This window comes from Microcoleus sp. Pol17C6 (genome assembly GCF_036701145.1).
Lineage (GTDB): Bacteria > Cyanobacteriota > Cyanobacteriia > Cyanobacteriales > Microcoleaceae > Microcoleus.
On sequence record NZ_JAUBQH010000054.1, the window covers coordinates 1 to 46,748 of the forward strand.

The 46,748-nt window shown below is 44.4% G+C and carries 58 protein-coding genes, 1 tRNA gene and 1 pseudogene; 13 read left to right on the forward strand and 47 right to left on the reverse strand.

The annotated features are described in order from the left end of the window. Positions 1-46 precede the first annotated feature (46 nt). The 3 genes from QUA25_RS22170 (at position 47) to QUA25_RS22180 (ending at position 1,674) form a co-directional block, all read left to right on the forward strand. Positions 47-454, forward strand: coding sequence for a tyrosine-type recombinase/integrase (locus tag QUA25_RS22170; protein ID WP_333041294.1), 408 nt, complete (start codon positions 47-49; stop codon positions 452-454). Between the two features lie 124 nt (positions 455-578). Then, entirely contained in the window at positions 579-740 is a 162-nt protein-coding gene (locus tag QUA25_RS22175; RefSeq protein ID WP_333041295.1) for a hypothetical protein, read from the forward strand. After that, the gene (locus QUA25_RS22180) at positions 730-1,674 is read left to right on the forward strand and encodes a GIY-YIG nuclease family protein (RefSeq protein ID WP_333041296.1); all 945 of its coding nucleotides are present in this window, start codon (positions 730-732) and stop codon (positions 1,672-1,674) included. The genes QUA25_RS22175 and QUA25_RS22180 overlap by 11 nt, the downstream gene beginning before the upstream one ends. Positions 1,675-1,855: 181 nt before the next feature. Here QUA25_RS22180 and QUA25_RS29560 read toward each other — a convergent pair whose 3' ends face one another. Both QUA25_RS29560 and QUA25_RS22190 read right to left on the reverse strand, forming a co-directional pair. Continuing rightward, on the reverse strand, positions 1,856-5,890 hold the full coding sequence (locus tag QUA25_RS29560) for an NACHT domain-containing protein (RefSeq protein WP_445242247.1): 4,035 nt from the start codon (positions 5,888-5,890) through the stop codon (positions 1,856-1,858). 729 nt (positions 5,891-6,619) lie between these two features. Beyond that, positions 6,620-6,829 carry a hypothetical protein gene (locus tag QUA25_RS22190; RefSeq protein WP_333041298.1) on the reverse strand — a complete coding sequence of 70 codons (210 nt, stop codon included), beginning with the start codon at positions 6,827-6,829 and terminating at the stop codon, positions 6,620-6,622. A 596-nt stretch (positions 6,830-7,425) separates the two neighbouring features. Here QUA25_RS22190 and QUA25_RS22195 point away from each other — a divergent pair. Continuing rightward, a complete protein-coding gene (locus tag QUA25_RS22195; protein ID WP_333041299.1) occupies positions 7,426-9,384 on the forward strand; it encodes an AAA family ATPase in 1,959 nt (652 codons plus the stop codon). A gap of 103 nt (positions 9,385-9,487) precedes the next feature. Here the strand turns inward: QUA25_RS22195 and QUA25_RS22200 are convergent, their stop codons facing one another. Both QUA25_RS22200 and QUA25_RS22205 read right to left on the reverse strand, forming a co-directional pair. Continuing rightward, the gene (locus tag QUA25_RS22200) at positions 9,488-10,030 is read right to left on the reverse strand and encodes a heavy metal-responsive transcriptional regulator (RefSeq protein WP_333041300.1); all 543 of its coding nucleotides are present in this window, start codon (positions 10,028-10,030) and stop codon (positions 9,488-9,490) included. A 10-nt stretch (positions 10,031-10,040) separates the two neighbouring features. After that, on the reverse strand, positions 10,041-10,313 hold the full coding sequence (locus QUA25_RS22205) for a thioredoxin family protein (RefSeq protein WP_333041301.1): 273 nt from the start codon (positions 10,311-10,313) through the stop codon (positions 10,041-10,043). A gap of 243 nt (positions 10,314-10,556) precedes the next feature. Between QUA25_RS22205 and QUA25_RS22210 the strand changes: the two genes are divergently transcribed. After that, positions 10,557-10,679: a hypothetical protein gene (locus tag QUA25_RS22210; RefSeq protein WP_333041302.1), complete on the forward strand. Its 123-nt coding sequence runs from the start codon at positions 10,557-10,559 to the stop codon at positions 10,677-10,679. A 116-nt stretch (positions 10,680-10,795) separates the two neighbouring features. On the opposite strand, the gene QUA25_RS22215 is transcribed toward QUA25_RS22210, so the two are convergent. From QUA25_RS22215 to QUA25_RS22265, 11 genes are all read right to left on the reverse strand, one after another. Continuing rightward, entirely contained in the window at positions 10,796-11,911 is a 1,116-nt protein-coding gene (locus QUA25_RS22215) for an RNA-guided endonuclease TnpB family protein (RefSeq protein WP_333041303.1), read from the reverse strand. A gap of 554 nt (positions 11,912-12,465) precedes the next feature. Further along, positions 12,466-12,783 (reverse strand): hypothetical protein, encoded by a 318-nt coding sequence (locus tag QUA25_RS22220; protein ID WP_333041304.1) that lies wholly within the window; start codon positions 12,781-12,783, stop codon positions 12,466-12,468. Further along, the gene (locus QUA25_RS22225; protein WP_333041305.1) at positions 12,783-13,151 is read right to left on the reverse strand and encodes a DUF7694 domain-containing protein; all 369 of its coding nucleotides are present in this window, start codon (positions 13,149-13,151) and stop codon (positions 12,783-12,785) included. The genes QUA25_RS22220 and QUA25_RS22225 overlap by 1 nt, the downstream gene beginning before the upstream one ends. A 37-nt stretch (positions 13,152-13,188) precedes the next feature. Beyond that, positions 13,189-13,437, reverse strand: a complete 249-nt coding sequence (locus tag QUA25_RS22230) for a hypothetical protein (RefSeq protein ID WP_333041306.1) — start codon at positions 13,435-13,437, stop codon at positions 13,189-13,191. A gap of 54 nt (positions 13,438-13,491) precedes the next feature. After that, complete coding sequence (locus tag QUA25_RS22235) at positions 13,492-13,746, reverse strand: hypothetical protein (protein WP_333041307.1); 255 nt, start codon at positions 13,744-13,746, stop codon at positions 13,492-13,494. Positions 13,747-13,778: 32 nt separating this feature from the next. Then, on the reverse strand, positions 13,779-14,168 hold the full coding sequence (locus QUA25_RS22240) for a hypothetical protein (RefSeq protein WP_333041308.1): 390 nt from the start codon (positions 14,166-14,168) through the stop codon (positions 13,779-13,781). A gap of 17 nt (positions 14,169-14,185) precedes the next feature. After that, positions 14,186-14,410: a hypothetical protein gene (locus QUA25_RS22245; protein ID WP_333041309.1), complete on the reverse strand. Its 225-nt coding sequence runs from the start codon at positions 14,408-14,410 to the stop codon at positions 14,186-14,188. 311 nt (positions 14,411-14,721) lie between these two features. Then, complete coding sequence (locus tag QUA25_RS22250) at positions 14,722-14,955, reverse strand: HNH endonuclease (protein ID WP_333041310.1); 234 nt, start codon at positions 14,953-14,955, stop codon at positions 14,722-14,724. Then, positions 14,945-15,280, reverse strand: a complete 336-nt coding sequence (locus QUA25_RS22255; protein WP_333041311.1) for a hypothetical protein — start codon at positions 15,278-15,280, stop codon at positions 14,945-14,947. Before QUA25_RS22255 ends, QUA25_RS22250 begins: the two co-directional genes overlap by 11 nt. Before the next feature lie 35 nt (positions 15,281-15,315). Further along, a complete protein-coding gene (locus QUA25_RS22260; RefSeq protein WP_333041312.1) occupies positions 15,316-15,639 on the reverse strand; it encodes a hypothetical protein in 324 nt (107 codons plus the stop codon). Between the two features lie 114 nt (positions 15,640-15,753). Continuing rightward, positions 15,754-16,131 carry a hypothetical protein gene (locus QUA25_RS22265; protein WP_333041313.1) on the reverse strand — a complete coding sequence of 126 codons (378 nt, stop codon included), beginning with the start codon at positions 16,129-16,131 and terminating at the stop codon, positions 15,754-15,756. Between the two features lie 103 nt (positions 16,132-16,234). Between QUA25_RS22265 and QUA25_RS22270 the strand changes: the two genes are divergently transcribed. After that, complete coding sequence (locus QUA25_RS22270; RefSeq protein WP_333041314.1) at positions 16,235-17,002, forward strand: hypothetical protein; 768 nt, start codon at positions 16,235-16,237, stop codon at positions 17,000-17,002. A gap of 79 nt (positions 17,003-17,081) precedes the next feature. On the opposite strand, the gene QUA25_RS22275 is transcribed toward QUA25_RS22270, so the two are convergent. From QUA25_RS22275 to QUA25_RS22380, 22 genes are all read right to left on the reverse strand, one after another. Next, positions 17,082-17,357: a hypothetical protein gene (locus QUA25_RS22275; protein ID WP_333041315.1), complete on the reverse strand. Its 276-nt coding sequence runs from the start codon at positions 17,355-17,357 to the stop codon at positions 17,082-17,084. Between the two features lie 8 nt (positions 17,358-17,365). Next, positions 17,366-17,848 carry a DUF1822 family protein gene (locus QUA25_RS22280; RefSeq protein WP_333041316.1) on the reverse strand — a complete coding sequence of 161 codons (483 nt, stop codon included), beginning with the start codon at positions 17,846-17,848 and terminating at the stop codon, positions 17,366-17,368. A 38-nt stretch (positions 17,849-17,886) separates the two neighbouring features. Further along, the gene (locus QUA25_RS22285; protein ID WP_333041317.1) at positions 17,887-18,624 is read right to left on the reverse strand and encodes a hypothetical protein; all 738 of its coding nucleotides are present in this window, start codon (positions 18,622-18,624) and stop codon (positions 17,887-17,889) included. Between the two features lie 106 nt (positions 18,625-18,730). Further along, complete coding sequence (locus QUA25_RS22290; RefSeq protein ID WP_333041318.1) at positions 18,731-19,081, reverse strand: DUF3846 domain-containing protein; 351 nt, start codon at positions 19,079-19,081, stop codon at positions 18,731-18,733. Positions 19,082-19,108: 27 nt separating this feature from the next. Further along, on the reverse strand, positions 19,109-19,501 hold the full coding sequence (locus QUA25_RS22295; RefSeq protein WP_333041319.1) for a hypothetical protein: 393 nt from the start codon (positions 19,499-19,501) through the stop codon (positions 19,109-19,111). Between the two features lie 35 nt (positions 19,502-19,536). Beyond that, a complete protein-coding gene (locus tag QUA25_RS22300) occupies positions 19,537-19,758 on the reverse strand; it encodes a hypothetical protein (RefSeq protein ID WP_333041320.1) in 222 nt (73 codons plus the stop codon). 46 nt (positions 19,759-19,804) lie between these two features. Continuing rightward, positions 19,805-20,368 carry a hypothetical protein gene (locus QUA25_RS22305; RefSeq protein WP_333041321.1) on the reverse strand — a complete coding sequence of 188 codons (564 nt, stop codon included), beginning with the start codon at positions 20,366-20,368 and terminating at the stop codon, positions 19,805-19,807. Positions 20,369-20,414: 46 nt separating this feature from the next. After that, on the reverse strand, positions 20,415-20,693 hold the full coding sequence (locus QUA25_RS22310) for a hypothetical protein (RefSeq protein ID WP_333041322.1): 279 nt from the start codon (positions 20,691-20,693) through the stop codon (positions 20,415-20,417). An 81-nt stretch (positions 20,694-20,774) separates the two neighbouring features. After that, positions 20,775-21,350 (reverse strand): hypothetical protein, encoded by a 576-nt coding sequence (locus tag QUA25_RS22315; RefSeq protein WP_333041323.1) that lies wholly within the window; start codon positions 21,348-21,350, stop codon positions 20,775-20,777. A 111-nt stretch (positions 21,351-21,461) separates the two neighbouring features. Further along, a complete protein-coding gene (locus QUA25_RS22320) occupies positions 21,462-22,133 on the reverse strand; it encodes an MT-A70 family methyltransferase (protein ID WP_333041324.1) in 672 nt (223 codons plus the stop codon). A gap of 1 nt (position 22,134) precedes the next feature. Further along, a complete protein-coding gene (locus QUA25_RS22325) occupies positions 22,135-22,518 on the reverse strand; it encodes a hypothetical protein (protein ID WP_333041325.1) in 384 nt (127 codons plus the stop codon). A 5-nt stretch (positions 22,519-22,523) separates the two neighbouring features. Then, positions 22,524-22,748 carry a hypothetical protein gene (locus QUA25_RS22330; RefSeq protein WP_333041326.1) on the reverse strand — a complete coding sequence of 75 codons (225 nt, stop codon included), beginning with the start codon at positions 22,746-22,748 and terminating at the stop codon, positions 22,524-22,526. A 33-nt stretch (positions 22,749-22,781) separates the two neighbouring features. Next, positions 22,782-23,144, reverse strand: a complete 363-nt coding sequence (locus QUA25_RS22335; protein WP_333041327.1) for a hypothetical protein — start codon at positions 23,142-23,144, stop codon at positions 22,782-22,784. 57 nt (positions 23,145-23,201) lie between these two features. After that, positions 23,202-23,543 (reverse strand): hypothetical protein, encoded by a 342-nt coding sequence (locus QUA25_RS22340; RefSeq protein ID WP_333041328.1) that lies wholly within the window; start codon positions 23,541-23,543, stop codon positions 23,202-23,204. 132 nt (positions 23,544-23,675) lie between these two features. Then, positions 23,676-24,059: a hypothetical protein gene (locus QUA25_RS22345; protein ID WP_333041329.1), complete on the reverse strand. Its 384-nt coding sequence runs from the start codon at positions 24,057-24,059 to the stop codon at positions 23,676-23,678. 87 nt (positions 24,060-24,146) lie between these two features. Continuing rightward, complete coding sequence (locus QUA25_RS22350) at positions 24,147-24,560, reverse strand: DUF6876 family protein (protein WP_333041330.1); 414 nt, start codon at positions 24,558-24,560, stop codon at positions 24,147-24,149. Positions 24,561-24,618: 58 nt separating this feature from the next. After that, on the reverse strand, positions 24,619-24,924 hold the full coding sequence (locus QUA25_RS22355; protein WP_333041331.1) for a hypothetical protein: 306 nt from the start codon (positions 24,922-24,924) through the stop codon (positions 24,619-24,621). Positions 24,925-24,993: 69 nt separating this feature from the next. Continuing rightward, positions 24,994-25,359: a hypothetical protein gene (locus QUA25_RS22360; protein WP_333041332.1), complete on the reverse strand. Its 366-nt coding sequence runs from the start codon at positions 25,357-25,359 to the stop codon at positions 24,994-24,996. Between the two features lie 96 nt (positions 25,360-25,455). Further along, positions 25,456-26,031: an HNH endonuclease gene (locus QUA25_RS22365; protein ID WP_333041333.1), complete on the reverse strand. Its 576-nt coding sequence runs from the start codon at positions 26,029-26,031 to the stop codon at positions 25,456-25,458. A gap of 205 nt (positions 26,032-26,236) precedes the next feature. Beyond that, positions 26,237-27,442, reverse strand: a complete 1,206-nt coding sequence (locus tag QUA25_RS22370; RefSeq protein WP_333041334.1) for an AAA family ATPase — start codon at positions 27,440-27,442, stop codon at positions 26,237-26,239. A 343-nt stretch (positions 27,443-27,785) separates the two neighbouring features. Then, the gene (locus tag QUA25_RS22375) at positions 27,786-28,994 is read right to left on the reverse strand and encodes a hypothetical protein (protein WP_333041335.1); all 1,209 of its coding nucleotides are present in this window, start codon (positions 28,992-28,994) and stop codon (positions 27,786-27,788) included. Positions 28,995-29,161: 167 nt separating this feature from the next. Next, positions 29,162-29,452, reverse strand: a complete 291-nt coding sequence (locus tag QUA25_RS22380; protein ID WP_333041336.1) for a hypothetical protein — start codon at positions 29,450-29,452, stop codon at positions 29,162-29,164. Between the two features lie 293 nt (positions 29,453-29,745). On the opposite strand from QUA25_RS22380, the gene QUA25_RS22385 reads away from it, so the two are divergent. Genes QUA25_RS22385 through QUA25_RS22395 form a run of 3 tightly spaced genes read left to right on the forward strand, consistent with a single transcriptional unit; the run spans position 29,746 to position 33,672 of the window. Continuing rightward, on the forward strand, positions 29,746-30,075 hold the full coding sequence (locus QUA25_RS22385; RefSeq protein WP_333041337.1) for a hypothetical protein: 330 nt from the start codon (positions 29,746-29,748) through the stop codon (positions 30,073-30,075). Continuing rightward, entirely contained in the window at positions 30,065-33,496 is a 3,432-nt protein-coding gene (locus QUA25_RS22390) for a VapE domain-containing protein (RefSeq protein WP_333041338.1), read from the forward strand. The genes QUA25_RS22385 and QUA25_RS22390 overlap by 11 nt, the downstream gene beginning before the upstream one ends. Further along, positions 33,493-33,672: an NblA/ycf18 family protein gene (locus QUA25_RS22395; protein WP_333041339.1), complete on the forward strand. Its 180-nt coding sequence runs from the start codon at positions 33,493-33,495 to the stop codon at positions 33,670-33,672. The genes QUA25_RS22390 and QUA25_RS22395 overlap by 4 nt, the downstream gene beginning before the upstream one ends. Positions 33,673-33,869: 197 nt before the next feature. Here the strand turns inward: QUA25_RS22395 and QUA25_RS22400 are convergent, their stop codons facing one another. The 8 genes from QUA25_RS22400 to QUA25_RS22435 form a co-directional block, all read right to left on the reverse strand. Beyond that, positions 33,870-35,021, reverse strand: coding sequence for a tyrosine-type recombinase/integrase (locus QUA25_RS22400; protein WP_333041340.1), 1,152 nt, complete (start codon positions 35,019-35,021; stop codon positions 33,870-33,872). 123 nt (positions 35,022-35,144) lie between these two features. Beyond that, positions 35,145-35,218, reverse strand: a tRNA-Val gene (locus QUA25_RS22405). 86 nt (positions 35,219-35,304) lie between these two features. Next, the gene (locus tag QUA25_RS22410; RefSeq protein ID WP_333041341.1) at positions 35,305-37,332 is read right to left on the reverse strand and encodes a serine/threonine-protein kinase; all 2,028 of its coding nucleotides are present in this window, start codon (positions 37,330-37,332) and stop codon (positions 35,305-35,307) included. Positions 37,333-37,438: 106 nt separating this feature from the next. Next, on the reverse strand, positions 37,439-37,885 hold the full coding sequence (locus QUA25_RS22415; RefSeq protein ID WP_333041342.1) for an SRPBCC family protein: 447 nt from the start codon (positions 37,883-37,885) through the stop codon (positions 37,439-37,441). A gap of 102 nt (positions 37,886-37,987) precedes the next feature. Next, positions 37,988-39,424, reverse strand: a complete 1,437-nt coding sequence (gene zds, locus QUA25_RS22420; RefSeq protein ID WP_333041343.1) for a 9,9'-di-cis-zeta-carotene desaturase — start codon at positions 39,422-39,424, stop codon at positions 37,988-37,990. Positions 39,425-39,484: 60 nt separating this feature from the next. Beyond that, the gene (locus tag QUA25_RS22425; protein WP_333041344.1) at positions 39,485-39,856 is read right to left on the reverse strand and encodes a type II toxin-antitoxin system PemK/MazF family toxin; all 372 of its coding nucleotides are present in this window, start codon (positions 39,854-39,856) and stop codon (positions 39,485-39,487) included. Next, positions 39,846-40,100 (reverse strand): hypothetical protein, encoded by a 255-nt coding sequence (locus QUA25_RS22430; RefSeq protein ID WP_333041345.1) that lies wholly within the window; start codon positions 40,098-40,100, stop codon positions 39,846-39,848. The genes QUA25_RS22425 and QUA25_RS22430 overlap by 11 nt, the downstream gene beginning before the upstream one ends. 101 nt (positions 40,101-40,201) lie before the next feature. Further along, positions 40,202-41,854 (reverse strand): DUF6930 domain-containing protein, encoded by a 1,653-nt coding sequence (locus tag QUA25_RS22435; protein WP_333041346.1) that lies wholly within the window; start codon positions 41,852-41,854, stop codon positions 40,202-40,204. 245 nt (positions 41,855-42,099) lie between these two features. On the opposite strand from QUA25_RS22435, the gene QUA25_RS22440 reads away from it, so the two are divergent. The 3 genes from QUA25_RS22440 (at position 42,100) to QUA25_RS22450 (ending at position 43,351) form a co-directional block, all read left to right on the forward strand. Next, the gene (locus QUA25_RS22440; RefSeq protein WP_006632680.1) at positions 42,100-42,453 is read left to right on the forward strand and encodes a HesB/IscA family protein; all 354 of its coding nucleotides are present in this window, start codon (positions 42,100-42,102) and stop codon (positions 42,451-42,453) included. A gap of 87 nt (positions 42,454-42,540) precedes the next feature. Continuing rightward, positions 42,541-42,957: a tetratricopeptide repeat protein gene (locus QUA25_RS22445; protein ID WP_333041347.1), complete on the forward strand. Its 417-nt coding sequence runs from the start codon at positions 42,541-42,543 to the stop codon at positions 42,955-42,957. 196 nt (positions 42,958-43,153) lie between these two features. Beyond that, positions 43,154-43,351 carry a hypothetical protein gene (locus tag QUA25_RS22450; RefSeq protein WP_172187588.1) on the forward strand — a complete coding sequence of 66 codons (198 nt, stop codon included), beginning with the start codon at positions 43,154-43,156 and terminating at the stop codon, positions 43,349-43,351. A 172-nt stretch (positions 43,352-43,523) separates the two neighbouring features. Here the strand turns inward: QUA25_RS22450 and QUA25_RS22455 are convergent, their stop codons facing one another. Next, a complete protein-coding gene (locus QUA25_RS22455) occupies positions 43,524-45,155 on the reverse strand; it encodes a DUF3352 domain-containing protein (RefSeq protein ID WP_333041348.1) in 1,632 nt (543 codons plus the stop codon). Positions 45,156-45,303: 148 nt separating this feature from the next. Here QUA25_RS22455 and thyD point away from each other — a divergent pair, with 148 nt between their 5' ends. Next, positions 45,304-46,230 (forward strand): thylakoid membrane protein ThyD, encoded by a 927-nt coding sequence (gene thyD / locus QUA25_RS22460; protein ID WP_333041349.1) that lies wholly within the window; start codon positions 45,304-45,306, stop codon positions 46,228-46,230. 223 nt (positions 46,231-46,453) lie between these two features. Here the strand turns inward: thyD and QUA25_RS22465 are convergent. Then, positions 46,454-46,748, reverse strand: a pseudogene (locus QUA25_RS22465) (hypothetical protein); the annotation flags it as partial.

Below are 46,748 nucleotides of genomic sequence, written 5' to 3' on the forward strand. Positions count from 1 at the left end.
TTACCCTATATTTTTCTAGGCGATTTGTCTAGGATTGCCGGACTGTATGATTTTCAGGCAACCTGTCACCCCGTCAGGAACGATTCCGGTCATTGAAGATTTGCGATCGCTTTTGACATCTTGGAAACCCAACGCGGGTCAGATTTATTTATTCCCCGGCCGGCATTCTTCCCACCATTGGAAGCATCTGCACACCAACTCAGCGGATCAGATTTTGAGAGAAGCGTTCGAGCAAACCGGCATCGAGGGAGCATCCACCCACAGTTTTAGGAGAACGGCTCTCACCCAGATGAGCAATATCGGCATCCCGCTGCGGATTATTCAAGAAATCAGCGGTCACAACAACCTCGAACAATTGCAGCACTACGAAAGAGGTGAAGCCGGATCAAGTCAGGGGAGCGATCGCCTCTCTTTCCCTGCTTTCCTACACCGGAAAAGACACATCCCGGTGTAGAGCATGAATTGCCCGCTGTGCCGTTAGCGAGAGAGCAACTGTCACAATACCTATCAGACTCGGACTGAAGAAATTCCCGATTGGTGACGAGCAATTTTAGATTTTAGATTTTAGATTTTGGTGAATGCAAGGATTAAAGTCACGCATCAACAGCATCGAGTGCCGATCGCTTTACTCACGCCCGCCAGAAGTTCTCACTCCTGGATTTGTTACAATTCTCGATCGTGTGGAGCAGGTGCATCTACGAAAACCTGCTTTTAGGAGAACTTTTGACTATGTGGCTTAAATTTGGTGTTGCTCCCAGTGGCGAACTGGCGAGCATTGATGAGGTTGTGCGCGGAAAAACTAACCTCGCTTGCCTCTACTGCGGAGGCTCCCTCACAGCGAAAAAGGGTTCCGTGAAAGAACATCACTTCGCGCACACCGGGGAAACTTGCAAGCCCGTTTCGCAGCGGATTAAAACCAAAGCGTTTCCATCGCTTCCCCTCTACGATAACTTCAACGTGCGACTTAAAGGTGAGGAATTAGAGCAATTGAAAGTGCTGTGGAAAGAGTACGGGGCCCAAAAGCGATCGATTCCCAAAGACTTGGTAAACTTTCGATGGCAGTTGAAAGGATTGCTGGAGTCGGAAGGCGATCGCACTTATCACTTTACCGACTTGGGTAAAATCCCGGTGGGTGCTCTTTCCCTGGCGCTGTTCAACAAAGTCCAAGAACCTTTGCTGCTGTCGGAACTGGCTTCATTGGAAGGCTCTGTAGAGATTGCTGAAGCTGCGGGTTTATCCTGCTTGGATGAACGGCGGGCTGATTTGCTGATTTATCGAGCGCAGCTTCGTCGGATTTTGGTGAATTCGCTCTATTTCCTTGAAGTAAAAGCGGACGGGAATACGTTCTACAAAATTGGAATTACTACTCGATCGATCGAGGAACGCATCGCGGAAGTGCAGCGGGATGTGAAAGCGCATTACTCGGATGTGGTTGTTAATTTGCTGGGACTTTGGGAACATCGGGGGAATGTGGAGCTGTACTTCCAACACCGGTACAAAGCTTTTAATTATCGCATTGGCAAGCTGACAGAGTATTTTGTGTTTCCTGATGTCAAGGCTGTGCTGAATGATTTGTATGGGATGAAACCCAAAGTGCTGAGTAAGGTTGAGTTAGATGCGATCGGTGGGGGGAGGAATTGTGATCATCATAGCCCAACAAACATGAAAGGATGATTGCGAACTTCTAACTCTTGCCACCGAACAATGGTTGAGTTGATCGGCCACGGAGTTGTGGATTCTGTAAAGCAAGCTGCCTTCGATGAAGCTGTGCGAGAGTATGCCAAAACAAGCCTGTTGCCAAGCTTTTTAAGTTTGAGTGCGAACCTCCTCTACCCAAGAACTACTATAATCGCTTTCATCTATCATAATCATATTGCATTAGCGCCTCAGCTAATCCGTAAACTTCCATCTGAGTCATAAAATCAATCAGGTCAAGACAGTGCAACTGTAACTCTTGGTCTTTACTTTGACTATATAATTGCAGGAGTAATTTACTAACTTTGTCTGCTTCAAGCCTTCCACGCTGACTGACATCAGCATCATCCGATTTCAAGCCTTCTATAAAGCGATTGCACACTCGATAAGTAACAGCCTCGGGAAGTTTAGCTGTTGTCTCTTCCAAGGCATGGATTAAGTTGTAGTCATCACTAAAAAATGCGGGACTATCAACAAATGCCTCCACTAAACTGATGTAATCACCCAGTTCATCTCCCTCAAAATGTAAGAAACACCTAGCTGCTTGAGAACGCACTGGTTCAACCGAATCTTGGAAAAGTTTAATTAAAACATCTTCACAAAATTCACGAAAGTGTGCTTGACGAAAGTTGGCAACGAATATCTCAGTCGCAGCGATTCGATGAGTTTCTGTACAAGACAGGCAAAGTTCTGCCAGCCAACGTACCTCTTCGATAATTAAAGCTGCTCTACAGGCTTGTCTAGTCCCAACCTTTACTACTTCCGGTATAGGAGACATAATCATCCGTTCAACAATCGATGCTAGCACTTCAAAATGCGTTTGTAAAGCGTAGCACAAGAAATCCTCAACAGTCCGAGTTCCAAGAAGTGCATCTTCGGTATCGCAAAGTTGCTGAAACAAGCTGACAGCTAAGTCTCGGTCATAATTCAACATTGCTCTTAGTGCTTGAGCCACACAGGATCTAACAGCAATCGAAGAGTCTTGAACTATCTGTTGCAGAGATTGTTGAAAATAAGAGGCGCGATTTTTGTCCGCAAAAATTAGTTGGGCAATTGCGCTTATAGCACTACCTCGTGTCGAATTAATTCCAGCACTTAAAATATCATCACAGTAAACCTGTCCATTGGAAGTCTTAGTGCGCCAAGACTCTTGTTGGGGACTAGGGTCGTTTAAGGCATACCAAGTTACAATATCAAAAGCCTCTTCAGGCCAGGGGGAATCAACTAATTTCCGAATCAGCCAACTAATCGAACGACCACAAGGATAATTGGGTAATTGGTGGCAACGCTGACATACGATAAAAGCAGTCTCAATATCTAGCTCAACTTCTGCAAGACCGCGTAAAACTGCATCAAAGTAAGATGAATTTGTGTTATCTGGAAACCGCCCTATTAATTTAGCAAAGCGTACAGGCTCCTTTTTTACTTGACGTTCTAAAAGCGTGGATAAGTCATAAGCTCCACCTATTATTTGCCCCGTCCGCTGAAATCGAGTCGCAACATGATTGTAATCATAACGAGCAATAGCCTTTAACCATTGCTTATCAGTCATTTTGTCTGCTGCTTTTTCAGGTATTGGAGAACCAACCAACCAAGCTTCGCTTGACTTTGGGGGTTCAATTTGGCCTAGAGGTTTCAGCCACTCTAAGCTTGTGAACTTGCGCTTCCATTCTTGTAGCCGATGATTTATTGCGTCTGTGCGTCGAGAGGTAGCGATAGCATCTAATAAAACTAGCTGCGGATAACCTCGAAATTGACGGCCCATGTAACTTTTTTCATAATCAGTGTAGTAATCAAGAATGATTGCTTGAAGTTGTAACACCTTTTCTTCAGTGCAATGTGGAGTAGTTGCTTCTATTAGCTGTCGGGTAGCCCAATAGGGAGCAGCCTGAGTATTTCCATTACCCGCTGAGTATCCTGTTTGAAGTCGTACAGGTTTTTCGCAGAGGTAATCGATGGCTTCATCGGCAAATCTTTCTCCATTCGCAGTGTAAGCACGAATCAACAGAAACTGGATTGTTTCAAAATTAGAGCTACGAAGTTGTTGCTCTGCGAGGATGGAAAAATCTTCAGGACAGTTCGCAGCCAAATCAGATAGCGCCTCTTCCATCCCGGTTAATAAGGCATGATGAATGTCATAGCCTTCACCATAATGTATATAATACCAGACTGAATCAGGCCAAGGTGGATTATTTTCCCGTATGGATGTTAACTTTATTACGCGCAGCATAAAAGGAAATAAGTGTTCAATAAACGCTCTTGGGGCTTGACGAGCGCTTGCCATTACAATCTGTTCATCAAATTGGCTTTGAGGTAGAGCGCCAGAGTTGCGATCGAAGAGATTGGGTTGTCCAGCAGCAAGACTTAAATTAAAATACCGATTGAGATAGCAGCTAATAGCTTCACAAGCCCAGTCTGAACGCTGTTGACGTAAAGAATAAATTTGCCTCCAAAAGTCGTGATGGGAATTGATTATTCTTCGTGGTTGGTCAAGAATTCCTGCATGAATAAGTCGCAGGAAAAAGTCAAAAAAACGACGCTCAGTAACAATTTCTGCCCTTTGTATAAGGTAGTTGAGCCGATCGTGCCATGCTTCTGATACACCAATAAAAGGCTCTGCTAACTCAGCCACCTGAGCCGGTATCTGCCTCTGCATAATAGATAGCAGTGTTACCGTTTGCTCGATACGTTCCTCGCTCTCATCCCTGAGCCACTGTTCTATTAATCCTAGCGAGTCTAGCAGTTGAAACCAATAAACAGAACTACGCAAGGTTTGCCAAACTTGTTGCGTGATGGGATCGGCTTGGTTACCTATTAGCGGGGCAATAATCTCCCACTCCTCTGGTGTGGGGTCATCTAGCGCTGCAAGCAGGGCAAATACTACCTTCTTGATGTGAAAGCGGACGTTCGGCCTAGTAATTAAAGCTTGGAGGTCAACAAGATAGCGATCGCGCTCTGCATCCCGCTCATAAACCAAAATTTGCCGAACTTGAGCGCGTCGAAATAAATGTTGCTGCTCCCCACTCCCTAAAAAATTTAATAGTTCTTCCTCTTTACCTGCAAATCGACGTGCAAAAGCATAGTCAAAAAAACTTTCATGAAAAAATGAATACTGATGTCCATCTGAAACTAAGATGTGCTCAGATGTCATTAATTCTGCCGTTTTTCCATATCGATCCACACGAGCTTTTGGGACAGATAACCTCTGCTTTTTGCTCATAGAATCACAAAGAGTGTATATCACATCTGTCCAATGGTCATAATTACCGCGTCTGTCGATAATATCCTTTTTATAGTCCCAGAATTTATCATATATATCTTTAGCTGTTGTAAAATTGAGGACATTAGCTTTTGAGCCTTCTGCAACTTCTGCTAGCAATCTTAGGTGCAGAGGAATGGATAACAGCTCTAATTGCTTTTTGTTAAGGGAGATGCTATTTAATCCCAATTGTGCAACAACCTCTTGCACTTTTTCATGAGATAGGGGATTAATTGATACCATATCAGCAATTCCCTTTTCACCCGTTAAACGCTTCAATCGGTAGTCATAATCTAAGTCAAACTTGCGACAAGCTAGCAACAGACGCATCTTCGGATAGTCTTTAGCTTGATCTACGATCTGTTCTATACAATCAAAAAAATCAGAAATGCGACCAGAAGCTGTACTCACCGCATCAAGCTGATCTATAACTAAAACACAATCACGCCCCTGTGCAATGTTACCTAAAACATGAGCAGGAGAAGTCGGTAAGTTTTCCAACTGTTCTCCAACTTGATTGGGTGACTGGGTTGGAGTTAAACGATCTACCCGAAAAGCTATGAGTGGCACACTTTTTTGAATAAGTGCTTCCATAGTTTGATGTATAACACCACTTTTACCAACTCCGGCTTGACCTGTAACTAATATACCGCGTTTATGTTCTGGTGAGGTGAGCTTATCCACAATAGGAACTACCTCATCTCTGAGAATTATTTTTCCTGCAATTGCTTCTTTCTGTAGGCGAGAGAAGTAGCAACTGTTAATTGTGTCTACAGCAGCTAATAAAACATCATAATTGTTTAGAGCTAACGCTGCATTGCCCTGATTGATGATAGTCTGATTGATGGTCTGAGACGGTTGGAAGAAGGTAACTTTTTTTTTATAAATTCCCTGACTCGCCGATAAAGCAAACTTTCTCGCGACGAAGGTCGGCAAATTGAAAGATGATCATCATCCATTGGAATAGGCGTTACACCTTGTATGCCAGGATTAGCGCTAGTTTCGTCCACAACCAGAAACCCAGAAGTTTTTTGCTTCTCACAGTAGACTTGTATGGGAATCTGACTGAGCCAGTCGTGATTTCGATACACTTCGGTCAGTTCGCGCAGCCGGGAATGATGCGCTTCTAACTCGTCAACGCTGACAGAGGCTTGGAGAATTCCACCAATATACTTGACCCAATTCGCCATATTGGAGCCGGAGTGAGGCGTGGATAAAAAAACAATGGCTTTGGTTTCCTCGACGATTATCTTCCATTCAGGATTTCCATAATCCAAAGCGTGGCGCAGCATTTGCTTTACCAACAGCCCCCCTAAGCTATGAGTAATGAAGATTAGGGGGCGATCGCCAATTGCATGGGAGTCGAGAACGGCTAAAGTGTTAGTCGCCCGATCCACCAACGGCATGGTATTGCCCTTCCATTTAAAGGGTTCTACCTCGTACCCCAACAACCAAATAGCCATATCGGTTAATTCTTCTCCTAACCAAGTCGGCCAGAAGTTGTTATCATCGCGTTTCCCTGCGGGATGCCATGTCCCTCGCGCATCGCCACCGAGTCCGTGAACGAAAATAACATCACCAATCCGGTTGGCATTATCGCAGCCAGAGATAGCGATTAAACCTGTTGGGTTGCTCACCGATCGACTCCTATTTAAAAATGCTGAATTAGCCGTAAAACCTAGCTTCTAGCGCGGTCATCCGCTTCTCTAACTCCACCATCCGCTGACTCAATGGCAAATCTTCTGTTGCACCCAAATACTGAACCAACGCCGCTGTCAAAATCTCGGACTTAGTTACGCCCACCCGATTAACGAACTCCGAAAGTTTTTCCGAGAGCGCGGGCGGGATTCTGGCTCCGATAAAAACGGTTGCCATAAGAAGGTACTTAACGCTTTTTTACAATGTTAGCAACTGTTTTCGGTTTTGTGTAACATATTGCCATTGTCTTACAAAATACACCCTGAAAAATTTGATACGATAGGCAAAACTTTAGCATTCTACGCGATGGCTGGCGAACAAGCTGCTTCGGGACATCGAACGTTTGTTTGAGGCGTGCAGTACAGCGGTGCAGAAAACCGAACTTGCTGGGTTCGGTAGCCACCCAACTAATTTTTTCACCCAAAAAACAATTAATTGATTAGTAAACCTTCACGTTTACCAGTTACCCGACGGTGGGTACAAAGTCGATGCAATTGAAGTTATGAAGTCGGTTTTTAGTGTAAGCTAGCATAGCAGAATCTATCGAACCGCGGGCTGATGCAGCATTTAGCCACAAGCGCACTGAAAGAGAGTACAATGTGCGGTTTGGTAAATTCGTTGATTCGGTTATGTTGGAGTATCGGCAAGAAGTTATCGAGCGGCGGCTGCCCGGTGACGATTTATACTTCCCGAATGGAATTAACTGACCAGAAGTGCGATCGCTTCTACAACTGCGCTAGCTTATTGATTAAAGTTTGCCCCGAGAAACAGCTATGTACATCTCCCGTCTTCAGTTACTTAATTACAAATCATTCCGGGATTCTGGGGTATTAGAATTCCAACCTGGCATCAACATTATTGTGGGAGCCAACAATTCAGGCAAAACAGCGCTGCTGGAAGCTCTGAGCCTGAGCTTTGAGACAAGCCCGCACCGCACTATCGAAACGTTCCCGCAACCCAATTCAACGCCGAATCGAGAATCTACCGCTAAATTAACTTTAATCTTCACAAAAGCAGAAATTAATCGCCTTTTCGATGATTTATCAGCAGACTGCTATGTAGAATTATCTTCTGCTCGCGATTCGTTCTTACCCCCATCCGAAGTGCTTGTTTTATTCCAAAATTGGATGGACAATCCCAATGATGTAGAGTTAAGTGTTTCAAAATTAACAGCTAATTCAGTAAACCGGGATAACATTTCAATCAAAGATTTAGATCCGGCTATTGAATTAACATACTACCAACCAAGTAAAACATGGTCGGGACTTTCAAGGAACAGAAACAGAAATCTTCTTAAAAAAGACGAAAGCGGTCGTTTTACATTTTACCAAGAAACTCATGAAATAGACTCTAGCTATACAAGTGAAGATTTTTTCGTAACACTTTTTTACGAATTCAGAAACTGCGTTTCCCAACTTCAAGCCCAGCGGTTCATTGGAAAATGCTCTGTCGGAAACAATGAAGAGCTTAATCCAAGGGCTTCAAACCTAGCCGAAGTTATTCATTTATTAAAGTCGCAAGGTAAAGAAGAGCTGTACGAGCGTTTCAATGACTATGTTTCTACCATGTTTCCTCAGTTCGCGTCAGTTTCAACTCAAATTCTATCGAAGCAGCACTCTCGGGAACCCAACCCTGTTGAAATATTGCTTTGGCCCGCGAAAGCCGCCGAAAGCAATAGAAAGGATTTGGCATTTTCCTTGTCAGACTGCGGGACTGGCACCGGTCAAGTGCTGGCGATTCTTTACGCGATACTGGCTTCCCCAGAACCCAGACCGATTATTATTGACGAACCCCAATCTTATTTGCATCCAGGGGCGGCCAAGAAGCTGATACAAATCCTCAAGGAGTTTCCGCAGCACCAATATTTTATTGCCACTCATTCGGCCGAGATTATTTCCGCTGCCAATCCCTCAACTATCGTGAAGCTTCGATATGAGGACGGCCAAACCCAAGCATCAGCGATGAATGCAAAAGATATTAAGGAACAGCGCTCTCTATTAGCCGAACTGGGGGTGAGTTTGTCTGATGTTTTCGGTGCCGATAGCATTCTGTGGGTGGAAGGGCCGACCGAGGAACTGTGCTTCCCGCTCGTATTGTCCGAGCTAGCTCCCGAACTTTTGACAGGAACTAAAATTGTCAGCATCAAAAACACGGGGGATTTATTGGGAAAGAAAGCTCACTTTGTTGATGTTATGTTTGACCTATACCAACGGCTCAGCGGTGGGAATAATTTGTACCCTCCTGCTGTTGGATTTGTGTTTGACCGGGAAAATAGAACTGAACAGGATCGCGCGGATTTGCAGAAAAGAAGCTCGGAAGCAGTTCATTTTCTCGAAAGGTGTATGTATGAAAATTACCTGCTGCATCCCGATGCTATAGCAGCCGTTCTCAATCGAGACGATGCGGGACGAGAACACGCTCTTACTAGCGAAGCAGTTCGAGAAGGGCTGGAAAGCAATAAAGATAAGTTGAAGGAGAAGAAGGATTGTTTCCCTAAAGATGCTACTCCAGATGAGCTATTAAATCCCCAATACGTTGACAAAAATATTAACGCAGCCAAACTGCTCGATGTGCTGTTTGCCGAGTTATCGTTCGCGCGGGTCAAGTTTAGGAAAACCAAACACTCAATCATGCTTACAGAATGGTTGCTTGAAAATAACCCAGAGCACTTTGCCGAGCTAGCCCAATTTTTGCGAGGTATCCTTGATGCGGGTAACGCAACGGTGTCTTGACGCGAGTGCGATCGCTCCCAACACCCCCATTTTTGGGAAACTAAACCCAAACCAAAACCCCAACACCCCCGCCATGCCCAAAATCCATGAGTGCGATCGCATATCAACGCTTAAGACGCTCTTTAACAACTGTTTCGCTGGTAATGTTTGGGGGGGTATCGTTTTCTTGCTCAATCAGCCGACAGATTGTGCTACCACAGATGACATTGTTCGGTGTGGTTGACTCTTCTTCAACCAAAGCCTCAATCTTTGAATACCGATTAGCCAAATCCTGGCGAAATTCAACCATTTCCTCAATACGGCACTCCAACTCATCTAGATGCTGCTTTACCATTGCCTTAAGGCTTGCACAGGGAGGAATACCTTGGGCGCTGATGTCAATGAGCTTTTTGATCTCATCTAGGGAAAGTCCGAAGTGCTTAGCTTTTTGAATAAACCGCAGACGTTCTAACGTTTCTTCTGAATAGATACGATATTGTGACTGTGTTCGCTCAGGTGGCTTGAGTAGTCCCAAGCGTTCGTAATAGCGAATCGTTTGAGTGGGGAGATTTACTTGCTTGCCCAAATCACCTATCAATAGACCTTGTTCCACTTTCGTACCATCTCCTTTGTTGTGGTGATGGGGAAAGATAGTTTCCTTCCCCATACTTGCTCTATCATTGCCCAATGCCAGCAGCCACAAGTGCTTCGCGGGATACTGGAGTCTGGTTGGAGCAGCACTCAGCAAGCTTGCCATTTACAACAACAGCAGGGACGCGGTGAATGCCGTACTGGTTTGCTTTCTCACGGCACTCATTAGTAGCGCAACCCTCGCGTAGGTCGTACACCTGCACCTCGCAGTTCGGGCAGGCTAACTCCCTCACCAACTTAACGGTTTCATCACATAAAGGACACCCAGCCGTAAAGACTTCGACTATACGCTTTGCCATCTCAAACTTCTCCTTTTGAACTCTGAAACTAGCCTAAACCCTATACCCGACTTCAATGTCAAGGGGGCTGGGAAAGTTTTTTAGGCGTTGCTTAATCAGGGTATGAATCAACTTTTCGCTTGATGTTACAGAACTCACCATACTTGGCTTATAGCAATTGGGAAATCTGGAATTCATACTTGTATTCAGCAACGCCCGAAATCCCTCCGGTGCATTGGGATTGCCCAGAATGCGGATGGATGAATGATTCGGTTTGAGGCGATGGTTCGCAACGATAATTATCAGCAACGGGAAAAGACTCGCTCGACACCCCACTTGGAAGTGCAGCCGACTAATCCCCCAACAAACACCCAAAACGCGCCTTGAGGCCAGACACTTAACACCACAAACTCATGCGGCCACGATTGCCACAAGCGAAACATGATTGCAGCGATCGTGGTTATTGACATACTCCCCTGCCTAAAGGCGAAGGGATTCTAAGCTCAGACAGCAATTGCAGGCATAGCCTGTCTAACATCACCTAACTTAACGGTTGATGCCCCAACCGCACAAATATTTTTAGCTGCATTCTCGTCTCTATCATTCACCTTTTGACAGGACGGACAGCGCCATTCACGAACTGACAGATCCAACTCTTTCAGAACGTGTCCACAATGCGAACAAGTCTTACTAGATGGATACCAACGGTCGATGAAAACTACTTGTTTTCCTTTCTTTTTGGCAACCCATTCGAGAATTGGGAGAAATTCGCTGAATGCAAGGTCTGAGATTTTACGCCCCCAAAGTCGTTGCATTCCTTTTAGATTCAACGTCTCAAAGCACAGCACGTCGAACTTATCAGTTAGTTCGTGAGCCAATTTCCAGAACCAATCAGAGCGACGATTCACTACGTCCTCGTGTTTGCGAACTAGATTAAGTCTTGCTCTTTCTCGGTTCGCTGAGCCTTTCCGTTTTTTGGAATGCTGACGATTTGCTTTCTTGATAGCGCTGAGGGATTGTTTCAGAAATTGCGGTGATTCAATTTTTGTTCCATCTGAGCAGGTGAGAAACATTTTCAAGCCGAAATCAAAGCCAGCGATTCTACTCGTCTCGACTTTGGTTTCAGGCTCTTTAACGCTGTCAACGACCACAACCATGAACAACTCTCCTAAGGTCGTGCGTTTAATGGTTAACGTCTTAACCTTCCCTTCTATCTCTCTAGAATTCCAATACTGATAAACGCGATTTCCAATCTTAATTCGATTGCCGCCTAAGAATTTGTAGCCAGCTTGCTTGAGAGTGAACGATTTGTATCTGCGAACTTTCTTGAATCCGGGCGGTCTAACTCCTTTCTTGTGATGCTTGAAGAACAGTTGGTAGGCTTTCTCAATGCGTTGACAGATATCCTGTACAGCCTGAGATCCAACCTGTTGCCAGAATGCTTTACGCTTTTTGAGTTTGGCGATATGACGTTGAAGTTTGCTGCAATTCAAGTGCTTACCCCACATCCGGTAGTACCGTTTGTGAAGTGCAATGCAATGGTTATAAATCACTCCCGCAGCATTGATACTTCGCGTGAGGTGTTTATTTTGGTTGCTTTGATATAGCTTGAACTTCAATGTTTTCCTGCTAACTATGATAACATAATAGGTAGCAATTGGGTAGCCAAATGGTCAGAGAAAGATTAAGTATTCGCATTGTCGTGAGTCGGCTAGAGAAGTTGCGGAGAATTGCCAAACAGAAAGAAAAAACAATGACCCAACTTGTAGAGGACTGGATTGATAAACTTAAAGAGGAAAAGCCGTCCTAGAAGGACGGGGCTTTAAACCCAGTTTTCCGGTAAGAATATTTTGCCAACAGTTGCTTCACCGATCGTCCAACCCCGGTACATTCCCCGGCAACAGGCGATCGGCATCAATTACAAAAACTGCATTTCTATTGGGCATTTGAAAGCTCCTATTGCTAGGGTAAAGTTCAACTGGTCAATGTTATCTAGGCGGTGTCGAGGTCAGTCACACTGCCTAAACCCAAATCGGACGTTTAATGACTGACAGCAGAGCCGAGAACTGTTGAAGCATTCTCGGGTGCTGTGACCTGGATAACTTAGCTCTCAAGGAACTTAGACGGGTCAACTATGGACTTGATTTCTCAAGCCCTCACTAGAATCTAAGATTTAGTGATGGGTCGTTGACGTTGCTGACTCCTTATTTTTCAATGCCCAGTTTACTGCTTCGTTGAAAGCTTCATCAGTCGGCTCAGCTAAGAAACCGATCGAACAGAGCCATTTTAGTTGAATGTCTCTGCCACCGCGACAGATTTTCGTGTTATTTGTACTATGACAAATGTGTTGCCCATTGCCCATCAAGTTTTCGTAGTATATTGCCAAATCTGATGGACAGAGGGGTAATGGTTTTTCACCACTAAACGGACAAGTTTTGCATGGTTTCTGTTGAACCGGGTAGGTTCTCATGTCATTTGGATCGAGTGTCATTAAATTGTTCCTAGTTTCCGAAAATCAGGGATTGGTCGTTGGTCAAGGCATTGATAAAGGTGGAGGCAGAACTCATGAACATTTACCCATTCCGATCGAGCAGGCAGAATCTGAAGTGCCAAAGCGTCCGCACCCAAAAAAATCTCCTTGACTTTGACCAAATCTATCCAAGTTGGAACTGATTTCTTCCGAGACAGTGAGAGATGAACCCACGAATTGCCGTCTTTTTCGATCGAACAAGAAATTATTACAATCAAACCGTCACGACTTTTATAAGCTCCGCCATCAGCTCCGATCGCCTGAACTGACCAATTACACGGCAACTCTTCAGCAGTGGGGGGATTCCATTTAACAGTTGTAGATTTCATGAGACTGCCGGGAGCGACCCGGCAATGCGCTGACTAATTAGTAAGAAATTCCGTTGGGGGGTAGATGTGAACTAACGACAGCACTGACTAAATCGCATTCAGATTCAGTAATTGCCTGATAAATTTCACTCAGTGCCTGAATAGCATCCGCCAAACGTAGTTCATTCTGTGTAACAAAATTCTCGCTCTGTTCGATCGCCTGATACTCTGGCTGGTTCTGCAAAAGTCGCAGAGTTTCTTCAGAACCCGCAACAATTAACTTGATTTGTTCGACTGTGATTGCCATAAATCTCATTCCTTAACTGATTAAAGTCATTAACTCAAAGCGAAGCATTCAAACTTAATCACGATAGAGCTTAACCGGGACGATCGAATTAATCTGAGCCTCTTCAGAAATACGATTCTCTTCAGCTAAGCGTTGTTCAGCAGCCGATCGAGTATCAAACAAATAAGCATCTTCAAATTCTTGAGTCCATCTTCGTAGCTCGACCCACCAATAAACGATGCCATATTCAGTAGCATGACCAACCCAATAACTCGCCTGAACAATCGCAAACTTGATGTCAAACTTAGACCGAGGGTTAGGTAGAGACATAATTTAAGACCGGGAGCGACCCGGCAATCCTGCTATTCACTAGACAATTGATAAGCAAATACCAAGCACAGGATGAAATTGCTTTCTAATCCTATGCCTTCCCAACGGCTATTCTTGACTCCAACAATGTGACGGCATTGCTTAAGCCATTCAACACCGCCTCGTTTGGTAATTTCTTCAAACAGTCGTGGATGCTGTTGTAATTTACAGACTATGATTTCCGTCATAATCTCGATCGATTCCTGCAAATCACGACTTTTGTGCTTTTGATATGCAGCTTCAGCATCAGGAAAATTCACGTCTCTGAATACTACCGGGTAGCGCTTTTTGATGTTGCCCTTTCGGAAAGCTAGCTCTGTGGGATTGGTCAAAGCTGCACCAATTCCCATATCAGAGCCAGACCAAATATTAATGCCTTCCATCTACTTATCAGCTCCAACTAGATAGACTGAGCGATTTGATAGGCTTGTTGATAGAGTGGATCATTACTCTTTGGCTGCTGACCTTCTTTTTGATCGCTGACGGCTAAAACTACCTTAATTTTCTGAGTTTCAATCTCTGAAGGTAGTGTTTGATTGTGGTAGTAATAGTTGGCAGAAGTCTGGAAAAAGGTAGGGAGATCGGCTTCATATTTCAGAAATCGAACTAATTGTTCTAAGTTCATAGCATTGAAAAAAACCACACTACCTTACAGCGAAGCATTACTGAAGAATTACTGTGACTTTTGGCGGTTGCCTTCTAGTTCTTCAATTTGAATGCCGATCAGATAGGACTCTTCATCGTATTCACGCCCGATATTGGTCAACTTCGGTTTGTCCAGTTTCACTCCCTGGAACACCAGTAAACAAACGACTGGTCAAAGCTGTTACGAGGGTCAAAGCTGTTGTGACGGTCAGAACGATGTGTTGTCTTTTTATGGAAATACCCAAAATGGTTTACTGGAACTCGAATAACTTATTTGAGCAAGCTGTTGATTTAAAGCCACAAATCGCCTACTTGAATCAGAGGTCGATCGGCTTCAAGTTTCTGTCTCAGAGAACGGACATGGTATCGTCCGTGAACAGAAAGACTAGAACAAATCACCAGGTTTTCTGGTAAGTTGTTTGACTTGTCTTCGTCCAGGTGATGAACAACTTCACCGGGCCTGAGCTTACGATTGATGTTTTGTTCCGCCACCACCCGATGCAGATACACTGTTTTATAGTTCATAGTGTTGTTGATTGAAGTAAACGGGAAATACGGCTAGCGCTTTGCTCAAATCGAATGGTTCAACTTCAGTTTGCTGACGGATTTCTTCAAGCCAAACAACATCGAGGGCAAATATTCCAGCAATTCTGGATATCAGCCAGTCATACTCACTCGATCGCACATCGACTCGGTTATTTTCTATTTTTGAGAGCAGGCAGCGGTCGATCGTCTGAAAACAGTCTGATGGCACAATCAGCAATTTACACAAATCTTTCTGGCTAAAACCGTGCTGTTGTCGAGCATTTTTAATGGTTTTGCCTAGCGTTATCTTGCTTTGGTCGTACATGATAAGAGTTCTGGGAACGACCCAGATATGCGCTTTTAAAGTGTTAGATGCCCAAATTGTTCATTTGCTAATTTGAGGATTTTCTCAATTAGTTGATCTCTTTGTGCCTCAAATTCTGCATGAGGCAGTTTAATTAGCCGATGTACTTCGGAACGTGACCATCGGCTCTCAGAGTCATATCCTTGATCGCCACTCATTACTACAATCTCAATTGATGTAGTTTTTGGCCATTTGGTAATTTGCAGATGATACTCGCTCCAATCATCGTGACTATTAAGCTGGCGAGTTTCTTTTGTATATTTTACCAATTTGCCATCTTTACCTGTCCAAGTACCATTTTCTCTGTCGAAGTCTAGCATTATTTACCTCCATCTCAAACCCTCACAAGCGAAGCAAAATCTTACTATTTGCTAGAAACATTACTAGAAACATTACCAGAAACATTTCTAGAAACAAGAAACAAAAAACCGTTATTATATCAACCACCAATTTAAAGACTGAATCAAGAGTGTAGCTTTGTTAATGACTTGAGTAACGATCGACTTAGAAATAATCGGAGTATTTGATAAACCTAATTCAGAAACAGCATCAAGACAAGCACTTTCCCAAGCACTATCCTTGTTTAGAAAGAGTTTGATTGGAGTTAAACCGATCGTCACATACTTTTGTCGAGAGAAGCAAATCAATTTCTCTGCTTTGCCAGTTAAAAATTGGGGGGCAACGACTTCATGATTGACCTCACAAGGTACGAGCTGACCTTCACCGTTAATCCATGAAGCTTCTTCAATTACAGGACATATTCTAAGTTGCTTTTCGACTTCTTGAGGTATTGAAAAATCTGGGCTGTGCATAATACGATCCGCTAAATCACTACTTTAGGGCGAAGCTGATAATGTTCGCTAAGTAAAGAATAGCGTTAAAATAGAATAATATTGAGTTTCAAAGTGAGGAAATATGGGTGAAGCGAAACGGAGACGACAAAAAGCAGTAGGATTTGGATTTAAACCTGAGTCTGAAAATTTAATTATTGGATGCTATCTTGCTCCAGCAGTAATAAGCGATCGACATACAGTTTACTTAGGAATCAGAAGAAAGAACTCTAACATAGTAAGCAGTAAACCGTTGTCAGTTCATACCAAGGTAACAGATGCTTTCCAAGTTCTGACAGACTGCAACGAACTCTTGAAGAAATGCTGTTTCTCAGTGAACCAATCAGATGAAAAACTTTTTGAGTTATTCAAGGAAATGCTACTGTCTGAGTACAGAAATCATAGTGAGCAAGGCGATCGATATCAAGTATCAGGGAACATAGATGCTTTCTATGCCTGGATGAACCAAGGCAACTACCGAGATAAGAATAATCCACCGCCAGGGGTGACAATTACCCATTTAACATCGGTAGTTAGGAAACGCTACAGAGTTTTTAGCACTCCGATGAAAGAAGAATCAGCTAAATTCTATGGAAATCCCGAAGATAACTCGGTATTTCATGTAGGCGAAAGCTTCGATAGTCCCATTGCCGGAACCCAAAACGAAATGTTTGTCTGGCAAAGTTATGTAACGGCAGCATTCTTCGCTGATTACCTGAATGATCATGATCAAGATTCCCTGAGCGCTGAAGAAGCCCAGAGACTGACTCATGAGGTACAAGATTTCATGAATCAGGAGCGATCCTCTTCGAGGGCTCCGCTAACGCCGCGAGTTACATTACAACGCGCTTGACGGGGCGCTACTCCCGTCACTGCGCTGCTGAGTTTATACCTTGGGTATACTTCGGCTATACCCAAGGCACGGGGTTTCATTACCAATTCATCATCCTGCAAACAGATTGCCAATCCCGATCGATTTCTTCAGCAGTGAGATGGGCGACGGCACCCGCTAAGGAAGCTGTAGTGCCAAGATAAACGCCCTCTCTGTCGAATCGGAATTTATCTTCCAGTTGACATTCAGCTTGTCCGATAGCTCCCGCAAAATCATCCTGTTCTGGCGGGGGGCAGTTAACGATCCAAACCGCTTGAGCTGGATCAGGCTTGGGCTTCCCTGCCAGAGACATCATCAAAGTTTTTAAAGTTGCCATTGTTCTCCTTAAACAGTTTGTAATTGAATAGCTTCCAAATAGTCAGATAAGCGGTCAAATGACTGAAGGTTGGTAACTGAAATTTCGACAGTATCGCCGTGGATGTCGGCAGCCGGGAGAAAGCCCAAAAGTTTGACCTTTTCTACTGACCCCGGTAATTCAACAAAGATATAAGCAATGCGATCGTCTTGGGCTGGAACAATAATTCGTGTTTCTCCTTCATCAATTCGGCAGCATTGAATTTTTCCGATTCCGGGCAACATTACGTCAGCCAATTCTAAAGCTGATTCAATTCCCACAGTCCAATCATCATCTTTATCTATCAGGGTTTCAAAGTTCATCCGCCCTAGAAGATAATTCACTGCCCAAACTGTCATTGTATTGTAGAAAATTTTCAGCCCATGTTGTAGGTTTGCTTGTTCTGAGGCATAACCTAAAGCTAAATTGTAGACTTGCTGGTCGATCGGCAATTCCGTCAAATTGTCTTTCATATTCTGTGATTGAGAAATCACAGTCTAAATGCGAAGCATTAACCTGACGCAATTAATTTTTCTAATTCTTCTTCAAACCAAGGAAGTAAACTATGATAAATGCTTTGACTCGCCAATCTAGATTTAATGTTTTTGACAAATTTGGCTCCATATATTTCCTTTTGATGAGCCAACGAAACATCATAATAAGTTTGAGCGTAAGCAAATTGTAAGATTCGGACTCTTCTTAGCTTTTCGGCTGTGAGAATCTGAACCAAATAGTCGATCGAATCATTTAGCGTTTTTCTGTTACCTCTAGCCCAATTCCGATCGTGAATTTGAGAAAAGGAAACATAGATGTATCCTCCATCTAGATACCATTTTGTGTTTAGGTAGACGGTATGTATGTAATCAAGAAGTTTCTCACAAGCTAATTCCAAAGTATCTATTTTATTCTCAATGCGAATCTGTCGATGTGAAATAAGATACCACCCTACATTATCAGTAATTAGAGTCTTATTCAAAATTTCAGAAACTCTATCTTTTGCAGCGACCTTTACTTTTGGACCGATCGAGTTCCAGTTATCTCTCAAAAACTGAACTATCAAATCAAAACCAGGCTCACCATATCGACACGCTTCAGACATAGCACCAATTTGTGATGCTATATTACCTGATGCTAAACGGTTCCTGACACCGAATAAACCTCCGAGCACCGCAGTATCAGTATCGATCGGAACTAAGACTTGATTGCCGAGTACCGCATCATATTCTCTAGGGTTTTGTTGGTCTAACATTATTTGCTACTTCGTGTTTTATTGATGTTGAAGCCAGTCATGCCCAGTGCTTCAACTAGAGCATGACGATGCGCTACGCGCCCGCAAGCTACGGGTGAATTTGTTGCTAGCGTGGCGTTAACGGATAAACTTTGCTTTCTTTTTTGACAATTTCTAGCTGTTGCTGAGTCAAAAGGCAGAAATCTTCAATTTGGATATTCCGTGCCACAATGAAAAGCTGTCCATGAAGAATAGTCCCATTAGGAAGAACTAAAGTTGGTTGACAACCTTTAAGCAAGAATTCGTCATCACACAGAATAGCGATCGACGGGTCAGAATAGCACTGATAAACCGCTTCCACAAATGCTTCTTTACCTGGAATTCCTACAAGCTTTTGAATTTCAGGCAGTTTTGGTATTTCAGTTACTTGTACTTCTTGAATTCCTGTTGAGTTAATTAAAGCGTAAAATCGTGGCATCTTGGCTCCTGTAAACGACTTAGAAAATCAATCAATATCCCATAGCGAAGCACTGAAATCGTGTTCTGGTTTGACTGATTTTGGGTACAATTTCAGTTCTTCTTTGACAAGTTTGGCTTGGCGGACGTTAAGTAAGCACAAATTGTCTGGTGATTTATCAGTTGCCAGGATTAGTACCTGACCACAAACAATATCGCCATTCTGTGTCAGACAAGTTGGCTGAAGTTCTTTCGATACAGCATCAGCATCACAAAGCATGACGATCGAAGGATCAGAAAAACTCAACTCTTCTACTATTTGGAAATTAGCTGGCACTGCTTCACTACCAATTACTTCGTTAATTTCTTCGATCGTCAACATTTCAGGAGTGGTATAAACTTCTACCTCTTGCTCCTCTGTGACTAAAATGTAGTAAGGCATGGGTTAAAACTGGGAGCGACCCAGTAATTACGCTACTATTCGTAGCTTGCGGGCGCGGAGCGCATCGGAATTCCAAGCAACACTTTTGCAGCTTCAGTATCTTCGGGTAAAACGTAGAGGCAAAACTTGCCTTGATAAACGTAAAACTCTAGCTGATGAGTCATTTGCTTCATAGAAGAAACAACTCTATGAAGCTGATTCAACGGAAAATCAGCTACTTTCTGCAATCCGGCAATATCTGTCTCAGGTGAAGCCATTTTTAGAACTGAGAGCGACCCAGTAATTACGCTATACCTGAAATCATTAACGACGTTTGAAAATGTAGACTTTCTCATCCAACATCCGCCGATAAATTCCCTCTGTCGAATAGAACCAATCTCGGATAATTTCTTCGATATTTAGATGCTTCCAGCTAAGATTGTTGCGTTTTAACTGTGAATCAAAGGCTTCTTGGGTAAGAATTTCTTTGATAAAATCTTCAGTGCGATCGAAACAACCTCTGTAATCTTCTCCAAAGTTTTTCAAGATTTCTGGTTCTTGCCGATGCTCGTAGAAGGAGAAATAGACACAAAATGGCTTGCCATATTTGACAATTCCTTTACCTACTTGTGCGATAAATGGTATTGGCATTTCTGGTGTCATCAGAAACTCAACGCTGTGAAAGCGTTGAAATGAACTAATTTTGACAGAACCATTAACTGAAGCCTGAATGTAGTCAATATTTTGCTGCATTTCAGAAGCGTTGATAGCATCAATCCAAGTACCCTGGAAAGAACTTTCTTGTTGAAGATAAATTCGTGGTATATCGGATTGTTCATTAGTTGGGAAAGGCAAATTGGTCAAAGGCTCAGAAGAATTCGATCGCATGATAGTTATCAACTGGGAGCGACCCAGTTATTACGCTCTTCCTAATTTACAGGGATTTTTCTGTAGCTCTACACAAATTACTAACTGCTTCGAGATGTTCTGGGGCAACATAGACTCTAAAAGCACCTTGTTTCCAGAGCGCATCAGGGTCAAACAGATGAAACTTTATTAGGTATTGAAACTCACTATTTTTCAGTGCAGTTTCGATTGATTCATGCTGATATGCAAAGAAATCACTTACAGTAATAAATCCGTTTTCAGTGGTGTCTGGCAATTCATTAGATTCGGATTCTGTCGTTTTGCAGTCGTTATCAAGGTTAGTCATGATTGTCAATACGAGAGAACAAATCAATACCTTTCTGCGAAGCACTAACCCAGAGACTTAAGTTAACTCCAATTGCTTCCATCATCGTTTGTACTTTCCTGAAAGTGTGTAGTAAGCAGTTGTTATTTCATCTTCATCGGCAGTCAAAGTTAAGCGATACACAGAGTTATTCCAGTTGTAGATTTCGGGAGCTTTGAATGCTATTAACTCAGTTTTGAATGCTGTAAACCCACCCTCTCGGCAAGCGTCGTACATCCGCAAACATACGATTATCTTTCGATCGTAATCTTTGATTAGGTGGCGTTTGATGCCTTTCACTAGACGAACTTCTGAGAGTTTTTCTAGTTCTTTTTGAGCAAAGTCAAAGCCTGTATCATCGAAGTAAGTTGCTCGTTTCTCATCATAAAACTGGTCATCAAACGGGATAAACTTTGGCACATCCCACATTTCAGGATTTGAATTAGCTAAGTCATGAGTGTTGGATAGATAACCTACTAACTGAGTTCCATCACCAGTGAACTTTGTAACCTCATCGACCATTTTCAGGACTTCGATGTAAGTTTTTAAGACAGTTTCTGAAGAGTTTTCAGCAGCTAAATATTTATAGCCCTGGACTCGAACAATGTAGCCGTCATCGTTAATCGTTATAACTTTCATGGAATCATCAAGCATGATGGTAAATAAGAAAGGACAAATCAATATCTCAAAGCGAAGCATTAATGAAAAACTTGACCCTAGTAATTCCGATGAAAAACTAGGGTTAAGTAATCAAACTAAAGCATTAGACAAGTTAGTTTCAGCACCCCAAGCATCCCAGTTAGGGCGCTGTTGCCGAGCGAATAGTTCAATTCTTGACGGCTGGGACAACTTGCCCAAGCTCTCACAGTTTTCTAGTCTCTGACCCAGGGTGTTTGCAAGCACCCAAAACTCTTCAGGTTTCCTTGAATGTTCCTGACGACGGGCATAAATGACGTTAAGAACATTGGTCATTCCGAGTGTCTTCATGCTAGGAACCTTACCCTTTTTTCCTACCAATAAGTGCTCGGTACAGTTGCGACCATAATGCCCCATTCCCATGTGGGGTTTGCCAGCGATCGTCACCTTTACCCAGGTGAATGTACTTTTATGTTCATATCCCCACGCTAGGAGACATTGGAAGGCTAAGAATTGGTGATTGTTCGTTGTCCAGAGAAGGATATAGGAATCATCAGCTCCGATCGCACTAATCGGCATATCCATAATCTGCTGGTCAGTCATCGCAGGATATGGACATCGCCCTCGGTGGCTGGGGTCTGTTTCTCTTAAACCATACTGCCACGGCGGATCGAGAACTATCAGCCGATAATCTTTGCAGGGAACCGGGGGCAGATTTGGAATTAGATTGATGGCGATCGATAGTTTCAGTTGTCCTACTTTGTCATCAGCTTTGTAAGTTTTCATCCTAATTTCTATTTTCTTTTGAGGTGTTTGTTGCCATTTTTTGTTGCTGTTTCTGTTGTTCAGCGTTTTCTTTGTTGATAAGTAATCCCTGATAAAATAGTTCCTGTGCCTGTCTAATTTTCACAGTATTCTTATTTAGCGTTTCAGCAATCAAATACTTGAGAATTTCCACCGAAGTTTGACCATCTAATCCCGTTACATTTTGAACAAGTTGAGAACCAATGGCAATATATGCCAGTTCAAATTCTGTTGCGCCTGCTAGAACTTTGATTGCAAATTGTTCCAAGCTCCAGTTATTCGATCGAGCCGTTTCAAAGACTTTATCAACCTCTTTTTGAATTCTGGCAGCTTCGTCTATTACTTGTTGTTCTCTTTCAGCATTCATGATGTTCACCTCATTCTTTTTACTTCTGAAACTTTGATACTTCGTAAAGCACAGCCGTATATCTCGACATAGATATAGGTAATGATTTGACCTTCGATCGAATCTTGAGCTGTTTTACGATTAAACAAGAAGAACATTCCCCACCAAGTTAAAACCATCGGCGGTTCCTGCATAACTTCTGCTGTCAGATTTTTTTCATCAATGACTTCTAAGATGACAATGTGTTTCATGGTAACTATTTGATTTGAGAGAGATTAACTCAATCAAGTGATTAGTTTGTTAATTGGTTCCTGATATTTCACTAATCCATCAGCCATCAGAGTTATAGCTGTCTCTTCTGTCTCTAAATTACCCAACAAAGTAGCTTCTATCATTTGCTCAATGTATAGAAAGCAGGATTCTCCTTGTAGACCTGTGACACTTGTTAACAAGAGACTTGCAAATGCTAAATAATTAACATCTCGATCGATCACCTTCTGCCAAATTTCGATCGCAAACTCTCTAATCTTCAAGCCTCGTTTTCCGGCGCAGTTCACAATTTCCTTGATTCCATCCTTTAATTCTCGGATTTCTGCTTCTGGAGTTTGTTCATTAGTTTCTTGAAACATTTGGTTTCCTATATTCAAGGTCAATCCCTCTAAGCGAAGCATTATTTGCTTCACTTAGGTTTGATTGACATGAGCCTAAATAAGAGTTTCATCAAAGGTGTCTTTCTGTTCACCGTCAATTTCAATCTCTTTAACGTTGGAGTAAAATATCATGTGTACTCGTAAAGGGACGTTGCTACCTTTACCAAGCTGATTATGAAGCCAGCCAATGCAGGGCGATCGAATCGACTTATGACAAGTCATCACTGTAATATTTTTGCATTGAAGCTGAGAAACATTGCCAGTTTCATCAGCGATCGTCTCGCGTAATGCTTCATGAGTTTTAACGCAGTAGTTAGGAATATCAGCCACTGTTACTAATTTTTTCCACGGACAATTTTGGCATTGTTTGGTTTGAGTTAGGACAATTTTTTTCATTAGTATTTGACAGAAATAATGCGGTCGAATTCGTCTCTGACAATTTTGGGACTTTTGTTAAAATTCATGCCACAGTGTCGGCAAGTGTAATGTCTCAAGTATCCGAGTTGACCCAGAAATATGAGCTGACCGTTACAGATTTTGCATTTCACATTCGCCATTTTCGTTATCCTCTTTGAAAGTGTTGTTGATAATTAAACCTTGATTTATTAAATCAACTGCCCACTGAGCGATCGAAGCATCTTTTTTGAGAGTTCCCTTAGCTAGAAATCGCAGGAATTGCAACATTTCGTCTCCCTGAAAATTTGTGCTGTGGTGAATCATGCGACTGGCGATCGCTACATAAGGCGCTTTTTGTTGCACTGCATTTACCCAAATATGAATAGCAAAATCGGCTGTTTTGACCTGATTAATGATTGCTTCAGCCAAAATTATGTCAACCTCTGCCTGCAATGCTTCCAATTGTTTTTGCTTTTCTTGCAGTGTGATTTCAGGGAATTTTTGCCTGTCAGTCATTACATTGACTCCTAATATTAGTTGAGTGATGTAGTGCGAAACTCGGTCCAGTCTCCAGAGTGAAAAAACTGGACAGGCTCTTACTGCTTAATTTTCGTCAGGCAACAGAAGGACTTTATCTTGTAGGTAAAGCTTGATTTCAGGCAAGGGAAAATCGGTCACGGGTATCTGCTGAATGATCGCAGGTTGAGTTCCGAGAGTTGGTTTATCTTCCCAACAAGTCAATACCGCAGCATTGTTTCCTCTGGGCTTAATAAATTCATGCTCTTTCCCAACATGAAGGAACCAAAGTTGAAACTCTGTTAATCGGTGAATTCGGTTAGCTCTGGGCTGATGGGAGGCGATCGCATCAATCAACCAAAAGCATTGAGCATTCTCAGCCAAATATTTAATTCCATCGGTGTACAAAATTCCAAGCCAATGCTTGTAATATTGCTCAGTTCCACAAAATTGTTGCAAATTCTGCGACAGTGTTTCAGCATCCATCTTTACTTTTGACATAATCTGACTCACAAACTTAAAACATCACTTCCTTACAGGGAAGCATTACATCACCATTTCAATATTCTGAACCTTTATTTGGTTCAAATGCTTCGGCTAATTTGTCATCAAGGGCAAATGCAATAATTCCGATCGCACCAGCTATTGCTGATTTGTTTCCAGCTTTAGAAGCTTCTAAAAAAGTTGAAATTTCATCTTTGTTAGTAAATAGTTCGTTGGCTATTGCTAAAGCATTTGTGTTGCCAGCGACCGCGTTTGTCCAAATCATTGAGGCAAATGCCCAACTATTCATTACTTCTTTTTTGCCTTCATCAGTCTCGATAGTTTCCAAGCTTGACAAAGGATGAACAAAATGGGGTTCCATATTCTGCCTCAATTTATGTGACTTCATTATCAAAAAGCGAAGTACAACTGCTTCGCTTTTTGATAATGATTAATTTTCGTCAACCTCAAGAGGAGACAGATGAGAGTAGGAAATCGCAGGTGTTTCAGTCCGATCGGCAATGCTGGCGGATTTAGCGCCCGATCGAATTGCCCAAGTTTTAAGGTCGTCAATTTGTCCTTGAGCGATGCGGGCTAACGGTACGCACCCGGTAATCGCTATGGTCAAATCTCGCTCTGTGAATTCGCGTCCGGCACTGAATGCAGTTTGCATTGCATCGTAGATAACTTGCTCAATCTCTGCACCGGAGAGACAGGGTGACTGACTTGCCAGCATTCCACAATCGAAATCCTGTGACTTGACTCTATCGGGTCGGACGCGGGTGAGATGAACTTTAAAAATTGCTTCTCTTTCCATAGTGTTTGGTAAATCAACCCAGAAACATTTTGTTACTCTCCTCAGTTAGAGGAGGGTGAGGTCATTTCTGCCTCACTCTCCATATCGCTATAGAGTTCAGACTATATCTTCACCTTCGGAGTAAAAATGAACTTTCATGTGGCAAGAACGGCAAAGAGTTTCGAGGTTTTCAAGATTGTTATTAGGTTTCTCTTTCCCTCGTCCATTTCCGTCTTTGTGGTGAACTACCAAATCTTCAGTAGTTCCGCACATAACACATTTACATCCATCTCGCTCAATTGCTGCTTCCCGATTTCCATTGAAGTGTATTTTTTCCCGAGCCTGCCTGTTTTTATCAAGACTTTCAGAGTGATTTTCATAGTATCGCTCTAGTTGATTTTTAGTAAATCTTTCGGGATTATTCCAATAAGATTTGCTGGCAGACCGGATATGCTCTTCACGAAACTTTGGATCAGAATGGTATCTTTCAGTTCGCTCCAGAGATAGTTTTGCTCTTAACTCGGGATCAGATTGGTATTTAGCTTTTCGTGCAGCATTTTTGCTTTCACGTTGCTCAGGTGTTACCTTTTCCCAGCTATAAGAGCTGTAGCACTTCAAACACAAACCTTTGCCTTTGTGACGATTTTCTGTAGTACCACATTGTTGACAGCACTGATAGTTTCTTGACCACATATCTAAAAAACCTCAAAATTCATCACCCAAAAGCGAAGCATCACAATGTCAAAGGGTTCGGCGTGTAGTCGTTGAGGGGTCAACCATGACTTCCCTGCGGGTTGTCTGCAACTTACTGATTTTTACCTTGGAAATTGTGCTGGTTAACACAGGTACAGAAGTATGCTCAGAGTTTCTCGCATATAGCCAAATTTTTCGCTGGTTCTCACGAAGCCAGGGAGACTATCGGGTTAATCTCATCAATACGACCTTTGCGAATCAGCTCGGCTGGTAAGACTTCAGCGCGGTTCGCAGTCATCACCACAAACACTGGTGCGGTCTTTTCTTGCATCCATGTGAGGAGCGCGCCGAATACCCGCTGGCTTGTCCCTGAATCTCCATCCATGCCAGACGTGATGTTGGCGAACGCTTTGTCTATTTCATCTAGGAATAAAATCACCGGTGCGATCGCCTCCGCCAACTTAATGACTTGCCTGATGCGGTTCTCGCTTTCGCCGACCATACTGCCAAAGACCCGACCCACATCGAGGCGTAGCAGGGGCAATTTCCATTCAGCAGCAATGGTTTTAGCCAGCAGGGATTTACCCGTTCCCTGAATCCCGGCGAGCAGTACCCCCTTGGGATTGGGCAAGCCATACTCACGGGCTTCGTCGCTGAAAGAGCGCGATCGAACTGTTACCCATTGCTTGAGATTTTGGAGTCCGCCGATCGACTCCAGACCTGATTGAACCGGAATAAATTCGAGGATGCCTGTCTCCCGGATGGTTTGGCGCTTTTCCTCGATGACCGCAGCGAGGGCCCGAATATCAACTTTTCCCAGAACTAAACACTTGGCAAGAACGCGGGCAATTCGGCACCGAGTCAGCCCCTGGCAAGCCTTTGTTAGCTGTTGTCGTTGCTCAGGATTGAGTTTGATATTCTTGCCGACGAGTCGATCGATCAACTTCGATATCTCCTCGATGCCTGGTAAGGAGACATCTACCACCGTAATTTCTTCGCGCAGTTCTTGAGGAATTCGGAGTTGGTCGGAGAGAATGACGAGACAGCGACGGTCACGGGCAATGGTCACTGCCAAATTTTTCAGCTCCCGGACGATCGCTAGTTGGTTACTTGCTATCTGCCCATTCGCACCCGGTGCAATCAAAGTCGCAATGTCTTTCATGACGAACAAAGTGACTTGTTCCATTGCCGGCGCTTTGCTGATCCGCTCCAAGGCTTGCATCGGATTTCCCTTGGATGTACCCGAATCTGTCCAACCTCTGGCAAAATCCCAAAAATAGATTTGCCCTTCCTTAGCTTTTGCTATATCACACAAAATTTCTTCGGCGGTTTCCTCTTCTGGGCTTACTACCCACAACAAAGGAAATCGTGCCATCAACATTAGCTGAATTTCTTTTTTTAGGTCTATCATATTTCTATCCCCTGATTAAGTAAGTCGGCGCTTTAAAACGCAACTATGTAAACGATGTAAAGTGTCCAAATGCTTTCTAATGGCTAACTTAAGCCTATTTACATACGGTTACATTATTCGGTTTAATCCCGCCTATCTACTTACTACCGATTACCAAGTAGCGATTGCCAATTACCCTATTACTGGTTGACGATTACTGGTTGATACGAGAGTGATTATGAGTTTTGAGTTTGAGTCCTCACTCACTACTCAAAAGTCAAACCACGAAACCCAAACTTTCTCTCTTTTTTCTCAGTAACAGTTGTTGAGAGCTGTTACTGAGTTTTTGTTTCTCTTTGCGTTTCTAGTGAACAAGAGCAAGTTTTTGTTTCTTGCTTTTACTGGGAGGTTTTTCAGAAACGTTATCAGAAACATTATCAGAAACGTTATCAGAAACATTATCAGAAGTGTTTTCAGAAACGTTATTAGAAGTGTTGTCAGGAGTGATAACAGGTGATAAATGAGCTATCATGCTTTTCAATTCTTCAATTTCTTTGAGAGCATCAGACAAGTCACCATGCAAAGTCTCGTTTTCGACCATAAGCTGTGCGTCTGTAACGATACCATCATCACTATCATCAAATTCTCGATCGACTTCTAAAGCCCCACTAACTTTTTGTTGACTTTGCAGGTTAGTGATTGTTGTTGAAGCTTCTCTTAGCTGAGTTCTCACTTGTTCTAGTTGAGCTTCTAGGACTTGTTTCTCGCCAACTTGTGCTTGTAGAGCTTGGATTTGAGAATGAAGACTCGACACTTCTCGTTCTCGTGCTTCGATTTGACCGTTAAGTTTGGATATCTCACTGAGTCGATCGCGAGAAGCATTTTCAAATTCTGCAACTTCGAGCAACCGTTTTTCAGCAAGTGTCAATTTGGCTTTCAATTCATTGTTTTCGGCTTGAAGCAAATCTAACTGCTGACGAAATTCTTCAGAATCGGTCAACTTTTGCTTATTCAGATTCATGTACGCTTCCCTGAGCTCATTGCGCTGGCGTTCGTACTCCGATTTATAAAACGTCAACTCCATTACATTTTGAGGAAAATCTTTGAGCTGTTGGCGCATCAACTCATTTTCAGTAGCTAACTGTTTCATCCGATCGCCACTCACGCTGGTATCAGCTTTTTGATAAGCCAGTCTGTAGAACGCGATCGCCATTTGATGAGAAACCTTGAGAATATCTTCAGGTATTTCGGAGTCCTCCAGCAAACCATCGTCCGCTGCTTCCAACAGTGCTGTTGCTAAATCCTTCTCTGATTTGCCTTGCTTCATCAGCGACAGATTATCTGTACGCCATTCTTTCAGCAATTTGCAGATAATATCGGTGCTCCCTCCGATTCCGTAAATTTCCTTGAGCGCTGCACCCACACTCCGAACCACAATGCCTATACGATTTTTGTTAAGCACAGCGCACGTAAAATCAATCATTTCTCGGTTGATTCCTGTGTATTGTTGAGTTCGATCGAACTCAAATCCTGTCAAGTCCAGCGCTTGAAACGTTGTCGGTAGTTTTGGCATGGTTTTTTTAACTCGGTAATTTTGGACGTTCTGTTCTTAAGTCAGCAACCATCTCCTGCAAAATTTGACAAAAAGACTCCGCACTTCACTTATGAAGCAATGTTGCGTTTGGTCATTTTTTAATGCCTGAGAATTTTAACCGAACATAGACGTTCGCTTACCTCATGCTAAATAACTTGCACCTTCCTGTCAATGGGCTGAATATTTTTTTTATTCGTTGCCAAAACTAAGTCATACAGATTGCATTGGAGAACGAGACACATCTCCAAAGTCTCTCTAGGCGTCAGTTTAGGCTCAAATTTTCCGTTATTCCATTCCCTAATGCTTTTGGGAGTAATCTTGCGGTCGCTTCCGATTTCAGCAAACCGTCTAGTCAGAATTTCAGCAAACTCTTTTTGGCTGAAACCAGCTCTCTGATACAGGTTCATAAAGCTATGCTCATCTATTTTTTTTTTCATGTGCGTAAATAACGCACACCGGTGTTCTATACTGACTATAGCGCACATCGGTGTTCGCTTCCTAGTAAATGATTCAAGACAGAGTAATGGCTGTCTTAAGTCATAAAAAACAACCAGCGATAGGACTGAATGACACCTCAGCCCTGTCGCTACTACTATTTTCGCAGCCTTCTCAGCAAATTCATGCAGATACGAATCCTGAACGCAAAACCGTCTCTCGTGAACCAGCTTTTCTGTGCAGGTAAAGTTTTCCTGCATATAAAAGCACGGGTTTGCCAAGCGGATTGTCGCCTGTGACAAGCTGCAACCACGAAAAACTGTCTCCTGAAAATCAAGTACGGAGTTTTATGACCAATAACGGATGGTGCCGCTCGAATTTTCACAAAAACGGCAAACGTCGCTTTGGACAGCTAGCAAACGGATTCTGTAACGAATGCAGCATTTTATCCGTGATGCAAGTACAGAGCAAAGATGCCGATAAAATCACTCCTCTCGAAGGAAAAATATCAGATTTGGAAGAAAAACGCGATCAACTTAATTCAGAAATCAAAGGACTTCGGTTCAAATTAGCATCTCTCATCAAATCAAGGGAAAAATCAGGAGAACAAAATCATGAGAATTGAAATCGATCGTGAATTGGCACAAAAACACCTGAACTACTTGGGATATCAACCAGGTGAAGCTTTCTTGAGATTTTTCTATCACAGCTCGGACGATCGTAAAAAAAAGGACAAAGGTCGTAAAGAAAATGGTGTGGACTGGGAAACAATAGAAAATCATCAGACAGACGGGCGCGGGGTGTACATCGTGGTTAATGGTGCGGGCGGAGGACACACCGATGCTGACATCACACAATGTTGTGCCATTTTCTGTGAATGGGATGATATCCCGCTAGCCGAACAATTTGAAAAATGGAGCGAAGTAGGTTTTGTTGAACCGACCTTCACCATATTTAGCGGTGACAAGTCAATGCAACCGTATTGGCTTTTTGATGAGCCGCTCGCACCGGAACATTGGCGGGAACTGCAAGTGCTTCTGATCGAAGTCATGGAAGCAGACGAGAGCAACAAAAATCCCAGTCGTGTTTTTCGGCTGGCGGGTGCGTGGCACGTTAAGCCCGATCGCGAACCCGTTAAAACCGATTTTGTTGAAGAGTCCGGCACTCGCTACAGCTACAGTGATTTGCGCGATCGACTTCTCATTCTTTATCAAGAGTTACTCGCTCGGAAACAACGAGAACTTGAGGAACAGCACCAAGCTTTACTGCAATTTTCTACCACTGCTACTGCCACTGCCACCCACAGCGCTACTGTCTTAGACAGTGCGACTGCCACGACGGGGCGCACTGCCACCGCAACTCTAACTGCGACACCGGAGGAAATATCTCAACGGTATAAAGACATCACTGTTCCGGTGCCGGTGCCAATTTCTCTACAGTGCGGTCTGGGAAAGCCCAACAAGGAATTTTTGAATGGAGTAGCGACTCTCAGAAATACCTCAATGGCAACACTGGCACGGGATTTAATTGGAGTTCAATCTGAGTTCAGCCGACTCGGACAAGTAACCAATGAGGATGCCTACACTCTATTTCTTGATGCTTGTCGGCGTTGTTCTCCCGGCGGTGGCTGGGATCAAGAAGAGTGGGATCAAATCTGGAATTACGCAGTTAAGTCGAATCCGATCGCCAGCATCTCTAAATATGTTAGTGATGGGATTGAAAGCTGCATTAAAGGTGAATACTGGCGATTCATTAAGTCTTTGCAACCCGATCATTTAGTTTCATTATTGGAGGCAGAGGCTGAATCTGACTTGGCTAACTTAGCTACCTCCGAATCAGAAGTATCTGAATTTAATATTTTAAATTCAGATAACAGAATGATTCAGGATTACCGAAAAATTATTAGAAAATTTGGCAAACGGCTTCGCTTGAATAAACTCAGCAAGCGAATCGAAATTGACGGTAAACCAGTATCACTCGATCGAGTGCGAATTCAACTCGCAATCAAACACGGAATTCTCGTCAAATCCAGTCGAGAAGATGTTCAAGATATCCTGACAGAAATAGCAGTAGAAAATCAGTATTCACCAATTGAAGAGTATCTAAATTCTTTGCCACCAGCACCAGATACTTCGTTTTTAGATAGTCTCGCTGAAAAATATTTTGGTGTCAACGATCCAATTTATGAAATGTTTGTCCGAAAAACATTAATTGGTGCTGTGAAACGAACGTTTGAACCAGGATGCAAAATAGACACAGTTCTGATTCTGCAAGGAAAACAGGGCTATAGAAAGTCAACTTTTTTTAAGGTGCTGGCGGGAGGCAAATATTTTGACGATTCCCTGGGAACTGTTTCTGACAAAGATGAACGGCTGAAATTGCACCAAGCCTGGTTTGTAGAATGGGCAGAGCTAGAGAGTGTTTTCAGACGGCGCGATGTCAGTGCAACCAAAGCTTTTTTATCCACCGGAACAGACAAAATTCGACCGCCATATTGCCGAGATATTGAAGACTTCAACCGACCCAGCATCATTGTCGCAACCACCAACAAGCAAGAATTTCTCGCTGATGAAACAGGCAACCGGCGATTTTGGGTAATTCCGGTCAAGCACCGGATTGATACTAAATTGCTTAAGAAAGAACGAGATGCGATTTGGGCTGCTGCGATGCTGGCTTACAAATCTGGCGAAGAACCTTGTCTTGACTATGAAGATGAAGAAACTGCCGAACACATTGCTCAAGAGTTTCAGTCATCAGATCCCTGGGAAGATGTCATCGAAAATTTTATTGAACACCGCGAATATATCCGACTCAGCGATCTGCTCACTCATCTCCAAGTTGACCTGAGCCGACAAGAGCGATCGCACCAGATGCGCTGTTCCGCCATCCTCAAGAAATTTGGGTGGGAGCGAGAGTTTCGCTCGATATCCAGCAAACGAGTTCGAGTTTGGTGCAAAACTGAACCCGAACCCCAACCTGTCTCCCTCCCTCTTGAGCTTGCTGAATCCGACCCCGAATTTGACGCCGAATTTGAGGCTGATTCAATCCCTGTTGAGGCTGCTGATCGACCTCAAGTTTTGAAAAGCCCCTTAAAAAGGGAGGTTGATCACGAGGTTGATCACCCTGCTACACAAGGATTTGATCAACCTGATCAACCTGATCATCCTATTTCTGAAAAAATACTAAATTCAGATCCGACCTCGAATCCAACTTCAGATCCGACCTCGAATCCAACTTCAGATCCGACCTCGAATCCGACCTCGAATCCGACCTCGAAAGGAACAGTAAACTGGATGGCTGCTTCCGCTTTTAGTAATTCCACGGCAGCGAAAGATTTTCCTAGTTTGGGTAACAAGGTCGATCAGGTTGATCAGGTTGATCAATCCCTTGCACAGCAAGGTGATCAACCTAGCGATCGACCTCAAAATTTGGAGCCATTTTCAAAAAATGAGGTCGATCAGCAGACTCAACAGAACAACGAAACAGGGGATCTGGTCGAATATATCCGGCTAGCGATCGAAGCCGGCGATCGAGAAACAGCTCTTGATATTCAGACCATGCTCAAGGAAGTTTGCAGCAAAGGCGCAGCCGATCGCCAGAAAGTCTGGAACTCCCTTACCGCTGATGAAAAAACCGCTTTTAATGGATTGATTTCCCCAGACCCGACACCAACTCCGACACTAGCTCCAACGACATCGGAATCGACAATGCCAATAGTAGAACCGACAACGGGGACAACGGAGAGAACGGAAGAACCAACACCCGAACCAACACCCGAACCAACACCCGAACCAGCAGCTATCTCCGGGGGAATAGATGAGAAGGATGCTGAAAAACTAAGAGAGATAGCTACTATTTGGTGGCCCGAATACTACCCAGAACACTTGCAAAATCTACTGACTCAGATGTATGGATGGAAAGCGCCAGGGACTAAATACCAGAGAGAGGTAATAGTGAATTGGCTGACTGGAGAAACTGCTGAAGTTCGCGATCGAATCAACCTATTGATTGCCGAAAAAGATCGAACTGAGAAAATAGAATCATGACAACTATTGACCTCACACTTGAGCAACAACTTCGATTAAGAATCTACGCTTCTCAAGCTCAATCACTTTCAGTAGAAGAAGCACGAGTCCTCTTAGTTGAACTAATGCGACAAAACATGATCAAAGACAACGTAATCAAAAGTTTACTCAATTCAAATCAAAATCCAAATGAATAATTTCTGTGATGCAAAGACTGCCTGCCAAATTCTCAACTGCTGCGATCGAACCTTAATGCGATACCGACAACAAAAAAAACTTATAGAAGGGATCCACTGGGGACGCAACCCAAGCGGGAAAATTCTCTATAATCCTATTTTGTTGAATCAATTAATAAGTTGTAATGGGGATATTAATCATCCTGAACATCTGAGTTTTATTCAGAGATATCAGATGGAATTACCACAAAATCAGCATCTGAAACCGGGTTCAAAACCGGGAAAAAATCAGGCAATTGTGGTGAGTTGACCAATCCGGCATAGTTTTCGTACAGAGTGCGAACATTGTGGCCAGTGAGGGATGCGATCGCCACGGGATTCATGCCAGCTTCCAAGCCGTGAGAAATTAGCGTGTGCCTGGTGTTGTAAGGTTTTCGGTAATCAATTCCAAGGGATGCAAGCGCAGGTTTCCAGTAGCGGTTGCAGAAATTTTTGGAGTCGATCGCTCTACCTTCGCTACTGGTGAAAATTAAATTGTCGGGCAGCGTCTCAATTGGTCGCCGATCAAGTAATAGCTGTTGCAGCCTTGGTGTTAGCGGCACCGTGCGCGCCTTGTTAGTTTTGGTTGATTTGCGAGAGCCACCATTACTCAAACTTTCTCCGATCCAGATGCGATCGCACTCAGGTGAGCAATGTCGCCATTGCAGCGCAGCAGCTTCCCCGGTGCGAAGACCGACGCCAAATTTAAACTCCACATAATCCGCGTAGTTACTGAAGTTTGAGTCAGAACGAAATTTATGAACGATGGCGCTCATTTCTGTAAGGGTGAACGGTTCGGGGCGCTGTTTTGGCGGGACTGAAACCTTAACATCAGCCCAAGGATTTTCGAGAACCAGCTTCTTTTTGTGTGCCCATTCCCAGCAAGCGTTCATCATGATAATCCGTTCGCGTACCGTCACAGGTTCAAGGGAGCGATCGGACAATAACCAATCTCTAAAATTTTCAGCAACACTTTCAGAAACAGAAATTGTTGTTTTGCTTTTGAAAAACACAGAAACGTGTTTCTGAAAGGCAGTATATTTAGCAAAAGTATCAGCCTCAATTTTACGGCGTTTATATTCGACAAATTGGTCAAAAAGCTCAGAAACAGAAATAGATTCTTGTTTCTGGGGCTTGTACTTGGCGAGGGAGGGGTCAAAATTACCACTAGCAATGTCTAGCTCGATTTGGCTGGCTTTCATAGAAGCGACTTTACGATTGACGATCGTATCAGGCAAACCAATGTAGAGCCAAAAGCGTTTACCTTCCCACGACCACGCTAACCGTAGCCGATCCTTGAAAACTTCTACATTTACAGAACCTTTGGGCATATCGCAGATTTATCGCATTTAATGTCTGGGATTGTCACTTATTGTCACCCCTGATTGAGAATACTATAGCAGCCCATTAGGTTATATAAAACTCAAAACCCGCCTAGAAAGCGGGTTTTGGGATGGACACAACTGGACTCGAACCAGTGACCCCTACGATGTCAACGTAGTGCTCTAACCAACTGAGCTATGCGTCCTCACGAATTCCTAATGTAGCAGAACATTCGATCGCCTGTCAAGCATAAATATAAGATTTTTTTAGCGGGCACTCTTGACATCGCCCCTAATGCCCGATCGCCCGCCAAATCTTCACAGTTCGATCGCCCGCACCACTAGCCAAACTCCCCCCATCAGCACTAAACGCCACCGACAAAACCTCCCCCCCGTGGCCCGTCAGAATTTCTAGCAAACCCCCCGTACCCGCATCCCACAAATAAATCGTGCCATCCCGACTCCCCGTCGCCAAAACCCGACCATCGGGACTCAACGCCAGACACAAAACATCCCCAGAATTGTCCCTCATACTCAGCAACAGCGTCCCTCGCCCCTGTCCATCCACCCGCCACAGCTTCGCCGTACCATCCCGACTGCCGCTGGCCAAAATTAATCCTTCTCCTACTCCCCCCCTTACCACGGGGGGGCTGGGGGGGGTCTGACCGGCAGGGGAGTTGGGGGAGTTCGCAGCAAAAACGATCGCCCGCACCCAATCTCCGTGCTCTGCTAAAGTACAAATCGATCGACCCTTTTGCCAATCCCACAACTGCACAGTCATATCCCGACTGCCACTAGCCAAAAACTCCCCGCCAGGACTAAAAGCCACCGCCTCCACCCCGCCAGCGTGACCCGTCAAAGCCGACATCCGCCTTCCCTTATTCAAATTCCACAACTGCACAGTTTTGTCCCGACTGCCACTAGCCAAAACCTGACCATCCCGACTAAAAGCCACAGCATAAACCCTATCCTCGTGACCCCGCAAAGCGTACCACCACTTACCCTTATTCAAATCCCAAATTTGAATTGTTTTATCACGGCCGCCACTAGCCAAAGTAGCGCCATCAGGACTAAACGCCACACAAGTCACCCAGTCAGAATGACCCGTGAGAGTGTACCACCGCTTACCGGTCTCCAACTTCCACATCTCAATCGTCTTGTCCTCACTGCCGCTAGCTAAAGTCGCGCCATCTGGACTGAAAGCTACCGACGTGACAGCATTAGAATGCCCTACCAGAGTATGAACACACCTCCAAGTGGGCGCGCGTGCGGGTACAACCCGCTGCATCGGCGGCACAGGTATAATTGTGCCTGCAACCGTTGGCGGCACTGCATTCTGCACCGCAGGGGTTCTCTGCGGCACGGAAATTTTAGGCGCTGGTAGTGGCGGTGTCCCCGTTCCCGCCCCCGCCGACTGCAGCTGCAAATCTTTCAATACCTCAGCTACTGATTTGTAGCGGCGGCTGAGACTTGGTTCGATCATTTTGTCGAGGATTCGACTTAATTTCGGATCGATTTGAACTTTTAAAAAGTCTCGCCAAACCCAAGCATCTCGATTGATATCAAACATATCAAAAGGAGATATTTGAGTCAGCAAATAAATGCAAGTTACTCCTAAACTGTACAAATCGCTTGCATAAACCGCTTGACCTCTAATTTGTTCCGGCGCCACGAATTCGGGAGAACCGATGACTGTACCGGTTTGTCTCAAACCCTCCACAACTTTTGCAGCGCCAAAATCAACTAAAACTAATTCCCCGGTTAATGTTGGGTAAGTATAAATGATGGGAGGTTGAGAAATGCGACGGCGGATAATATTGGGCGGTTTAATATCTCGGTGAATTACACTGCGATCGTGCACGAACTGCAATACTGGCAATAAATCCTTCAGCAGACTGAGAATCTGACTTTCGCTAAAAGGCCCAGTCCGCGCCAACTCTTCCTGTAAATTCTGACCTTCTATAAATTCCTGTACCAAATACTGATAGCGTTCCTGCTGAAAGTGCGCCAGCAGTTCGGGAATTTGCGGGTGTTTCCCCAATTCGTCCAGCCGCACCGCTTCTCGGTTGAATAATTCTGCTGCTTTCTCGCTGCTGCTGGTACCTTGAGATAGCGGGAAAAACTGTTTAATTGCACAGCGGGGTTTTGAGGGTTTGTCTTCGTCTATTGCTAAAAAAGTGCGACCAAAACCGCCGCGCCCCAGGGGTTTGATGGCGCGGTAACGCTCTCTCAGCAACAGTTTGGAGCCGCAATTCAGGCAGAATTGGGTACGATCGGCATTTTGCGGGTTTTGACAGGCGGGGTTTAGGCAGTAACTCATAACTGAACCGAGAAGGAATCAGCAGCACATCTCTATGATACTGAGGCCGGGGGGCGATCGACTCTCGCGTTACAATTAAAAACCAAACGACTTTAGTCCTCAGAATTTAAGATGTCGCTTTTACTTTCAGAGCATACTCTTTAAACCTTTCCAAGTCAGCCTGAATTGTCGATTCAACCACGCGGCCCAAAAATAGGTTATCCATCAATTTTCCCAGCCAGCCGGGAATTCCGTAAGCCACTGTCAGCTTGACGATACTGCTGTCTTTGCGATCGTAAAATCTTACCGCACCTCTATTTGGCAAACCGTCTACCGATTCCCACTGAATTATCTGATGCGGCACTAATTTGAGAATCCGAGAAAGCCAGCTAAATTCTAACCCGCCAGTTGCGAGTTTCCAGCGAGACAATTCTGGATCTTCTTCGAGAACATGAACAGATTCTATCCACTTCATCCACCGCGGCATTTGCTCTAAATCTGACCAGAGTTGCCACGCTAATTCGATGGGAATTGCCACTTCTACTTGGACGCTGTGTTCTAACCAATCAGTCATGGGATTTTAGATTTTAGATTTTAGATTTTAGATTGAAGAATTGTTTCTTTCTGGTTCCCAGGCTATGCCTGGGAACCAGAGAAAACGAGAGACGACTAATGACTAATGACTGTAATCTTCGAGAATTGCCTTAGCCGCTTGATGGCCTGAAAGTGTCGCTCCTTCCATGCTATCAATGTAGTCTTGCTGAGTGTAACTTCCTGCTAGAAAAAAATTGGCGATCGGAGTTTTTTGAGCAGGGCGGAAAACATCCATTCCTGGTGCTTCGCGATACAAAGATTGAGCCAGCTTAACTACACTGTACCAAGTCATCTTTAATTCCCGCGCTGACGGGAATAAATCCTGAACTTGCTTAAGTACGTGTTGGGCGATTGCCTCATTGCTTTGTTTAATAAACGGATCTCCCGGTGTCAGCACCAACTGCAGCAGCGAGCCTTGTCCTTCTTTATAATAATCCTTGGGACTTGCCAGCGCTAGGTCTGCAAAACAGGAAAAGTCTGCATCTGCTGAATACAGTAAATTATCGATTCCTACAGCGTGGCTCAACTGTTTTCGCTTGGCTTCGTCTTCCAGTTCCGTTACCCAACCGTCGAACCGCAATTGTACTGTAGCAACTGGCACCGTATCTAACTTATAAATGTTGTCAAATTCCGACCATTTGCGCCAAGCTGGGGGCAATATTTTCTGAATTCCTGGCACGTCGCAGGCGAAAACGTAAGCGTCTGCGGTAATCTTTTCTTCTGTTTCGCCGTTAGCTACTACCAAGCCTGTCACGCGGGTTTCTTCGCCTTCTTCAAACTGAATTTCTCGGACTCTGCGCCGCGTGTAAATTTTTGCTCCTTTCTTTTCCAAATATTCCACAATTGGTTTGTGCAAATATTCGTTGGGAGAACCAGCCAGCATCCGCATGACAGAGGCTTCGGTTTTTGAGGCAAAGAATTGAAATATTGTCAACATACACCGGGCAGAAATATTTTCAGTGTCGATAAAACCCAGTGCGTAGGCGATCGGATTCCACATTCTTTTGAGCGAGTTTTGGTTGCCCCCTTGACTGCGGAACCAGTCAGCGAAGCTAACTTTATCCAAATCGCGGATAGTTTTCATTGCCCCGTCAAAGTCTATCAAACCCCGGACGATCGGGCTAGTTCCCAGGGCGATCGCATTTTGAATTTTGTCTTGTACGGATAGCTGAGATGTCGTGAAAAATGCCTTCAATCCGTGCAAAGGAGCACCCACCGGAAAGCGAAAATCTAAAGAACCAGTTTCGCCGCCTCGATTGATAAAAGTGTGGACGTGTTCTTTGAGGAGCAAATCGTCAAATGCTCCCACTTTTTTCATCAGAGCAAATAAGTTATAATAGCAGCCGAAGAAGACGTGCAAACCCATTTCAACGTGATTGCCGTCGGGATCTACCCAACTGCCGACTTTGCCGCCGACAAAGGGGCGGGATTCAAAAATTTCTACTTCGTGGCCGGCATCCACTAAATCGACTGCTGTGGTCATTCCAGCCAGTCCCGCACCTGCGATCGCAACCCGCATTTTACCTATCCTTTACAGTATTTTTACAAATTGTAACAAAATTTAGAATTTCCGAAACATTCAAAGTTCATAAATGCCGATCGACACTTGTATAGCCCTCTGTATTCTTGCCAAAGACACAGCACTAATTTGACCGTAAGGGCCTTGTTCTAGAAATGTCTGTCGCAAAGCAGAAACGTTTTCACATACAGCTAGAGAATCAGCTTGCAATCCTCCCTCACCCGCAGGAATCAAGGCGCGAGTAGGATTTTCTACTCCTGCAAGGTTACTGGTGAAAGGAACAACAATGACAGAATCCGTAAACTCGTTGCGGATATCGGGAGAAACCACAACTACAGGTCTTTTTTTGGTATCTCCTAACTGACGCAAAGCTCTTGAAAGGTAAATCTCACCTTGGCGAGGATAAGTTTTTGCTGTTGAGTTAGAGTCCATCGCTGCTCCATGTTTCTTCTATCTGTTCCTCTACCAAATTAAACCATTCTTTTTCATCCTCAATATCTTCTTGGCTGCGGTTTTGATAAAATTTCCGCAACTTATCTTCTATTTGCTTAGCGTACCAGAGACGGAGAGCTTGTTCGATCGCCTCCGTCCAATTATCAGTAAATTGGTCTATTTTCTCAGCTAATTCAGCATCAAGGGTGACTAACACTTCTCGCTTTTGAGTAGAATTTGACATAATCATTCTCCTTAATAATTTAAAAACTATGGTGCGCCCCAGCGCACCTTACAAATTACTTTTACTTCTTCTTTCTCACAACAGTCAACAGTCAACTAACTTCAAAACATCGGCATCAACTGAAGTGGCCCAATTCCCAAGTCTTTAGCAGACACCCAGCGCACCTCAAGCAAAGCGATCATATCCTTAAACTGAGGCTGACCGCGAGAAGCACCCATCAACCCTTTAGCAATAATCAAACCGCACCAACCGTTGGTTAATTTACAGCGGCGATCCCACTTCTTGCGAGCTTCCTGATGCACCGGATCGTCTTCATTAAACTCCCCAAACAAATACAGCTCCCCATTTTTGGTTTGCAAAATACCCAAGTCATATTGCTCATCCTGAAAAGGATTTTCGCCCGGATTAAAACCAATCCCCTTGACGCCTCCAGCTTCTTTCAAATCCTGAATCATAGTTTTTGCCTTCGGATGAGAAGTTTGGATCATCACCACCGGCAAACCATCTCCCGCTGTATTAATATCAATTTCTGCACCTTGGTGAAACTGGACACTTTGGCGCAGGAACTCTACCGTTTCCCAAGGTACGGCGCCGAGACTCAAAAATGAATTTTGCGGCACCAAATCGTCCCGCAGCAGTGGCTTGTCAAATTCATCATCATCGTCATCATCGTCATCATCGTCATCACCGAGCATCTGTAATAATTCGTCTGACACTTCGGGCATCGTCGAAACTTTAACGGATACCTGTTGAATTTCTCCGTCAGCCTGCGGAACAGGGATGCGGTAGCGACTGCTAAGAGTGGGAAAAGTGTCTGATCCCAATTTCCGGCGACCGTTGCGGAAAAAGCGGTGAAATGCTTCGAGAGCAACTAACATCGTGAGGGCTTCTTCTTCGTAAAGAATCGATCGCAATCCTTCTAAAGGATGCAGGTTGCCGAAATTTGGTTCAATTTCCGATGGAGGCAAATCAGCTAAATCAATTTCGTCGTCGTCGTCCTCATCAATATCTGCTGCACTTTCAAAGGTGAGAAACAAACAGTCTTGCCCTAAAAAAGCCTGTTCTAAATCTTCAAAAGATTCATCATTATTGACGACTCGTTCTCGAAACCGTTTCAAGGATTCTAGAGAACGATACAGTAAAACTCCGTAATCCATTCTGCCTTGGCCTAATACGGACACGTAGAGGCTGGCGACATCCCATTGATTGATTTCAATAGATATAATTTGGTGTTCGCTCAAAGTCCGCCACGGAGCGTCCTGCCAAATTTGAGCCGCTTTTTCCATTAAAACTTCAGCATACTGAGGGGGCAACTCAGGAGGTCTGTTGATCGCGACCTCTTCCATGCCGCGAAAGATTTCGTCAATTAGGGGCAATTCCGGCACATAGTCAATGGAAATGCCTAAATCTTGAAGTACGCCCCGCAGATAAAATTGAATTTCTCGGTTTTTGACTACTATTTTTTGGGGGCGGACTGCGGGAGCCGGACTTTGGGGATGTTCCATTGCCCGTAGCAGGGCCCGGACGATCGCCTCTGGGCCGGCATCTGGGCCTACCATGTCCATAGCCCTCACGACTCCTTCGGAGCCATCGACCCAGAGAATGCACTCGCCACCAGCTTCTAGAACGTCGTCGTCATCTAGCATCATGTGCGAGTCAGCATTAGATAAGGGTCGGCGATCGCCCTCCCACACGCTGGGAATTTGAGGTAAGTTTTGTAGCCGACGAAGAGTAGAGCGATTCAGCGCTGCCATAGAGTAAGCCCGTTGGGTGAAGCATTGTTGCGGTGCCGGTAGCCGGTCAACCGCTGCTTCTCAATCATAAACCCTATAGGGGGAGAGGGCATCAAGCTTGGGAACGAGGCCCCACGGGAATTAAAAGTTAGAAGCTAAAAATTCGGCCTTCAGCATCTAACCGAATGCCTTCCGGCGAATGCCTGTACAATGGAGGGATAAGATTAAACTCTTAGCATTAGACAGTCTCAGGAGTTCGGCAAATTATGACTCAAGCGATTTCTGAAAAGCGCGGCATTCAAATGACGGACTCTGCTGTCCGTCAAGTTTTAGCCCTGAGAGAAAAACAAGGTAAAGACCTCTGCTTGCGGGTAGGGGTGCGCCAGGGCGGATGCTCTGGAATGTCCTACGTGATGGATTTCGCAGATCCAAGCACTGTGAAATCCGACGATGAAGTGTTCGACTACGACGGTTTTCAGGTAGTTTGCGATCGCAAAAGCATTCTTTATCTCTACGGTTTGGTTCTCGACTTCAGCGATGCTATGATTGGGGGCGGCTTTCAGTTTACTAACCCCAACGCAACTCAAACTTGCGGTTGTGGCAGTTCTTTTTCTACATAAATCGGAAAAGAGGGCATGGGGCAGAAAGTTGTTAACTGCCCCATGCCCTTTTCCATGCAACATCCCAAATCTAAAATCTAAAATCGAATGACCCCTGAAGAATTGTTTAAAGACGGTTTCGATCGCTACCAAGCTGGCGAAGCCCCGGCTAATCTGATCCCCGTGTTTAAAGAAGTGTGCGAAAAAGCTCCCAAAAATGGCAATGCCTGGGCTAGCCTCGCGTGGCTCTACCTGTTGGAAAATAAACCTGCACCGGCTCAAAAGGCAGCGAAAACAGCCGTTAAATTGAACCCTCACGACCCCCAAGCTCGCATCAACCTAGCAGTAGCGATCCTGGATCTCAAAGATAAAGGAGTGCGCCCCCACGTCGAAGTGGCTCAGCAACTTCTCATGGCTTCCGAAGAGTTGCTCGACGAAGTTAAAAAAAATTTTGAAGAAGGATTAAAGAGAAAACCCGACTGGAAGAGTCTCGCCCGCGTTAAACAGTGGCTTCTGGAGCCGTAACCGCGCAAACAAGTCAATGTGTGGGCGGGGATCGACGAAAGTGGCTTTGCGGTTTATTACGACATCGTAATAAATCAATAAATAACTTTATGGAAAACTCAGAAAGTCAGTGCTAGTATTTGAAGACTTAGACGATTGACAAACCCGCTCAGCGGTTTTCAGATTTTACTACGATAATACTAGGAGTTGTAAAAACATGAGCAATGACAGCCACGTTAACATCAAACCAGCAACCCGCAACCACAAAGGTTTCTTTATTCAGCCAGCTTCTTACAAGTTGATGAGCATCGATAAATCCGGCTGGGCCTTGATTTGCATGGACAAAGCAGTTTGTCACTACGTAGACCCGGATGATTTGCAATTGCCGAATAAATCAGGAATGTCTGAAGGTTAATTCTGAAGTTTTGAGAGACTTTAAGATGCTTTATTTGAGTAGCTGCCCTCCATTGAGGGCAGCATCTTTTTTTGGTCAGAAAAAAGTCCGGCAACAAAGCCGTGTACGGGATTTAACGGATAGAAAGAATTAAGGAAGAATTACCGATTACAAATTAGCGATTACAAATTCCCTAATTGTTAGATTTGAAGGCAAAAAGCATCTCCAACTCAGCAGTTGTCGGTTGCGTAGAAGCTGTGGCTACGCTAACTCCTCGGAGAGAATTCAGCAATTCAGCGGCGGGGGGCGAAACTAAATTTGGCTGTACTGCGAGCAAATATTGGTTAGCCCAAGACATGGTTTTTTCCATATCTATGTAAAAGTAACCTTGGTTGGCCCGCGGTAAAGAAGTAGCGATCGCCTGAAAACTCGGACTGCTGCTTAGCGGTTGCGGTGGCGTCGAAGTAATCACATCGACTAAAGGCCCGCCGAAAGCTACAAACACAGAATTTTCATTCAGCCAACCGTGCCCGAATAAAGTGCCTTGCTGGGGTATTTGCCACTCCGTAACTTCTTTGCCTTGAACTTGTCTGGGGGCGACGCTGACTGTAGGATTGCTTTTGGCGATCGCATCGAGTTTTTTCAGAGTTGCTTCGGCAGCAGGGCGATCGCTCGTTTCAAAAATCATCGCCGCCCCCATCCCCAACTGAGACAAAATCCCTTGATTGGAACCGATCGCCCCGATCGCAAATTCCCCATTCATCCAACCAAAAACCTCTCGATCCGCATCCAGATCCAACCGCTTAAAACTATCCCTCACCTGCTGAACTCCCCTGTCAACTTCCGGGCTATCTTGTGCCTCAGCGGTTGCTTGCGACCAAATTTTATCGATTCCCTTGCCGCCGACTAAAGCAATAGTTTCATCCGGAAATCTGGGCAACAATTTCGATGCAAATTGTGGCTTTTGCTGCACGAATTTAGGATCTAACTGAGCAATAGTTTTTACCCTCAATCCCTCACTATCTGCTCCAATTCCCGCAACCAAAGACTTGACTTGTTTGAACTGCGAAAACAATGTCCAAGGCAACTGGATATCGACGGGCAAATTAGCTTTCAATTGGTCAAGTGCCGCCGGATAGTCAGCAATATAAACAGTTGCGATCGGATTCTTGACACCAGCACTCTCTGCAAAAAACTTAGTTGTGCTCTGCTGGGTTGCGAGGGAGGGTTCTCCTTTAAAAGTATCGATCGCCAATTCCACAGGCTTTTTCAAAGGAGCCATCACTAATTGGTCGTTCAGCAAAGCCACACTGTAGCGCTTGCCAGTTGGCTCTGCAATCTCAAAGATTTTAACTCCTTTATACTCGCTTTCTTGAGTAGTTGCACCGGGCTGAGATTTTAATTTATTAGCAAAATTCCAAGCGCTAATTTTATTTTTCACGCTGACTACTACCAGCAGTTTTGGAGGCTCTGTATTCGTCACAGCATCAGGGGGCAGCAAAGCGACCATCACCCCCCCTAACCAAGGCTTTAAGTCCCTGTCAAAGTCGATTTGAGTGCCTGCCAAGCTTTGTTCTTGAAAGCCCTTCAAACCCTGACCGATCAACTTTTGAGCCCCTGGCGTGCCAAATCGCTGCAACTTGGACAACGCTTGGGGATTGGGGGAGATAAACGCGGCCATCATTGCTTCGTCGGGCACAACTTTGGCGCTGTCTTGAGGGTTGGATACTTGTTGGCTCAAACCCTGGAAGTAAAAGTAGACCGCAGCGCTACCTGCTGCGACGGTGGAGGCAGCAATTAGAAGCTTTGATTTTTTTGCAGGCATGGTTTGTGTTCCTCGCGTCCCATATCAGTTTAATCAAAATACAGAAAGCTTGTGGCGAGGCGATCGGGCCGGCTCTCTAGTTTTGTATAATTCAAAACAAGTTTGGACGATCGTCTAAACTGCTAGAACTGTGCATTATTGGTAAAAGATGAAAGTAGCGATCGCGGGAGCAACGGGATTTGTAGGTAGCCGGCTGGTGGAGAAGCTGCAAGCTGCGGGACATCAAGTGGTGGTTTTGAGCAGGGATGCGGCGAAGGCTAGCCGAGTTTTTCCCGCTTCAGCTTATCCGAATTTGGAAGTTGTCGCCTACACTCCAGCGGAGTCTGGTGATTGGCAAAAGTCGATCGCGGGCTGCGACGCTGTTGTCAATTTAGCAGGAGTGCCGATTGCAGAGGAAAGGTGGACGGAGGCGCGCCAGCAAGCAATTCTGGACAGTCGCAGACTGACGACGGCAAAATTGGTCGAGGCGATCGTCAATGCTAATCCTAGACCATCTGTGTTAGTGAGTGCATCGGCGATCGGCTATTACGGAACCAGCGAAACCGCTGAGTTTGACGAAACGAGCCTCGCGGGAAACGATTTTTTAGCAGCAGTTTGCAAAGACTGGGAAGCAGCAGCCCAACCTGCAAAAAATGCGGGAACGCGGCTAGCAATTTTGCGGCTGGGGATAGTTTTGGGAATGGGAGGCGCGTTGGCAAAAATGCTGCCACCTTTTAAACTATTTGCTGGCGGCCCCCTCGGCACAGGGAAACAGTGGTTTTCTTGGGTTCACCGCGAGGATGTGGTTGATTTAATTTTGTACGCTTTGCAAAATTCCCAAGTTGAAGGAGTTTTGAATGCGACAGCACCGAATCCGGTGCGGATGAATGAATTGTGTCAAACTTTAGGGGAAGTTTTAAAGCGACCTTCTTGGTTGCCGGTGCCAAGTTTTGCATTAGAATTGCTGTTGGGAGACGGGGCAAAAGTTGTTTTGGAAGGGCAGAAAGTGTTGCCGAAACAAACTCTAGCTAGCGGTTTTCAATATCAATATCCGACGCTGAAATTAGCACTCGAAGAGATTTTATCGGGAAGTTAAGAACCTACGGAATAGAACCCGTCGAATAGAATTCGGATGCTCCACAAACAAAGTCCGCAAAGGCGGACAGGAAGAAAATTCCTCGTTACCAGGCTCTGCCTGGTAACGCATATCCAGAGGCTCTGCCTCGCTCTTTTCCCTTCTTTTCCCCCTCGTTACCAGGCTCTGCCTGGTAACACATTTCCAGAGGCTCTGCCTCGCTCCTTCAAACAAATCATCCGACTCAAAAATCAATCAAATCAACTGGCAACAATCCATCCTGGCCCATATAATTTCGATAACTAGAATATCTCCAACAAGCCGGATCGTCAACATAGCCGCGCCTAACAGGATTATTATGGATATACTCCAATTTTTGCAACAGCATTGCCTCATCCAAAATAGCTTGCGGGTGGAACCCTTCTTGCCATAGCTGATATTTTTGTTCTTTTTTGTGTAGCTTGTAAGGATTCAGGTCTAAAAACTTGCGGCTCCAACGCTTGTCTGGCAAGGGTTGTAGGGCAAAATAAGGGTTTTTG

Bases quoted from the DNA above. Each gene is read 5' to 3' on its own strand.
- QUA25_RS22225 (WP_333041305.1), bottom strand. From the start codon at position 13,151: ATGAAATCTACAACTGTTAAATGGAATCCCCCCACTGCTGAAGAGTTG.
- QUA25_RS22235 (WP_333041307.1), bottom strand. From the start codon at position 13,746: ATGTCTCTACCTAACCCTCGGTCTAAGTTTGACATCAAGTTTGCGATT.
- QUA25_RS22430 (WP_333041345.1), bottom strand. From the start codon at position 40,100: ATGTCAAATTCTACTCAAAAGCGAGAAGTGTTAGTCACCCTTGATGCT.
- QUA25_RS22410 (WP_333041341.1), bottom strand. From the start codon at position 37,332: ATGAGTTACTGCCTAAACCCCGCCTGTCAAAACCCGCAAAATGCCGAT.
- QUA25_RS22295 (WP_333041319.1), bottom strand. From the start codon at position 19,501: ATGCCTTACTACATTTTAGTCACAGAGGAGCAAGAGGTAGAAGTTTAT.
- thyD (WP_333041349.1), top strand. From the start codon at position 45,304: ATGAAAGTAGCGATCGCGGGAGCAACGGGATTTGTAGGTAGCCGGCTG.
- QUA25_RS22180 (WP_333041296.1), top strand. From the start codon at position 730: ATGTGGCTTAAATTTGGTGTTGCTCCCAGTGGCGAACTGGCGAGCATT.
- QUA25_RS22230 (WP_333041306.1), bottom strand. From the start codon at position 13,437: ATGGCAATCACAGTCGAACAAATCAAGTTAATTGTTGCGGGTTCTGAA.
- QUA25_RS22320 (WP_333041324.1), bottom strand. From the start codon at position 22,133: ATGAAAACTTACAAAGCTGATGACAAAGTAGGACAACTGAAACTATCG.
- QUA25_RS22280 (WP_333041316.1), bottom strand. From the start codon at position 17,848: ATGAAAGACAATTTGACGGAATTGCCGATCGACCAGCAAGTCTACAAT.
- QUA25_RS22450 (WP_172187588.1), top strand. From the start codon at position 43,154: ATGAGCAATGACAGCCACGTTAACATCAAACCAGCAACCCGCAACCAC.
- QUA25_RS22250 (WP_333041310.1), bottom strand. From the start codon at position 14,955: ATGAACTATAAAACAGTGTATCTGCATCGGGTGGTGGCGGAACAAAAC.
- QUA25_RS22195 (WP_333041299.1), top strand. From the start codon at position 7,426: ATGTACATCTCCCGTCTTCAGTTACTTAATTACAAATCATTCCGGGAT.
- QUA25_RS22240 (WP_333041308.1), bottom strand. From the start codon at position 14,168: ATGGAAGGCATTAATATTTGGTCTGGCTCTGATATGGGAATTGGTGCA.
- QUA25_RS22340 (WP_333041328.1), bottom strand. From the start codon at position 23,543: ATGAAAAAAATTGTCCTAACTCAAACCAAACAATGCCAAAATTGTCCG.
- QUA25_RS22310 (WP_333041322.1), bottom strand. From the start codon at position 20,693: ATGACTAACCTTGATAACGACTGCAAAACGACAGAATCCGAATCTAAT.
- QUA25_RS22345 (WP_333041329.1), bottom strand. From the start codon at position 24,059: ATGACTGACAGGCAAAAATTCCCTGAAATCACACTGCAAGAAAAGCAA.
- QUA25_RS22370 (WP_333041334.1), bottom strand. From the start codon at position 27,442: ATGATAGACCTAAAAAAAGAAATTCAGCTAATGTTGATGGCACGATTT.
- QUA25_RS22285 (WP_333041317.1), bottom strand. From the start codon at position 18,624: ATGTTAGACCAACAAAACCCTAGAGAATATGATGCGGTACTCGGCAAT.
- QUA25_RS22300 (WP_333041320.1), bottom strand. From the start codon at position 19,758: ATGGCTTCACCTGAGACAGATATTGCCGGATTGCAGAAAGTAGCTGAT.
- QUA25_RS22325 (WP_333041325.1), bottom strand. From the start codon at position 22,518: ATGAATGCTGAAAGAGAACAACAAGTAATAGACGAAGCTGCCAGAATT.
- QUA25_RS22210 (WP_333041302.1), top strand. From the start codon at position 10,557: ATGATTCGGTTTGAGGCGATGGTTCGCAACGATAATTATCAGCAACGG.
- QUA25_RS22435 (WP_333041346.1), bottom strand. From the start codon at position 41,854: ATGGCAGCGCTGAATCGCTCTACTCTTCGTCGGCTACAAAACTTACCT.
- QUA25_RS22200 (WP_333041300.1), bottom strand. From the start codon at position 10,030: ATGGGGAAGGAAACTATCTTTCCCCATCACCACAACAAAGGAGATGGT.
- QUA25_RS22175 (WP_333041295.1), top strand. From the start codon at position 579: ATGCAAGGATTAAAGTCACGCATCAACAGCATCGAGTGCCGATCGCTT.
- QUA25_RS22365 (WP_333041333.1), bottom strand. From the start codon at position 26,031: ATGTGGTCAAGAAACTATCAGTGCTGTCAACAATGTGGTACTACAGAA.
- QUA25_RS22305 (WP_333041321.1), bottom strand. From the start codon at position 20,368: ATGCGATCGAATTCTTCTGAGCCTTTGACCAATTTGCCTTTCCCAACT.
- QUA25_RS22275 (WP_333041315.1), bottom strand. From the start codon at position 17,357: ATGGCAACTTTAAAAACTTTGATGATGTCTCTGGCAGGGAAGCCCAAG.
- QUA25_RS22190 (WP_333041298.1), bottom strand. From the start codon at position 6,829: ATGGCAACCGTTTTTATCGGAGCCAGAATCCCGCCCGCGCTCTCGGAA.
- QUA25_RS22220 (WP_333041304.1), bottom strand. From the start codon at position 12,783: ATGACACTCGATCCAAATGACATGAGAACCTACCCGGTTCAACAGAAA.
- QUA25_RS22360 (WP_333041332.1), bottom strand. From the start codon at position 25,359: ATGGAAAGAGAAGCAATTTTTAAAGTTCATCTCACCCGCGTCCGACCC.
- QUA25_RS22390 (WP_333041338.1), top strand. From the start codon at position 30,065: ATGAGAATTGAAATCGATCGTGAATTGGCACAAAAACACCTGAACTAC.
- QUA25_RS22255 (WP_333041311.1), bottom strand. From the start codon at position 15,280: ATGTACGACCAAAGCAAGATAACGCTAGGCAAAACCATTAAAAATGCT.
- QUA25_RS22265 (WP_333041313.1), bottom strand. From the start codon at position 16,131: ATGCACAGCCCAGATTTTTCAATACCTCAAGAAGTCGAAAAGCAACTT.
- QUA25_RS22355 (WP_333041331.1), bottom strand. From the start codon at position 24,924: ATGGAACCCCATTTTGTTCATCCTTTGTCAAGCTTGGAAACTATCGAG.
- QUA25_RS22395 (WP_333041339.1), top strand. From the start codon at position 33,493: ATGACAACTATTGACCTCACACTTGAGCAACAACTTCGATTAAGAATC.
- QUA25_RS22330 (WP_333041326.1), bottom strand. From the start codon at position 22,748: ATGAAACACATTGTCATCTTAGAAGTCATTGATGAAAAAAATCTGACA.
- QUA25_RS22315 (WP_333041323.1), bottom strand. From the start codon at position 21,350: ATGAAAGTTATAACGATTAACGATGACGGCTACATTGTTCGAGTCCAG.
- QUA25_RS22270 (WP_333041314.1), top strand. From the start codon at position 16,235: ATGGGTGAAGCGAAACGGAGACGACAAAAAGCAGTAGGATTTGGATTT.
- QUA25_RS22205 (WP_333041301.1), bottom strand. From the start codon at position 10,313: ATGGCAAAGCGTATAGTCGAAGTCTTTACGGCTGGGTGTCCTTTATGT.
- QUA25_RS22455 (WP_333041348.1), bottom strand. From the start codon at position 45,155: ATGCCTGCAAAAAAATCAAAGCTTCTAATTGCTGCCTCCACCGTCGCA.
- QUA25_RS22350 (WP_333041330.1), bottom strand. From the start codon at position 24,560: ATGTCAAAAGTAAAGATGGATGCTGAAACACTGTCGCAGAATTTGCAA.
- QUA25_RS22425 (WP_333041344.1), bottom strand. From the start codon at position 39,856: ATGGACTCTAACTCAACAGCAAAAACTTATCCTCGCCAAGGTGAGATT.
- QUA25_RS22170 (WP_333041294.1), top strand. From the start codon at position 47: ATGATTTTCAGGCAACCTGTCACCCCGTCAGGAACGATTCCGGTCATT.
- QUA25_RS22400 (WP_333041340.1), bottom strand. From the start codon at position 35,021: ATGCCCAAAGGTTCTGTAAATGTAGAAGTTTTCAAGGATCGGCTACGG.
- QUA25_RS22290 (WP_333041318.1), bottom strand. From the start codon at position 19,081: ATGCCACGATTTTACGCTTTAATTAACTCAACAGGAATTCAAGAAGTA.
- QUA25_RS22245 (WP_333041309.1), bottom strand. From the start codon at position 14,410: ATGAACTTAGAACAATTAGTTCGATTTCTGAAATATGAAGCCGATCTC.
- QUA25_RS22375 (WP_333041335.1), bottom strand. From the start codon at position 28,994: ATGCCAAAACTACCGACAACGTTTCAAGCGCTGGACTTGACAGGATTT.
- QUA25_RS22440 (WP_006632680.1), top strand. From the start codon at position 42,100: ATGACTCAAGCGATTTCTGAAAAGCGCGGCATTCAAATGACGGACTCT.
- QUA25_RS22380 (WP_333041336.1), bottom strand. From the start codon at position 29,452: ATGAAAAAAAAAATAGATGAGCATAGCTTTATGAACCTGTATCAGAGA.
- QUA25_RS22415 (WP_333041342.1), bottom strand. From the start codon at position 37,885: ATGACTGATTGGTTAGAACACAGCGTCCAAGTAGAAGTGGCAATTCCC.
- QUA25_RS22260 (WP_333041312.1), bottom strand. From the start codon at position 15,639: ATGCTAGACTTCGACAGAGAAAATGGTACTTGGACAGGTAAAGATGGC.
- QUA25_RS22445 (WP_333041347.1), top strand. From the start codon at position 42,541: ATGACCCCTGAAGAATTGTTTAAAGACGGTTTCGATCGCTACCAAGCT.
- zds (WP_333041343.1), bottom strand. From the start codon at position 39,424: ATGCGGGTTGCGATCGCAGGTGCGGGACTGGCTGGAATGACCACAGCA.